Source organism: Chryseobacterium rhizosphaerae (genome assembly GCF_003385455.1).
GTDB classification, from domain to species: Bacteria; Bacteroidota; Bacteroidia; order Flavobacteriales; family Weeksellaceae; genus Chryseobacterium; species Chryseobacterium rhizosphaerae.
In genome coordinates this window covers 1-57,671 of sequence record NZ_QNUF01000007.1, presented here as the reverse complement: position 1 = coordinate 57,671, position 57,671 = coordinate 1, and the positions used below count along the sequence as shown (strand labels likewise).

At 37.8% G+C, this 57,671-nt stretch carries 50 protein-coding genes (1 of these 50 running past the window's edge); 40 read left to right on the top strand and 10 right to left on the bottom strand.

The window, feature by feature from the left end; translation table 11 throughout:
* Window positions 1-41: the beginning of a chloride channel protein gene (locus tag DRF57_RS08080; protein ID WP_115917835.1), read on the bottom strand. Its footprint begins 1,807 nt before the window's first position; the window shows 41 of its 1,848 coding nt (coding positions 1-41); the start codon lies at window positions 39-41; its stop codon lies beyond the left edge, outside the window.
* A 179-nt stretch (window positions 42-220) separates the two neighbouring features.
* On the opposite strand from DRF57_RS08080, the gene DRF57_RS08075 reads away from it, so the two are divergent.
* The 6 genes from DRF57_RS08075 to DRF57_RS08050 all read left to right on the top strand — a co-directional run bounded on the left by DRF57_RS08075 (window position 221) and on the right by DRF57_RS08050 (window position 6,798).
* Window positions 221-895: a response regulator transcription factor gene (locus tag DRF57_RS08075; protein ID WP_047496485.1), complete on the top strand. Its 675-nt coding sequence runs from the start codon at window positions 221-223 to the stop codon at window positions 893-895.
* Between the two features lie 206 nt (window positions 896-1,101).
* Window positions 1,102-2,388 (top strand): sensor histidine kinase, encoded by a 1,287-nt coding sequence (locus DRF57_RS08070; protein ID WP_115917833.1) that lies wholly within the window; start codon window positions 1,102-1,104, stop codon window positions 2,386-2,388.
* A gap of 334 nt (window positions 2,389-2,722) precedes the next feature.
* Window positions 2,723-3,349 (top strand): COG4705 family protein, encoded by a 627-nt coding sequence (locus tag DRF57_RS08060; RefSeq protein WP_228450224.1) that lies wholly within the window; start codon window positions 2,723-2,725, stop codon window positions 3,347-3,349.
* Window positions 3,289-3,480 carry a COG4705 family protein gene (locus DRF57_RS24100; RefSeq protein WP_228450222.1) on the top strand — a complete coding sequence of 64 codons (192 nt, stop codon included), beginning with the start codon at window positions 3,289-3,291 and terminating at the stop codon, window positions 3,478-3,480. The genes DRF57_RS08060 and DRF57_RS24100 overlap by 61 nt, the downstream gene beginning before the upstream one ends.
* 55 nt (window positions 3,481-3,535) lie before the next feature.
* Window positions 3,536-5,956 (top strand): TonB-dependent receptor domain-containing protein, encoded by a 2,421-nt coding sequence (locus DRF57_RS08055; RefSeq protein WP_307724816.1) that lies wholly within the window; start codon window positions 3,536-3,538, stop codon window positions 5,954-5,956.
* A gap of 32 nt (window positions 5,957-5,988) precedes the next feature.
* On the top strand, window positions 5,989-6,798 hold the full coding sequence (locus DRF57_RS08050; RefSeq protein ID WP_115917827.1) for a phosphatase PAP2 family protein: 810 nt from the start codon (window positions 5,989-5,991) through the stop codon (window positions 6,796-6,798).
* Between the two features lie 90 nt (window positions 6,799-6,888).
* Here DRF57_RS08050 and DRF57_RS08045 read toward each other — a convergent pair whose 3' ends face one another.
* Window positions 6,889-7,812: an alpha/beta hydrolase gene (locus DRF57_RS08045; RefSeq protein ID WP_206607185.1), complete on the bottom strand. Its 924-nt coding sequence runs from the start codon at window positions 7,810-7,812 to the stop codon at window positions 6,889-6,891.
* Between the two features lie 289 nt (window positions 7,813-8,101).
* On the opposite strand from DRF57_RS08045, the gene DRF57_RS08040 reads away from it, so the two are divergent.
* Window positions 8,102-9,703 carry a T9SS type A sorting domain-containing protein gene (locus DRF57_RS08040; RefSeq protein ID WP_115917825.1) on the top strand — a complete coding sequence of 534 codons (1,602 nt, stop codon included), beginning with the start codon at window positions 8,102-8,104 and terminating at the stop codon, window positions 9,701-9,703.
* A 78-nt stretch (window positions 9,704-9,781) separates the two neighbouring features.
* On the opposite strand, the gene DRF57_RS08035 is transcribed toward DRF57_RS08040, so the two are convergent.
* Both DRF57_RS08035 and DRF57_RS08030 read right to left on the bottom strand, forming a co-directional pair.
* Window positions 9,782-10,585: an SDR family oxidoreductase gene (locus tag DRF57_RS08035; protein ID WP_115918034.1), complete on the bottom strand. Its 804-nt coding sequence runs from the start codon at window positions 10,583-10,585 to the stop codon at window positions 9,782-9,784.
* A 23-nt stretch (window positions 10,586-10,608) separates the two neighbouring features.
* Window positions 10,609-12,270 (bottom strand): FAD-binding dehydrogenase, encoded by a 1,662-nt coding sequence (locus tag DRF57_RS08030; protein WP_115917823.1) that lies wholly within the window; start codon window positions 12,268-12,270, stop codon window positions 10,609-10,611.
* Window positions 12,271-12,535: 265 nt separating this feature from the next.
* Between DRF57_RS08030 and DRF57_RS08025 the strand changes: the two genes are divergently transcribed.
* The 11 genes from DRF57_RS08025 (at window position 12,536) to DRF57_RS07975 (ending at window position 25,001) form a co-directional block, all read left to right on the top strand.
* On the top strand, window positions 12,536-13,291 hold the full coding sequence (locus DRF57_RS08025; RefSeq protein WP_115917821.1) for a type 1 glutamine amidotransferase domain-containing protein: 756 nt from the start codon (window positions 12,536-12,538) through the stop codon (window positions 13,289-13,291).
* 30 nt (window positions 13,292-13,321) lie between these two features.
* The gene (locus DRF57_RS08020; protein ID WP_115917820.1) at window positions 13,322-14,695 is read left to right on the top strand and encodes an aldehyde dehydrogenase family protein; all 1,374 of its coding nucleotides are present in this window, start codon (window positions 13,322-13,324) and stop codon (window positions 14,693-14,695) included.
* A gap of 79 nt (window positions 14,696-14,774) precedes the next feature.
* Entirely contained in the window at window positions 14,775-15,038 is a 264-nt protein-coding gene (locus DRF57_RS08015; protein ID WP_115917818.1) for a hypothetical protein, read from the top strand.
* A gap of 94 nt (window positions 15,039-15,132) precedes the next feature.
* The gene (locus DRF57_RS08010; protein ID WP_047496464.1) at window positions 15,133-15,561 is read left to right on the top strand and encodes a rhodanese-like domain-containing protein; all 429 of its coding nucleotides are present in this window, start codon (window positions 15,133-15,135) and stop codon (window positions 15,559-15,561) included.
* 1 nt (window position 15,562) lies between these two features.
* Window positions 15,563-16,066 (top strand): TlpA family protein disulfide reductase, encoded by a 504-nt coding sequence (locus DRF57_RS08005; RefSeq protein ID WP_228450219.1) that lies wholly within the window; start codon window positions 15,563-15,565, stop codon window positions 16,064-16,066.
* 129 nt (window positions 16,067-16,195) lie between these two features.
* A complete protein-coding gene (locus DRF57_RS08000) occupies window positions 16,196-16,579 on the top strand; it encodes a DoxX family protein (RefSeq protein ID WP_115917814.1) in 384 nt (127 codons plus the stop codon).
* 128 nt (window positions 16,580-16,707) lie between these two features.
* Complete coding sequence (locus DRF57_RS07995; RefSeq protein ID WP_115917812.1) at window positions 16,708-17,781, top strand: sensor histidine kinase; 1,074 nt, start codon at window positions 16,708-16,710, stop codon at window positions 17,779-17,781.
* Window positions 17,762-18,463: a LytR/AlgR family response regulator transcription factor gene (locus tag DRF57_RS07990; RefSeq protein WP_047496450.1), complete on the top strand. Its 702-nt coding sequence runs from the start codon at window positions 17,762-17,764 to the stop codon at window positions 18,461-18,463. The genes DRF57_RS07995 and DRF57_RS07990 overlap by 20 nt, the downstream gene beginning before the upstream one ends.
* Before the next feature lie 199 nt (window positions 18,464-18,662).
* Window positions 18,663-21,686: a SusC/RagA family TonB-linked outer membrane protein gene (locus tag DRF57_RS07985; RefSeq protein ID WP_115917810.1), complete on the top strand. Its 3,024-nt coding sequence runs from the start codon at window positions 18,663-18,665 to the stop codon at window positions 21,684-21,686.
* A gap of 11 nt (window positions 21,687-21,697) precedes the next feature.
* Complete coding sequence (locus tag DRF57_RS07980; protein ID WP_115917808.1) at window positions 21,698-23,137, top strand: SusD/RagB family nutrient-binding outer membrane lipoprotein; 1,440 nt, start codon at window positions 21,698-21,700, stop codon at window positions 23,135-23,137.
* A gap of 718 nt (window positions 23,138-23,855) precedes the next feature.
* Window positions 23,856-25,001 (top strand): serine hydrolase domain-containing protein, encoded by a 1,146-nt coding sequence (locus tag DRF57_RS07975; RefSeq protein WP_115917806.1) that lies wholly within the window; start codon window positions 23,856-23,858, stop codon window positions 24,999-25,001.
* Between the two features lie 98 nt (window positions 25,002-25,099).
* On the opposite strand, the gene DRF57_RS07970 is transcribed toward DRF57_RS07975, so the two are convergent.
* The gene (locus tag DRF57_RS07970; RefSeq protein WP_262511486.1) at window positions 25,100-25,444 is read right to left on the bottom strand and encodes a DMT family transporter; all 345 of its coding nucleotides are present in this window, start codon (window positions 25,442-25,444) and stop codon (window positions 25,100-25,102) included.
* 273 nt (window positions 25,445-25,717) lie between these two features.
* On the opposite strand from DRF57_RS07970, the gene mug reads away from it, so the two are divergent.
* On the top strand, window positions 25,718-26,218 hold the full coding sequence (mug, locus tag DRF57_RS07965) for a G/U mismatch-specific DNA glycosylase (RefSeq protein ID WP_115917804.1): 501 nt from the start codon (window positions 25,718-25,720) through the stop codon (window positions 26,216-26,218).
* Window positions 26,219-26,239: 21 nt separating this feature from the next.
* On the opposite strand, the gene DRF57_RS07960 is transcribed toward mug, so the two are convergent.
* The gene (locus DRF57_RS07960) at window positions 26,240-26,845 is read right to left on the bottom strand and encodes a DNA-3-methyladenine glycosylase (RefSeq protein WP_115917802.1); all 606 of its coding nucleotides are present in this window, start codon (window positions 26,843-26,845) and stop codon (window positions 26,240-26,242) included.
* A 125-nt stretch (window positions 26,846-26,970) separates the two neighbouring features.
* Between DRF57_RS07960 and DRF57_RS07955 the strand changes: the two genes are divergently transcribed.
* Window positions 26,971-27,393 (top strand): hypothetical protein, encoded by a 423-nt coding sequence (locus tag DRF57_RS07955; protein WP_115917800.1) that lies wholly within the window; start codon window positions 26,971-26,973, stop codon window positions 27,391-27,393.
* A gap of 23 nt (window positions 27,394-27,416) precedes the next feature.
* On the opposite strand, the gene DRF57_RS07950 is transcribed toward DRF57_RS07955, so the two are convergent.
* Both DRF57_RS07950 and DRF57_RS07945 read right to left on the bottom strand, forming a co-directional pair.
* Window positions 27,417-27,686 (bottom strand): hypothetical protein, encoded by a 270-nt coding sequence (locus DRF57_RS07950; protein ID WP_115917798.1) that lies wholly within the window; start codon window positions 27,684-27,686, stop codon window positions 27,417-27,419.
* A 91-nt stretch (window positions 27,687-27,777) separates the two neighbouring features.
* Window positions 27,778-27,996: a hypothetical protein gene (locus tag DRF57_RS07945; protein ID WP_047496424.1), complete on the bottom strand. Its 219-nt coding sequence runs from the start codon at window positions 27,994-27,996 to the stop codon at window positions 27,778-27,780.
* Window positions 27,997-28,199: 203 nt separating this feature from the next.
* Between DRF57_RS07945 and DRF57_RS07940 the strand changes: the two genes are divergently transcribed.
* Window positions 28,200-28,763 (top strand): hypothetical protein, encoded by a 564-nt coding sequence (locus DRF57_RS07940; RefSeq protein WP_115917796.1) that lies wholly within the window; start codon window positions 28,200-28,202, stop codon window positions 28,761-28,763.
* Window positions 28,764-28,835: 72 nt separating this feature from the next.
* Here the strand turns inward: DRF57_RS07940 and DRF57_RS07935 are convergent, their stop codons facing one another.
* Entirely contained in the window at window positions 28,836-31,007 is a 2,172-nt protein-coding gene (locus DRF57_RS07935; RefSeq protein ID WP_115917794.1) for a S9 family peptidase, read from the bottom strand.
* A gap of 14 nt (window positions 31,008-31,021) precedes the next feature.
* Window positions 31,022-32,416, bottom strand: a complete 1,395-nt coding sequence (locus DRF57_RS07930; protein WP_115917792.1) for an aminopeptidase P family protein — start codon at window positions 32,414-32,416, stop codon at window positions 31,022-31,024.
* A 187-nt stretch (window positions 32,417-32,603) separates the two neighbouring features.
* Between DRF57_RS07930 and DRF57_RS07925 the strand changes: the two genes are divergently transcribed.
* The 19 genes from DRF57_RS07925 to DRF57_RS07835 all read left to right on the top strand — a co-directional run bounded on the left by DRF57_RS07925 (window position 32,604) and on the right by DRF57_RS07835 (window position 57,549).
* Window positions 32,604-33,485, top strand: a complete 882-nt coding sequence (locus DRF57_RS07925) for an AraC family transcriptional regulator (protein ID WP_084084213.1) — start codon at window positions 32,604-32,606, stop codon at window positions 33,483-33,485.
* 91 nt (window positions 33,486-33,576) lie between these two features.
* Complete coding sequence (locus tag DRF57_RS07920) at window positions 33,577-34,482, top strand: dihydrodipicolinate synthase family protein (RefSeq protein ID WP_084084212.1); 906 nt, start codon at window positions 33,577-33,579, stop codon at window positions 34,480-34,482.
* A gap of 16 nt (window positions 34,483-34,498) precedes the next feature.
* Window positions 34,499-35,989 (top strand): aldehyde dehydrogenase (NADP(+)), encoded by a 1,491-nt coding sequence (locus DRF57_RS07915; RefSeq protein WP_115917790.1) that lies wholly within the window; start codon window positions 34,499-34,501, stop codon window positions 35,987-35,989.
* Entirely contained in the window at window positions 35,986-36,984 is a 999-nt protein-coding gene (locus DRF57_RS07910; protein WP_115917788.1) for a 4-hydroxyproline epimerase, read from the top strand. Before DRF57_RS07915 ends, DRF57_RS07910 begins: the two co-directional genes overlap by 4 nt.
* A gap of 8 nt (window positions 36,985-36,992) precedes the next feature.
* The gene (locus tag DRF57_RS07905) at window positions 36,993-38,258 is read left to right on the top strand and encodes an NAD(P)/FAD-dependent oxidoreductase (protein WP_115917786.1); all 1,266 of its coding nucleotides are present in this window, start codon (window positions 36,993-36,995) and stop codon (window positions 38,256-38,258) included.
* A 346-nt stretch (window positions 38,259-38,604) separates the two neighbouring features.
* Complete coding sequence (locus DRF57_RS07900; RefSeq protein ID WP_167449352.1) at window positions 38,605-40,659, top strand: zinc-dependent metalloprotease; 2,055 nt, start codon at window positions 38,605-38,607, stop codon at window positions 40,657-40,659.
* 223 nt (window positions 40,660-40,882) lie between these two features.
* Window positions 40,883-41,866 (top strand): alpha/beta hydrolase family esterase, encoded by a 984-nt coding sequence (locus DRF57_RS07895; RefSeq protein ID WP_115917782.1) that lies wholly within the window; start codon window positions 40,883-40,885, stop codon window positions 41,864-41,866.
* Window positions 41,867-42,054: 188 nt separating this feature from the next.
* Window positions 42,055-42,549 (top strand): GNAT family N-acetyltransferase, encoded by a 495-nt coding sequence (locus tag DRF57_RS07890; RefSeq protein ID WP_115917780.1) that lies wholly within the window; start codon window positions 42,055-42,057, stop codon window positions 42,547-42,549.
* Between the two features lie 443 nt (window positions 42,550-42,992).
* A complete protein-coding gene (locus DRF57_RS07885; protein ID WP_052188812.1) occupies window positions 42,993-43,409 on the top strand; it encodes an RrF2 family transcriptional regulator in 417 nt (138 codons plus the stop codon).
* A gap of 81 nt (window positions 43,410-43,490) precedes the next feature.
* Window positions 43,491-44,204: a phosphoadenylyl-sulfate reductase gene (locus DRF57_RS07880; RefSeq protein ID WP_115917778.1), complete on the top strand. Its 714-nt coding sequence runs from the start codon at window positions 43,491-43,493 to the stop codon at window positions 44,202-44,204.
* A 10-nt stretch (window positions 44,205-44,214) separates the two neighbouring features.
* Window positions 44,215-45,123: a sulfate adenylyltransferase subunit CysD gene (cysD, locus tag DRF57_RS07875; protein WP_084084913.1), complete on the top strand. Its 909-nt coding sequence runs from the start codon at window positions 44,215-44,217 to the stop codon at window positions 45,121-45,123.
* 88 nt (window positions 45,124-45,211) lie between these two features.
* The gene (locus DRF57_RS07870) at window positions 45,212-46,450 is read left to right on the top strand and encodes a sulfate adenylyltransferase subunit 1 (RefSeq protein ID WP_115917776.1); all 1,239 of its coding nucleotides are present in this window, start codon (window positions 45,212-45,214) and stop codon (window positions 46,448-46,450) included.
* Window positions 46,451-46,454: 4 nt separating this feature from the next.
* A complete protein-coding gene (epsC, locus tag DRF57_RS07865; RefSeq protein ID WP_115917774.1) occupies window positions 46,455-47,285 on the top strand; it encodes a serine O-acetyltransferase EpsC in 831 nt (276 codons plus the stop codon).
* A 27-nt stretch (window positions 47,286-47,312) separates the two neighbouring features.
* Window positions 47,313-48,224, top strand: coding sequence for a cysteine synthase A (gene cysK / locus DRF57_RS07860; protein WP_115917772.1), 912 nt, complete (start codon window positions 47,313-47,315; stop codon window positions 48,222-48,224).
* Between the two features lie 25 nt (window positions 48,225-48,249).
* Window positions 48,250-49,095: a uroporphyrinogen-III C-methyltransferase gene (gene cobA / locus DRF57_RS07855; protein WP_115917770.1), complete on the top strand. Its 846-nt coding sequence runs from the start codon at window positions 48,250-48,252 to the stop codon at window positions 49,093-49,095.
* Window positions 49,085-50,797: a diflavin oxidoreductase gene (locus tag DRF57_RS07850; protein ID WP_047496381.1), complete on the top strand. Its 1,713-nt coding sequence runs from the start codon at window positions 49,085-49,087 to the stop codon at window positions 50,795-50,797. The genes cobA and DRF57_RS07850 overlap by 11 nt, the downstream gene beginning before the upstream one ends.
* A 29-nt stretch (window positions 50,798-50,826) precedes the next feature.
* Window positions 50,827-52,500, top strand: coding sequence for an assimilatory sulfite reductase (NADPH) hemoprotein subunit (gene cysI, locus DRF57_RS07845; protein WP_047496378.1), 1,674 nt, complete (start codon window positions 50,827-50,829; stop codon window positions 52,498-52,500).
* Between the two features lie 649 nt (window positions 52,501-53,149).
* Entirely contained in the window at window positions 53,150-56,026 is a 2,877-nt protein-coding gene (locus DRF57_RS07840) for a TonB-dependent receptor (protein WP_115917768.1), read from the top strand.
* A 5-nt stretch (window positions 56,027-56,031) separates the two neighbouring features.
* Window positions 56,032-57,549 (top strand): TSUP family transporter, encoded by a 1,518-nt coding sequence (locus tag DRF57_RS07835; RefSeq protein ID WP_115917766.1) that lies wholly within the window; start codon window positions 56,032-56,034, stop codon window positions 57,547-57,549.
* The last annotated feature ends 122 nt before the right edge of the window (window positions 57,550-57,671 follow it).

Here is a 57,671-nt window from a genome sequence, read left to right as displayed (position 1 = left end):
TTAAGGAAGCTTAAGTACTTTTTTTTGTTGTGAATTTTCACCTGGGAAGAATTTTAATACTGCTATCAATTTGATACAGAATTGTAAATTTATGAAATATCTTACAAAAACTACTAAACTGATCCCCTTTTAAATAATGCAATTCACAGAGAACCCATTAATAGTCAATGAAAAATAAAAAATTCAAAATTTCTTCAAAATTTAATGATAGATTTATCGCATGAAAATTCTAATTGTTGAAGACGAAACAGAGCTTGCTAAGAGTATTTCGGAATATCTTTCTGAAGAAAATTACCTGTGTGAATCTGCTTCCACATTTGGTGAAGCCATGAATAAAATTGAAACATTTCACTATGATTGTATTTTATTGGATATTATGCTTCCTGACGGCAATGGGCTGAAAATCTTAGAGGAATTAAAAAAACAGAACAAACAGGATGGGGTAATTATCATTTCTGCCAAAAATGCACTGGATGACAAAATTGAAGGCTTGAAGCTGGGGGCTGATGATTATCTTACCAAACCTTTCCATCTTTCTGAGCTTATGGCAAGAGTATATTCCATTATCCGTAGGAAGCAATTCAGCAGTTCCAATGTAATCAAACAGAATGAACTTCAAATTGACTTACTCGCCAAAACAGTGTCTGTCAATGATGATATCATTTCCTTAACCAAAAAAGAATTTGACCTTTTGATCTATTTTATAGGAAACAAAAATAAAGTAATCTCCAAAAGTACCTTGGCAGAACATCTTTCAGGTGATTTTGCAGATATGCTGGACAATCATGATTTTGTTTATGCTCATGTAAAAAATCTAAAGAAAAAATTATACGATGCGGGGTGCAGCCATTACCTCAAAACCGTATATGGAACAGGTTATAAGTGGGAAACATGAGCTAATTCTATTTCTTAAACTTGCTTTATCATGAAAGCATATATTGAAATAATTCATCATATTCTTTGGAATAACAAAATATCGTTTTACTTTTAAAATACTAAACGAAACTTATATCCAATTAATATTAGATTGCAGATAAAAAAGAATCTTAGGTACTGATCTTACAACATTCAAAAACTCAAAACTTATAACTCATCATTACTTTGAAGCCTCTATTAAGTAAAACGACAAAGCCATTTCTTATTTATGTACTTATTGTATTGACGATAAGTATTCCTGTGTATTACTTTGTGGTGGATACCATCTGGAAAAGTGAACTTGATGAGCATAACCAGATTATTGTAGAGAAAACGGCGTATGAGTTCAATCAGTTGAAACTATCCGAAGATCAGCTGGGAAAAAGTCTGAAATTATGGAATAATATTCAGCCTGAAACCAATATTGAAAAAATTTCTGCAAATCGTATAAAGGGCGATAGCGTTTATACTAATGAAAGACATCTTCCATTTATATCTGAACACAAAAAGGAAAGATACAGATGCCTGGAGAAGGTGGTTTACATCCAAAATAGACCCTATCTTTTTACCATACAAACCAATATTGAGGAAACCCACGAAACAATAGCAGTGATAGCCATGATCACGGTCTTTTTCTTTGTGATGATAGTGGTGGGACTTTTATATATGAATAGAAGACTTTCGGCGTCAATATGGAGACCATTCCGGGAGACCCTGGACCGATTGAAAACCTTTAAACTCAATAGCCAGAATAAAATTGAATTCCCAGCTTCTGATACCGTAGAGTTTGAAGAACTCAACCAATCTCTTTATAAGCTGATCGAGCACAATATTTCAGTGTATAAAACTCAAAAAGAGTTTACTGAAAATGCTTCTCATGAGCTGCAAACACCACTTGCCATTATCAAAAATAAACTGGATCTCCTGTTACAGGATCAGGATCTGACAGAAAAACAATACCGAATTGTTGAAGATATGAACAGGGCGCTTACCAGAAGTTCCCGCATTAATAAAAACCTGTTGTTATTGGCTAAAATAGACAATAACCAGTTTGATAATTCTGAAAATTTCTCTTTTGATCAGCTCCTTCGCCAAAGTATTGATATTCTCAAAGAACATTTCGAACAAAAAAACATTGACGTACAAGAATATATTGAATCTAACGTCCGCTTAAACGGAAATAGTAGCCTAACAGAGATTATGATTAATAATCTGATTGTCAATGCCATCCGACATACTTTGCCCGATGGGTCTATTGCTATAAAATTAAGAGATTCTGTTTTTGAAATTTCCAATTCAGGAGTGGAAAAACTGAATACTGATTTATTGTTCAAAAGATTTTCAAAACTGTCAGCAGACCATCATGGAAGTGGGCTAGGACTGTCTATTATCCAGGAGATCTGTAAATTTCATCATTGGACGGTCAGCTACAGATTTGAGAATAACCATCATGTCTTTTCCGTTAATTTATAGTTAAAAAATATCCCAACCCGGACAATTCAAAATTTCTTCTAAATCTGATTGCACTTTTGTATAGAAAATATACTTACGTGTAGATTTTATTAGAAATGATTGTAAAAATTGCCCTTTTGTTTCCGGAAATAATACCTGTATTCTTGCTTAGCGCTATGTATGGCGGTAAGGTAAATATTATATTGATTATGATCTCATATCTGCCTTTCTCTCTGATGGTAGTTTTGCTTCCTGCTTTCCTGTATTTAAGTGAGAGATCAACCGAAATTCTTTTTTATGGTTCATTTTTGATGATCAATCTTCCACAACTTTTTGCCTTTAAAAATAAAACAAGATGAGAACAGCGAACAAAGTAGCAGCAGTCACTCTGCTGTTCTGGTTAATGAAAATCGTAGCTACCACGCTTGGAGAAACCCTGGGAGACTTTATTTCTATGACTCTTAATCTAGGCTATACGATGGGAATTGTTGTTACCTTATCATTTTTTGCCATTCTGTTATCCATACAACTCAACATAAAAAAATATGTGCCGGCTGTATACTGGATGGTGATTATAGGGACAACAACCTTAGGTACAGAGATTTCCGACTTTATAGACAGAACATTAAAAGCCGGATACTTATTGGGGAGTTTAATTCTTCTTTCCGGGCTTCTGGCTTCACTTTTTTTATGGTATAAAAAATACAATGATCTTGAAGTCTATCCCATTTTTGAAAGGAATAAAGAACTTTATTACTGGACCGCCATACTATTCTCCAACAGCCTGGGAACAGCATTCGGAGATTTTCTAAGTGACAATATGGGACTGAGTTACCAAACTGGTGCTTGCATTACCGGATTGATCATCCTTACCGTTGTTTTGCTTCACTATTTTACCAAGATCAATCGTGTTGTATTGTATTGTTTTGGATTGCTTTTGTTTTTACCAGACCGTTCGGAGCTACATTCGGAGATCTTCTGACCAAACCTATCGTAAAAGGAGGCCTTGATCTTGGAACATTGAATGCTTCTCTGGTTTCGCTTGCTTTAATGGTCGTCATGATTATTGTTTCACAAAGAAATTATACTAATAAATCATTATTTCAGAGGTAAACTATTATTTTTCAAACTGATAAAAGAAAAAAAACATTCTTAAAAATTAATATTTATGATGAACAGAAAGAAACTGCTCCTTTTTCCAACATGCATTATTTCTAGTATAGCCTTTGCACAAACCACTTCTGTAACGGTATCCGGAAGAATAACCGATAAAGACAAAACAGGATTGGCCTATACCCATATTATTTTAAAAAAGGAAAATGACAGTGCTTTTGTAGCCGGAACTATTACCAATGAGGAAGGAAGATTTTCTATGACGGGTATAAAACCTGATCATTATATTCTGGAAACCTCTATGACAGGCTACGATACCCAGAGACAGCCTGTCTTTGTAGGAAGTCTTTCTGAGTTTCTGGAAATCCCCATGATTGAACTGATCCAAAAGGAGGGAAAGGAAACAAAAATTGAAGAGGTTACCCTTGTGGCTTCCAAAAAGAATGAAATAGACAACCGTCTGGATAAGAAAACATATGCTGTTGCAGACAATATCAGCCAAAGCGGTGGATCTGTATTACAAAATATACAAAATCTACCGGGAATAACGGTTCAGGATGGCAAAGTACAGCTAAGGGGTAATGATAAAGTAACAGTGCTTATTGACGGTAAACAAACAGCCCTTACAGGTTTTGGAAGCCAGTCGGGGCTGGATAACATACCTGCTTCTGCCATTGAAAAAATTGAAATCATCAACAATCCTTCTTCAAAGTATGATGCCAATGGAAATGCTGGTATTATCAATATTATCATGAAAAAAAATAAAAAGAACGGATGGAATGGTAAGGTAGGATTTACAACAGGATTAGGTTCCCTTTGGGTAAGACAAGAAAATCTACCAACTATAAGGCCACAGTATACATTAACGCCAAAGATCAATCCTTCACTGTCTCTTAATTACAGAAAAGATAAAGTAAATGTTTTTCTACAGGCTGATAATTTATATACCCAAACTCTTAATAAAAATGAATTTGTAACGCGTACTTACGACGATGGAACAGTCATTAATTCACAGCTTAAAAGAAACAGAAATACCAATTTTTTCACCACTAAGGCCGGGATAGACTGGAATATTAACGCACAAAATACATTAACTATTTCAGGGATGTATGGAAGTGAGAAAATTATAGATCGTGGAGATCAGCCATTTTTTAACGGAGATGTATCTCAACGCCTTCGTCTATGGCAGTTTTTGGAAGATGAATTAAAAACTACTGTAATGGGAACAGCTTCTTATCAGCATAAATTCAAAGAAGCCGGTCATGTATTAAATGTAGGATTCAATTATACTTTCCATAGAGAAGACGAAAAATATTTCTATGATAACTATTTGTCTACATCTACCGGAACAGATGCTTTCAAATTATTATCGGATGAACAGGTATATGATTTCAATGTAGATTATGTAAAACCTTTAAAATATGGCAGGATTGAAACAGGAATTAAAATGAGAAACAGAAGTATCCCAACTAATATGAATTTTATTCCCGGAACAAATTCTGTGTTGGATGTTTCTGCAGGAGGGAAAGCCGATTACAAAGAATTTATCCCGGCAGTCTATGGGAATTATATTTTTGAAAATGAGAAATGGGAGGCTGAGCTGGGTATCAGACTTGAATATGTGAAAATTCAATATGATGTTAATCCCAATCATCCCACTTATACAAGTGATGGGTATAATTATACACAGCCGTTTCCAAACTTTAGATTAGCCTATAAACTCAACGAACATAATAAGGTTTCTGTTTTTTATAACAGAAGGGTAGACCGCCCTAACGAAGTGGATATCCGGATTTTTCCTAAATATGATGACGCAGAGATTATTAAAGTAGGAAATCCCGCATTAAGACCCCAATTTACCAACTCTCTGGAACTGGGATATAAATACAATTGGGATAACGGATATTTATATTCTGCACTATACCATCGTTTTGCCAATGGAACCATTACCAGAATTTCAAGTATTGTACCCAACAGCACGCTGATTTATGCCCTGTTCCAAAATGCGGGAAGAAGCTATAATACAGGTTTAGAAGCAATATGGAACCAAAAGGTATCAGATGTCTATTCTTTTAATATCAATGGAAATATATACCATAATCAGATTAATGCATTTTCAGTAGTAAACCTCTATCCTGAACCCAATACTTTTTCAGCAGACCAACAATCTGCCATTTCAGGAAATATCAAGATGAATAATGTTTTTCATTTTACCAAAGGATTGGATGCCCAGCTTACAGCGGTTTACCTTGCTCCTGATATTATTCCCCAGGGACGAATCAGGTCCAGGTTTTCTATGGATTTAGGTATAAAAAAAGCCATTCAGAAAGGAAAAGGAGAAATAGTTTTGAATGCTTCTGATATACTCAATACAATGGTGATGAAGAAAAAAATCCAAGGAATGGGATTCGCGTATACCAGCAACGATTATTATGAAACTCAGGTCGTAAGATTGGGGTATAGTTATAAATTTTAATAAAGAAGTAAAAATTGCAAATGTAATCCAGGATGAAAAAACAACGTCAAAAAATGCTGATCTATTTCATTGTTTTAATGTCAGCTATCAGTACAATCAGTGCACAAAACAATAATGACACGATTATAGTTCAGGAACCAATACATGATAGTATCACAACTGCTGTTCAAAAAAGTAAACTGAATTATAAAAGCCTGATTATTCCGGCAGCCTTTATTGGGTATGGGGTAGCAGGCTTAACAGTAAGAGGACTAAGAGAAATCAATTTAGATACTAAAATTGAAATCGATGAACACAAACCTACCCGGATAAAATTTGATGATTATACACAGTATGCTCCGGGACTTATCGTGTACGGACTCAATCTGGCAGGTGTAAAGGGAAAGCATAACTTAAGAGACCGCACCATTATTTATGCTTCGTCACAGCTGATTGCTGCCGCTTTTACCCTTCCTTTAAAATATATGGTCAAAGAAGAGAGGCCTGACCGTTCCAATACGATGTCTTTCCCTTCAGGACATGCTGCAACAGCATTTTCCAATGCACAGTTTATGTTCAGGGAATATAAAGACACCAATTTTTTGTTAAGTCTCTCCGGATATCCCTTTGCCATCTTCACCGGAGTATACCGGATGCTGAATGATAAACACTGGCTGGGAGACGTCGTTGCAGGAACTGGATTTGGAATCCTTTCAACAGAATTGGCGTATTGGCTATATCCAAGAATTGATCATTTACTCCGCGGAAAAAATAAAACTAAAAACACAGCATTATCATCTACAATGGTGATGCCGTTTTATCAGAACAATGCAGTAGGAATAGGACTGATAAAAACCTTTTAGGTGAATGTTTTTACCCACTAATGTTTAACCCTGTTTAATAATTGTCTTAAAAAATAAAGCGTCACTCCATGGGAATAACGCTTTGTTTTTTTATAAATTCTCCTGATAAAAAGGAATCAGTCGGTCCAGGGCTATTTTTACAGGCTCCGGTTGGTCATACAAATCATAATGAGACCATCCTTCCGCGATTACCAGTTCTTTTTTCTCTGATCTGGCTCTTCTCATGATTTCCAATCCGTCTCTGTAAGCTCCGAATCCTCCCGGTTTGTCTCCAATAACTACCATTAATGGCTGTGTCAATAAAACTTCTGCCAGATAAAAAGCATCCCAGCCTACAGCAGCACTGCTTCGGGAATACAGGTAACTGGTTGCTCCATGTGGCTTTTCTCCTCTTGAAGTTTTATAATAGTCCGTAGCTTCCAATACATCAATATCTTTAATTCCGGCAGCTTTTCCAGCTTCTACAGAAGGTGGTAAAAACTGACCTACACGAAGTTCTGCACCTCTTACTTCCGCTGTACGCTGTTCTGCAATCTTTTCCAAAGCATCAATAGGATTCCAGTTTCCGAATGCTTCTCTCCAAAGTCTTCCATAATTAACTCCTGTAACGCTTCCTACTGCTTTAATTCTACGCTCTGTCATCGCTGTATTAATAGCATAACCGCCCCCACCACAGATTCCTAATACTCCGATACGCTTCTCATCTACATAGGGCAGGGTTACAAGATAGTCGCAGGCACAACGGAAATCCTCAACTCTCAAGGTAGGATCTTCAATAAAACGGGGTTTTCCATCGCTGGCTCCCTGAAATGAAGCATCAAATGCCAATACTACAAATCCTGCATCGGCCAATGCCTGTCCGTAGATATTTCCTGAGGTCTGCTCTTTACAGCTTCCTATAGGATGTGCACTGATAATCGCTGCATATTTTTTATTGTCATCAAAATGAGGTGGGAAGTACACATCTGCTGCTACGTTCCGGTTAAGATTTTTAAATGTAACTGACTGAATCATAATACTTGTTTTTAGTGATTAACACTTTGATTATTTTATGATACAAATGTACAGTCAGCTATTTTCAAAACAGGTAGACATTTTACCTGAAAACGGATACATTTTACTGATTGAAGAATATTTATATCTGCAAAAATAGATTTCTTCATATTAAAAACAGCCTTCCAGTCTACTCTTCATAAATAAAACCTGCTATATATAGTAACAGGAGTAAAAACCTGTACAACATAGAGGTTTATTCTTTTATTAATGATACATTTGCGCTTCAAAATTTAAAAAACTAAAAACCATGAAATTCAATTACAAAAAAACGATCCCTGTATTGGCAGGTATCTTTTTTTCAGGCTCTAGTATGGCACAAGCTCCAGCTATAGAATGGCAAAAATCTTTAGGAGGATCAGGAAAAGACTATGCAAATTCCATCATTCAAACCGCTGATGGCGGGTATATGATGGCAGGAAATTCTAATTCAAACAACGGGAATGTAACAGGAAATCACGGAAAACAAGATTACTGGCTCGCAAAATTAAATTCAACAGGAAATCTTCAATGGCAAAAATCTTTGGGAGGAACAGAAAATGACCAAGCAAACTCCATTATTCAGACTGCTGATGGCGGATATGTAGTTGCCGGAACTACCAATTCAAATAATGGTGATGTAACAGGAAATCATGGACTCGAAGATGGATGGGTTTTAAAATTAAATTCTGATGCAGGAGTTATTCATTGGAAAAAAACTTTCGGTGGATCAAATACTGATGTTATTAGTAAAATAATCCCAACGACAGATGGCGGATATATATTCACAGGAAGTTCTATGTCTAATAACGGTGATGTAGCAGGAAATAACGGTTATGTAGATTACTGGATCGTAAAAATAAACTCTGACGGGAATATTCAGTGGAAAAAATCTTTTGGTGGAACAGGAGATGACCAGGCCAACTCCATTGTTCAAATGAATGATGGTGGATATGTAGTTTCCGGATATGCCGAAGGAAACACCGGTGATATAACAGGAAATCATGGCAACACGGATTTTTGGATCTTAAGATTAAACGCTGATGGAGGTGTTGTTTTTTGGAAAAAATCTTTTGGAGGATTATATCCGGATCAAGCATTGTCTATGGTAAAAACTTCGGATGGTGGATTTATTATGGCTGGTCAGTCTTTTTCTACCGATGGAGATGTAACAGGAAATCACGGGGGGACTGATTATTGGATTGTAAAAATAGACGAGGCGGGAAATTTGCAATGGCAAAAAGCGTTGGGAGGAACGAAATTAGATCGAGCATATTCTATTATCCAATCTTCTGATGGTGGATATCTGGTCGTAGGAAATACCATTTCAACTGACGGTCAGGTAGCAGGATATCATGCTCCTATAAATCCAGGCCCTGGAGAACTGCCTCCTTCTTTTGATTATTGGGCTGTAAAGCTAAGCGCAATAGGAAATATTCAATGGCAAAAATGCATAGGAGGATCAGAAAGTGATGAGGCTTCCTCTGTCATTCAAACTGCAGATGGTAGCTATGTGATTGCAGGAAGTTCTAAGTCCAACAATGGCGATGTGACGGGAAATCATGGAGATTATGATGCTTGGGTTGTAAAGCTTGCACCAGAGCATCTGGCTACTAGCGAGATTGCGAAAGAGGCTAGCGTTACAGCTACAATTTTTCCTAATCCGGCAAAAGATTATGTTACTTTAAAGCTTGATTATTTTACACCTTCTATGGAGGCTACCATTACGGATATGTTAGGAAAAACAGTTCATCAACAAAAATTAGAAGGATTAAAAACCAAGATCAACACAAGTCATCTTGAAAAAGGAGTTTATTTCTTGAACGTACTAGGTGGTACACAAAAAACGACCAAAAAATTCATTATAGAATAATATACTAAAAATAGTAATACTCGATTAAAACCACACTTTTTGTGTGGTTTTTTTATATTATATGGAGTTATAATTTCTTCAGACTACTTTAGCTTTTCGAATTACTTTTGCAAGTAGGGCAGGAAAGAATCTTTTCAGATAAACACCCATGACTTCTTTGCCGCCAATAGCTTTTTGATTTTTCTTTTTTTCTATAGCATAGAGCATTTTTTTTGCAAAAACATCAGCGGGCATTCCTTTCTCAGTGGCATCATCCATGGTTCCCTGCAGCGAGCCGTCACCGGTAAGCGCATGTATTGAAATATTGGTTTGTATAAATCCGGGACAGATAATTGTAACAAGGATGTTTTGACTATATAATTCTGCACGGAGGGCATCAAAAAAACCGTGTAACGCATGTTTGGCAGCAGCATATCCGCTTCTCATCGGAGCTCCGAATATTCCCATGAGGCTGGAAACTACAGCAATCTGCCCTCCGCCGTTTCTGATCATATAAGGAACAACCGCTTTGGTAAGGGCAACGGTTCCGAGATAATCAACTTCCATTAAGTGTTTATCAATTTCGATATCGGTTTCCATGGCCAAAGAACGTTGAGAAAGCCCGGCATTATTAATAAGAATATCAATCTTTCCAAATTTTTCTATTGCTTTTCCTGCCATATCAGGCATGCTTTTATAATGGGCCAGATCCAGAGGAAGCACGGCATATCTGGAGTGGGTAAGCCCTGTATTTTCTGCTACAGCATATAATTGTTCCTCCTTCCTGGAAGAAAGGATAATCTTTGCATTAGTATTCAAGGTAAGCTCTTTAACCAGTGCTTCTCCAATTCCTGATGATGCTCCCGTGATCCAAATAACCTTATTGTCAAAATAACTACTCATAATTGTTCCCTGTTCAAATGTTCTTATTTTAATCCGGCGATATATTTCCCGGCTTTCATTCCCGAAAAAATACATCCTCCAAGGAATGTTCCCTCCAAAGCACGATAACCGTGCATTCCGCCGCCGCCAAAACCGGCTACTTCTCCGGCAGCATAAAGTCCTTCAATAATGCTTTCATCCGCCTTTAAAACCTGTCCGTTAAGGTTCGTTTTAATACCACCCAGTGTTTTACGGGTAAGAATATTAAGGCGTACTGCTATTAAAGGTCCATTTTCAGGAGACAATATTTTATGTGGAGCTGCCACACGGCCTAGCTTATCGCCCAGGTAGCTGCGGGTATTCCGGATATAATTGACCTGTGTATCTTTTGAAAATTTATTATCCAGTTCTCTGTCCCGGGCTTCAATCTGCTCTTTTATTTTTTCATACTTTAAAAGATGATTTCCGGCGAGCTGGTTCATTTTAGAAACAAGATCTTCCAAATGATCAGATACGATAAAATCTTTTCCATGCTCTTTGAATGCTTCTACAGGTCCAGGAGCTTTTTTGCCAAAAATCCGGCTCAAAAAGAGAGAGTAGTCTTTATTTGTAATATCCGGATTCTGTTCCGAGCCGGAAAGTGCAAATTCTTTCTTTATAATTTTTTGAGTCAGAATAAACCATGAATAAGAAAATCCTGTATCCTGGATGTATTTTAAAGTCCCCAATGTATCAAATCCGGGTAGGAAAGGAGCTGGAAGACGCTTTCCCTTAGCATCAAACCACAATGAGGAGGGCCCGGGCAATATTCTTATCCCGTGGTTAGGCCAGATAGGATTCCAGTTTTGGATCCCTTCGGTATAATGCCACATTCTATCCCGATTGATAATATCAGCTCCTATATTTTCTGCAATACCAATCATTTTTCCGTCTACATAGGCAGGAACTCCACATACCATATTTTCCGGAGCAGGTCCTAATCTCTCAGGCCAGTTCTTTCTTACCAGCTCGTGATTGGCACCTATTCCTCCTGAAGCAATAATAATATGAGGAGCCGTGTATTCAAATCGAGAAATTACATTTCTATTCGTAGCAATTCCCCTTTCCTGAGAGTCGTTTTCCAGGACGTCTCCTTTAAGTCCTTTTATTTTTCCATTTTCCAGAATCAACTCAGTCACTCTGTGTCTGAATTTCATTTGTAACAAACCTTTCTCTTTGGCCTGGTATGCTTTTTCTACAAAGGGCTTTATCACACCTGTGCCCGTTCCCCAGCTGACATGGAAACGGGGTACTGAATTTCCGTGTCCTATGGCAGATCCGTCACCACGCTCTGCCCAGCCTACCATAAACATCAATTTGATCCCCAGCCTGGAAATATATTTGTATTTTTCACCTGCTGCAAATTTCAAATAGGCTTCTGCCCATTGACGGGGCCAGTAATCCTCTTTCCGGTCGAAACCTGCCGTCCCTTTCCAGTCCTGTAAAGCCAGTTCATAAGAATCTTTAATTCCCATTCTTCGCTGTTGGGGTGAATTGATAAGGAAAAGGCCTCCGAAAGACCAGAATGCCTGTCCACCTATATTTTCTTCAGTCTCCTGATCCAGTAAGAGGACTTTCTTTCCGGCATCCGTTATTTCCATAGCAGCTGTAAGACCGGCCAGTCCGGTTCCTATGATAATGGCATCAGGTTGGAATTTATCTGTCATTTTACTGGAATATTTTTTATTGAACAATACTTTATATAAATGTATAAAATATTTACGCTTAGCCCGATAAAATTATTGTAAAGGAATGGTTTTCAACTTTCAGATGTTTAATTTTTCTAAATGGGGTATTATAATTCTTATTAACGGGAAAAATAATTGAATTTTCTAAAGTTCCGAAAAGATCACCGTATATAAGTTATTCATTTATATAACTTTGTTTAAGAAAACACAAACGAAACTCTTCAACAATCCAAAAAAATATAATATGAATGAACATGAGAATATAATCAGAAGACAACCCAAACACATGTATCCTAAAAAAAGAGTTTTGTGCTTAGTTTCTAATGCCTCCCTTCTTCATGGCATCAGTGTCGGTTTTTTTGCAGAAGAAATGACACGTCCTTTTTTTGATTTTATACAGGCTGGTTATGATGTCGATCTATGTTCCCCAAAAGGAGGGGAAGTGAAATTTGACGCCCACTCGGATCCTGAAAATCCGGACGGCGCGTATCCTAATGATTTGATTAGTATCGGTTTTCGCCATCATAATGTTTTTGGAAAATTATTGCAAAATTCAAAAACGATTGAGGAAATAGATATTAATAATTATGATGCTGTTTGTGTTGCAGGGGGAGGAGCTCCCTTACTCACTTTTAAAGATGATGAAAAACTTCACAAGCTTATTGCAGACTTTTATGAGGCAGGAAAAATTACCTGTCTTATCTGTCATGGAACATCTTTACTTTTATGGGTTAAACTCAGTAATGGAAAACTTTTGGCAGATGGTAAAACATGGACAGGATTTGCAGACAGTGAAGAGGATATTATTAATAAAATGTTTGGAATGACCGTAAATGATTATACTATTGAAACAGAAGCCAGAAAAAACCCAAATACCAAATTTGAAGTTGCCGGGCCTTTGGAACCATTTGCTGTGAGAGATGGAAGACTCATTACTGCACAACAGCAGCACAGTAGTTTTCTTGCATCACAACTGGTAATTGAAGCTTTATCAGAATAGCCTATTAATAATATAAAACACACAATACGTATGAACAAATACCAGAATATTTTCGATACACAAAGAGAATTTTTCTTTAGTGATGCTACCAAAACATACGAATGGCGTATGGATCAGCTCAACAGGATGGAAAAATTCCTCACAGAAAATCAAGACGTTTTTTGCAAAGCCCTCGAGCAGGACTTCCGTAAGCCTCCTTTTGAACAGTTATTTGAAATTACAGTACCATTAGGGGTAATAAAATATTATAAAGAAAATCTCAGAGAGCTTATGGCTCCTCAAAAGGTTGATATTCCAAAAGGTCTTGAGGCAACCGGAAACAGTGGAATTATTTATAAAGAACCTTATGGGGTAACTTTAGTCATTGGTCCATTCAATGCACCGGTATTGTTATTACTTGATCCTGCCATTGCAGCATTGGCAGCAGGAAATACAGTCATTCTAAAGCCGGCTAACACAACTCCTACCGTGGCCCAGTTATTTGCTGAGCTTATTCCTAAATATTTTGAACCGGAAGCTGTAACGGCTGTGACAGGAGGCAGGGAAGAAATTACAGAATTATTACAACTACCTTTTGATTTTATTTTCTTTACAGGAAGTTCCAATGTTGGAAAAGTCGTCATGCGTGCTGCAGCAGAAAATCTGACACCGGTCATTTTAGAACTGGGTGGACAAAACCCGACCATTGTTGATGAAACGGCAAATCTTGATATTGCTGTAGACAGAATAGCCTGGGGACATAATGCCATTTCAGGACAGTGGTGTATTGCCCCGGGGTATGTATATGTACACGAAAGTATTGCTGAAGAATTTATTGACAAACTAAAGGCTTCCATCCGGAAAATGTATGGTGATGATCCCCAGCAGAGCCCGGATCTCGCCAGAATGATCAGTGAACATGATGCAGAGCGGGTGGCTTCCTATATCATTCCTGAAAAGGTAGTTATCGGAGGACGCTTCAATGTTGCTCAGCGGTATGTAGAACCTACTGTTCTTTATCCGAGTACCTGGGAAGACCCTGCATTGCAGCAGGAAGTGTTCGGACCGGTTTTACCTGTAATGGTTTATTCAGATTTAAAAGAGATTACCCAAATTATTAAACGTAAGCCTAAATCGTTGGCTGCCTATATTTTCAGTAAAAACCAGGATCATATCGATTATTTTCTTCATTCGGTTTCCTTTGGCGGTGGTTGTATTAACCAAACGAATTTACACTGCTGGATAGACAGTTTACCTTTCGGTGGAGTAGGATATGCCGGAATGGGTAAATATTATGGTAAAGCAGGATTTGATGCTTTAAGCAATACTAAAGCTATGCTGGTTGGAAACCCGGATCTGGAACTTGATGTATTTCCTCCTTATGCAGGAAAAGATATAGCTAAAAATTTAAGTGTATTCAGCTGATTATATAATTTTTCAATTATTTCAAGCCCGATCCCAATGCAGGATGGGGCTTTTTCTATCTTTGTGAAAATATTAATAAATGGAAAATAATTCATATAAGGCATTTGCGGTCTCAAAAGATGGTACACGGCACCTGATCGAGGCAGAAACAATCCTTATACAACTTGGAGAAGAGGACATTGAAATAGCTCTTACTCCTCCTCATCCCGTTTTTCAGGGAAAGCTTACGTTGACAACAGGGTCGGCTATTCAGGGAAGGGAGCATGAGACAGGTTCAGGAACCCAGCTGATTATAGAACCGGGAGCTGCAAACGTCCTTCATATCACTCCCAAAAAACTTTGATGTTAAGAGAAAATTGAAAGATAAATCGGTATTCCGGATATATTCCTCTTTCCATAGTCAACTTCTTATTTATCTTTGTGAAAAATAGAAATCTATGAAGTATTTGTTTGTCATGGTTTGTTTTGTCTGCTCAATGCTGAGCCAGGCACAGCAAAAACAGGATCCATGGAAAGATAGTCAGCTGATGGACCCGGCATTGTTGGCTTCCCGAATTGTAAAGAATAAGACTAAGGACATTGTCATTATTTCTGTAGGACCTGAAGCCATTATTAAAGGTTCTGTAGACATAGGCCCAACTCACGAACCGGAGAATCTGGAGAAATTGAGAAACTACCTTAAGGATATTCCCAAAAACAAAGAAATTGTAATCTATTGTGGATGCTGTCCTTTTGTAAAATGTCCCAATATCCGTCCGGCATTTAACCTGCTGATGGAAATGGGCTTTAAAAATGCAAAGCTTCTGAACCTTCCGAAAAATATTAAAACAGATTGGTTAGATAAAGATTATCCTACAAATGATTAAGATGAAGATCTATACTGTATTATTTTGTGCTGTTTTCTCAGGATTGATGATGGCTCAAAACCACAACATTGAAATAGGAAAGAAGGCTCCGGAAATCACCATGACTAAAGCAGACGGAAGTACATTTATGCTTTCATCTCTACAAGGTAAAATGGTGTTAATTGATTTCTGGGCAACCTGGTGTGCCCCCTGTGTAGAAGAACAGCCGGAACTGAAAGCTCTGTATACTACCTATTCAGGGCGGGAGAATAACAACAAATTTGAAATTCTTGGCGTTTCTTTAGATAAAAATAAAGAAAGCTGGCAAAAAGCAATAGACCGGTTTGGTATTAACTGGATTCAGATCAGTGATTTAAAGTTCTGGAAAAGTCCGGTTGCCAAATTGTATGAAGTAGATGAACTTCCTTTCAATGTCATCATAGACGGAGAGGGTATGATCATTGCTAAAAATCTTCACGGAAAAGATCTGGAAGATTTTTTAAAGAAAAATCTAGGTCAGCATTAAAATAAAAAAGCAGTCAATCAATGACTGCTTTTTTTGTATGCATAAACCGGAAAATACTTTCATCTGTTTTTAAAGGCTGTTGATATACAATTGAGAATACATTTTCTTAGAGCTTCCTACTTTAGTTCTATGAAAAAAAGCTTCTTCCTCCGTATTGCACTCTCAGTGATTTTGTTAATGCATAGCCTGATTTCTATATTCAGTGGCGATGTCAATAATTTTGGAATCCATTATCTGGATGCCATAGGATTCAGTCCTGTAGGGCTTTATATTGCCTGGGCTGTTAAACTGATCCATTTGTTTTCAGTCCCACTCATCTGGATTGACCGGTATATTAAACCTGTAGCCATCTGTAATATCCTGATTTTTGTCTTTGGAATTTATTATGTTCACTGGCAGAACGGCTGGTTTGTTGTGGGGGGTGGCACCAATGGTGTTGAGTTTAATTTCCTGTTGATTTTTTCTTTTCTCAATCTCATGTTCCCAGAAATCCGTTTTAAAAAGACATCGTAATTATTGTTTATCAACATAAACAGCATAAAAAAACAAGTCGTTTATAGATGAATACCATACTTTGGTAGACTTTATATTTTTATATTTGACTGAACAATATTACTTTGTACATTTAAATTATAATAATTTTGAAACCCATCGGAAAATCTAAGCTCCGTATTCATTTGCTCTTTTGGATACTCTATTATATCCTGGAAGTTTATCTTGATTTTTATTGGTCAAAATATCAGTTCCCGGATTTCAAATGGCAAATAAGACTTCAGAATACTTTTATGCTGGAGCTGGGGTATCTTTTGGTCAAAATCCCGCTTGCCTATTCCTTGTTATATGTATATGAAAAGGTACATATCAAGACTGTTTTCAAATATGCTCTTTATATTGGTATTGTGGTAATAGCGGTGTTGGGACATCGGTTTTTTACCCATTATATAATGTACCCCTATATCTATGGTGTGGAAGAAACACAGGATGGTAAAGAGCTTTCAGGGTACATCAACGGACTGGTAGCCTTTAATTCTTTTATGGATCTCATTTTTATGGTTGGGCTGGTGTTTGGGGTGGAAATCACCAGACAGAAAAATGTATTGAAAGACCAGTTTTCCCAGTTGAAATCCGAAAAACTGGATCAGGAACTTACAATGCTGAAAGCACAGATCAATCCACACTTTCTGTTTAATACCCTCAATAATATTTATGGGATGGCTCTTAAAAAGGCAGATGAAACGCCGGATGTTATCCTGCAGCTTTCTAAAATAATGAGGTATAATATTTATGAAGCCGCAGAGAAAAATATTTCTATAAAAAAGGATATTGAAAACATCCAGGATTTTATACAGATCCAGAAAATCAGGCACCACCATCTTACCATTAATTTTAACGAAAATATTGATAATCCGTCACAGGAAATATCTCCGCTTATATTGATTCAGTTTGTTGAAAATGCTTTTAAACATGGGGTTTCCGAAAGCTTGGGAGAAGCTTTTATTCATATTGATATTCAATTGAAAGATGGAATTCTTAGGTATTGTATTGAAAACTCGAAAGAAGACAGATCTCACGAACATTCTACCAAACTGGGACTGAAAAATATCCGCAGACAGCTTGAGTTGCTTTATCCTAAACATATACTTTCTGTAGAAGATAAAACTGACCGATATATTGTACAATTAACCATCAATTTCAATGATACATCCAGCCTCTAAAAAATACAACTGCATTATTGTAGAAGACGAGCCTATAGCCGCAGAAATTCTGGAAAATTTTGTTTCCCGGGATGAAGAGCTGAACCTTGTAGGTAAATGTGCCGATGCGGTTTATGCGAGTAATCTTTTGAGTATTCATGAGGTGGATCTGATGTTTTTGGACCTTCACCTTCCCGTAGTAAAAGGTTTTGATTTCTTAAGAAAATTAAAGAACCCTCCTGTTGTCATTGTTACCACTGCTTACCATCAATATGCCGTGGAAGGCTATGAACTGGATATTGCTGATTATCTGATGAAGCCTATCCCTTATGACCGGTTTCTTACAGCCGTTGAAAAATTCAAACATCTGATGCAGGCAGAAGATGCTTTACTGGAATTGGCTGAACGCGACTATATTTTTATCAGCAGTGGAAAGAAGCAGATTAAAATTATACTACAGGATATTTTTTATATCGAAAGTTTAAGGGAATACATCAATATTCATACAAAGGCAGAAACATTCACTTTCAAAATGCCCATCAGTAAGATTGAAGAAAGCCTGAACCCAAAAATGTTCCTCCGGATCCATAAATCTTATATTATATCCCTCTCAAAAGTGGAAGTAAAATCTGCAAACGTTATTCAGGTTAACGGAAAAAAACTACCGGTGGGGAGGACTTATAAACCCTTGGCAGGATTTTAAAAATACCGTCAAACCATTATTTTTTCATTCTGCAATAATCATACATTAGCATCGCAGAAGATTATCGTGGATTACATTCTCAATCTTATACGTATTTATTTTTAGTAGACGATAATAGGCTGTTGATATATAAACTTGATCATAATTTTCACCAATTATTGAATTTTGACTAACAATCATGTTATAAAAATCAATAGTTATGAAATATCAGTTAAAGCTTTTAAGTGCCGGCGTTGTTTTTTTCATGGGTGGTGGAACATACTTCAGCCAGGAAAAACAGGATAGCCTAAAATCCCAGAATATAGAGGGGATTGTTGTTACTGCATTGGGAATAAAAAGGGAAAAAAAATCCCTGGGATATTCTACACAAGAGGTAAAAGGTGAAGATATCAACAGAAATCCAACGACCAATTTTCTGAATAATCTCTCCGGAAAAGTCGCTGGTCTTGAGATCAGGCAATCTACCAATTTCGGAGGTTCCATAGATGCTGTTTCCAGGGGATACAAATCTATTTTAGGAGATAACCAGGCTCTTTTTGTAGTAGACGGTGTTCCGATTATCAACAGAAATATCAATTCTACAGGTCAGCAAAATGGAGGCGGAGGTTATGATTATGGAAGTCCTGTTTCAGACATCAATCCCAATGATATTGAAACCATAAATGTATTAAAAGGAGCTGCCGCAACTGCTTTATACGGGTCTAGAGCTCAAAATGGAGCCATTATCATCACTACGAAAAAAGGAAAGAAAAACACTCAGGGAATTGGACTGGAGTATAGCGGAAGTATTTCGGTGTCCACTGTTGACAAATCTACTTTTCCTGAATATCAGACGCAATATGGACAGGGCTATTTCGGTAATGTTTTTGCGAACTACCAAAATAGCCCCATGGCCATCTTCTGGCATGACGCTTCCTATGGAGCACCGTATGACCCTAATCTGATGGTATGGCAATATGACGCATTTATTCCTGAATCACAAAATTTCGGAAAGAAAACACCCTGGACTATGGCTAAAAACGGTCCTATTACTTTTTTTGATAAAGCCATTAATCAAACCAATAATATTGCCCTGAGTGGCGGAAATGACAGGGCTACATTCAGGTTAAGCTATTCTAATACCAACGCTACGGATATCATGCCGAATTCTTCTTTAATGAAGAATAATTTTGGCGGAAATGCTTCTTATAAAATTACAGATAACCTTACCGCTACTATTTTTGCCAATTATATTACACAAAATACAAAAGGAAGGAATTCTACAGGATATACCGATAATATTATGGGTAATTTCCGACAGTGGTGGCCCACGAATGTGGATATTCAGTACCAGAAATATCTTTTTGATACTTTTGATAAAAACTATACCTGGAATATTAAATCTCCCGTTAATCTGTCGCCGGCTTATTGGGATAATCCCTATTTTACCCGATATAAGAACTACCAGAATGACAAAAGAGAACGCTTTGCAGGAAACTTCAGCCTGAGTTACGACCTGTCAAAAAGCATCAATATCCTGGGAAGAGTAGGGATCGACGGATACAGTATGATTACTGAAGAAAGACGAGCGGTGGGTTCTATTCCGGCATTTTTCAGTTTTAATACCATTGAACAGCCTTCAGGGTATGCCGTGACCAATCTTCGTTTTACAGAAACCAATTATGACCTGATAGCCACTTATAAAAAGAATATTACAGAAAATTTGAGTATTCAGGCATTAGTGGGAGGAAACGTCAATGTTCAGACCAATTATTCTAATGCACAGACTACCTCAGGTGGATTATATATTCCGGATCTCTACACCATTTCCAACTCAGCAGCTACTCCTGCAAAGCCCATTATTACAGATAATTCCAAATATATTTACGGGGCTTTTGTTCAGGCATCTTTAGGATATAAAAACACCTATTACCTGGAAGGAACATTCAGAAGAGATCAATCGACGGCTCTACCTAAAGGAAAAGGAGCTTACTATTATCCTTCGGTCTCAGCAAGTTTGGTTTTCTCCAACCTCCTGAAACAAGACTGGTTAAGTTTCGGAAAGCTAAGAGCAGCCTATGCAGAGGTAGGTTCGGACACTAATGCCGATCAACTGAGAAACAGATATATTGCTCAGGCTTCTTTTGGAAATAATCCCGTTTACTCCTACAATACAACGTTAAGAAATGCAGATCTTCTTCCCCAAAAACTGAAAAATATTGAGATAGGAACCAATATGCAGTTCTTTAAAAACAGAATAGGATTTGATTTGGCGTGGTTCAGGAATAAAGCATTTGATCAGATACTCCCGCTTCCTATTTCTCTGGCAACAGGAAGTGGTGCTAAAATTCAGAACACAGGAGAACTTACGACAAAAGGACTCGAAGTTTCGCTAAATATTACCCCTCTGAAGATCAATAATTTCACATGGGATATGATGATCAACTGGTCTAATCCTAAGACTAAAGTTACCGCTTTAAGGGAAGGTATTGAAAACATCACAATTGGTACGCTGCAGGGAGGAATTAGCATTAATGCACCTCTTAACGGAGAATATGGAAGCATCTGGGGCTCAGATTTCGTGTATGATCCCAATGGAAATAAAATTATAGGAACCAACGGAGCTTATCTCCATACAGATGACAGCAATCACAACTTAGGAAGCTTTCAGTCGGATTTTATCGCAGGATTAAATAACTCATTTACTTATAAAAATTTCAATCTTAGTTTCCAGATCGACTGGAAAAAAGGGGGTAAGATATTTTCTCTGGATCAGTATTATGGATATGGAACAGGGCTTTATCCTGATTCTGTAGGCCTGAATGACCTGGGAAATCCTGTCAGAAATACTTTAGCAAACGGCGGGGGACTTATTCTACCGGGAGTGATGCAGGATCCTAATAATCCGGGGCATTATATTCCCAATACAATACGTCTTGACCGTTCCATCTCCAGCCAGAATTTAGAAACAGATCCTCCTGTGGCAGCGTTTGTTTATGATGCCAGTTTTATAAAGCTTCGTCAGGTATCTATTTCTTACACCTTCAATAATACCTTCTTAAAAAACGCAGGAATTCAAGCCCTTACACTTGGGTTTACAGGAAGCAACCTTTGGATCATCCATAAAAACCTTCCTTATGCAGATCCGGAAGCGGGGCTTTCTTCAGGAAGTATTCAAGGATATCAGTCCGGGGTAATGCCTTCCACCAGGAACTTCTCATTCAATCTGAAAGTCAATTTTTAAAAACTATTACAATGAAAAATACTATTATACTTATATCTTTTCTGGCTGTATTGTTGACAGGCTGTACCCCAGAGGATGTTAATAATGATCCTAATGTAGCTTACAATATGTCACCTGAACCTCTGATTACTTATGCAGAAAAGGAGCTCAGCGATTATATGAATACACCCAGTGTCAATGAAAATAACTTCAGGCTTACCATGCAGTACTGGCAGGAGGCTACATATGTAAGTGAAAGCAACTACAATTTTACGGCAAGAAATGTTTCTAATAACATCTGGGGTGATAATTATGTAAATGTCCTTAATAACCTGAATAAAGCAAAAGAACTTCTAGAGCAGTATCAGCCGGCTGCTTCAGAAGTGAACTCGTGGCCTGCAAAAAAGAAGAATCAATTAGCGATTATTGATATCCTTTCCGTCTATACCTTTCAGACTCTGACTGATATATTTGGGGATATTCCTTACAGCCAGGCTCTTAATAATGATAAATTTCCGCTTCCTGCCTATGATGATGATACACAGATTTATGAAAAACTTATCATTCGTTTAAAAACAGATATCAACAACCTGGAGGAAGGAGAAGGAACATTTGGGGCAGGGGATATCCTTTATGGAGGAGATATAGGAAAGTGGAAAAAGTTTGGCAACTCCCTTCTTTTAAAACTGGGAATTGCCGTTTCTGACATCAACCCCACACTTGCCCAATCCAGCATTAATACAGCAATCTCCGGTGGAGTGATCATGGATGAATCACAAAATGCTATTTTCAGATATCAGGCTGAAACCCCAAATTTTAATCCTTTATTTGAAAATCTGGCCAACAGTGGGAGAGATGACTTTTTCGGAGGAAAACCTTTTGTAGATTTCCTTATTACAACCTCTGATCCAAGAATATCAAAATATTTTCAGGATGTAGACGGTGTTTACATTGGACAGGAAATTGGTTTGCCGGGAGTTTTTTCAGACTTTTCTGCTCCAGGGATTTTTGCGTATATTCCTATAACACCAGGAAATCTGATCACTCATACCGAAGTTGCTTTCTACAGGGCTGAAGCAGCAGCCCGATTTGGAATTGGCGGCAGCCCGGAGGCACTTTATAATACTGCCGTTCAGGCTTCATTCCAGGAATGGAAGCTTTCTTCCCAGGAGGCACAGAATTATCTCTCAGACCATCCGTACAATGCGTCCAACTGGAAAAAATCTATTGGAGAACAGGCATGGGTTGCCATGTATAATCATCCGGTAGTTTCCTGGAATTTTTACCGGAGATTAGATTATCCTGCTTTACAGGCTCCTCCAACGGCTATTGCCAATGCAGAAGGAAAAGTTCCGGTAAGGTTACAGTACCCAACTTTAGAAGCAACTACCAATGGTACCAATTATGCAAAAGCTGCTGCTGCCATAGGTGGAGATAAACTGACCACAAAAGTTTTCTGGGATATTCATTAAATAGAGTTTCTTATTTTTTCATATCATTTATTTTGTAAACCTTTTGAAGCCTGTATGTTTTATACAGGCTTTTTTACTATGCATTTGTAGATTACAGCTCTTCATTGATAGCTGAATTTTCTTTATCAACGGTTATTTTCTCAAATTTAATTCAGGAAAATAATATGATCATGTCAATATATAAAAGCTGTTTAATCTTTTTTACTAAACCACAAAAGCTTTTATTTTCAGACACTTTAGTACACTTTAGAAAGTTTAAAGGAATACCGCACAATTAAGTTCACATAAGATGAAACTCTTTGATTTTCAACAAAACTTTAGTGTACTTCTTATACACAAAGTATATAACTTAAATAGCTTAAGTGTTTAAAAATATTGTGTGACTTTTGACTACGTCGAAATAATATTCGTCGACTGAAAGGAGATAATCTTCGATTTGTGGTCAAGTTTAAACAGACTTATAATGTGGTTGGTTTATTATTCAAGTATTGAATAATGTTTTGGCTTAATGATTAGCAATAATCTTAAGCCAATTTTTATTTTCCCTAGAAAACACCCAATGCTGTTTTTATAGTATAAATCTATAATAATAACAAAATTTAATTTATTTTACATACAGGATATCTGTACTTTTATCCTGCGAAGAAAGCATTACATATATATATGATAGGAAACTACTATTTGAATACCATCAACAAACAAATATCAATATTTTCCTATGAAAAAATTAAAGTTCATAACCGCTCTGATTGTAGCTTTCTTTTTAGTGAATTCTTGTGACAATGAAAGTCCTTCAAATCCCTCGGATGTTCATCCTAATGCTGAAAAATATCAACGGATTGTTGATCGGTTTATGCAGGCAGGTGCTGTAGGAGTAAATGTAGCAGTTATCTCGCCGGAAGGAGTATGGACAGGGGCAGGAGGTTTGGCTGACAGAGAGAAAAATATTCTCATGAAAACGGACCATAGACTTCGCATAGGCAGTATGACAAAAATGTTTGCATCCACTACTATTTTAAAATTACAGGAAGAAGGTCTTCTTAGTATCAAAGATAAAATTAATAAATACCTCCCTAACAGTATTATAGGACACATTTCAAATGCCAATGAAGTTACCATTGAACAATGTCTTAATCACAGATCAGGTATCCGCAATTATCTACAGGATGTTTCTCAGGGAGTTTTCGATGGAAGTATTGTCAATTATTCTGCTGAGCAAACCCTTCAGATGATTTATGATAAACCGGCCGATGATCCTGTGGGAAAGGGATATTATAGCAACTCGAATTATTTACTGCTTTCATTGATTATCAAAAAGGTAACAGGAAAACCTGCCTATCAGGTAATCAATGAAAAAATAATTATCCCCCTTGGACTTAAGAATACATTTGCTTCGACCATTCTTCCCGATACATTCACCAGATCTTATTATACTGAAAATGCCGAAGGAAATGATTTGAATGATGTTACATGGATTGATAACAACGGAATCGGCGGGGAAGGAGCTATTGATGGAGGAATGATATCAACTGCATCTGATATCACTCAATTTACAGAAGCACTTTTAACAAATAAATTGCTTTCTCCGACTTCAATGCAGCAGCTGAAAACCTATGTAGATAATGACCCTGTCCGATTAGAACCTGAATTACAGTATAATAAACAATATGGTTTGGGACTCATGAGATTAGAAACAGATCAGGGAGAAGCCTTAGGGCATGACGGCCATGTTTTTGGATTTGGAGGGAAAACATACTATTTTCCCAAACAAAAAGTAACAGTCTGTATACTCCTCAATACCTGGTCCCCAAAAGTTGTAGCTGTGCTTAATGCCAAAGAAACTTTTAATTTATTATTTTACTAGTAGGTCTTTACAAATAGAGCAGGATATCTTCTAAAAAAATTAGGCTTAATGACTAGCAATAATCTTAAGCCTATTTTTATGTTCAGCCTTATTTTTTATTAAAATAGCTTGAGACCAACGATTCCAACCACAATAAGTAAAGCAGACAATAATCTGAAAATATTGGCAGAATCCTGAAAAAACAGAACCCCCACTAATAAGGTTCCTACTGCACCGATTCCTGTCCATACAGCATAGGCTGTTCCTATTGGAATACTTTTCTGTGCGTACCAGAGAAATCCACCACTGACAGTCATACAGGCAATCGAAAATAGGATCCAGGTCCATTTATTACTGTCAGGCTGTTGAGATAATTTAAGACCCAATGGCCAACCGATTTCAAAAATTCCTGCAATAACTAATGCCATCCAATTCATACTGTTTATTTTAAAGTTATGTAGGATTGAAATTTATCAATCCTGATAACATGATTAAGCTGACAATTGATTCTTGATCATCAGGCACTTAATCTATGTTACGGTTGTAAAATTAGTACAACCTGTTTGTATTCAGTGAAATGAATTATGTGACCCTGCAAAAATCACAGATAGAATGTAATATACTCAAGATGAAACGTTATCTGTTTTGAAGTAATTACTAAGCTAAATATGGTATCTTTAAGCAGTAAAAACCGATAGAACTGATATATTCTATCTTAAATATGACCCATTTCAACTATGTTAACAGATATAATTGCCGTCCACCTCAATGTTATTTTTTGTGGAATAAATCCGGGTTTGAAATCAGCTGATGAAGGCCATCATTTTTCAGGAAGAAGCAACCGGTTTTGGAGAGTTCTCCATCAGTCCGGCTTTACGCCTTATGAAATTCAAGCGGTCAATGATACTTCTATTCTGGATTTCGGATATGGCCTTACTACCGCTGTTGCAAGGGCTACTTCCCGGGCTGATGAACTTTCAAAAGAAGAGTTTGATGAATCTCTTGAAGCTTTTAAGGTAAAAATAACAGAATTCCAGCCGAGGTATATTGCATTTCTGGGTAAAGCAGCGTATAAGGCATTTTCCAAAAAGAAAGAAATTTCATGGGGAAAGCAGTCTGATGATTTTTGTGGAGCCGGGGTATGGGTTTTACCTAATACCAGTGGTTTAAACCGTGGGTTTTCCCTGGACGATCTTGTTACTTCTTACCGGGAGTTTTATGAGGCTATTCACGAATAGTCGGAATAGTACATTTCAAATTTATCCTTTGTTGGGCTTGCTTACATATTTATTATTTTTCACAAAAAAGCGCCAGGGTAAAAGGGCATCTTCCTGTGCATAAGCAACCCCTATACGAGGGCCGGTTATTATTTCATCAGGCTTATACAGAATACCATGATCTTCGATCCAGATCTCATCTCCGGTCAGGTCTTTTTTATTAAAAGACTGATCTATTCCTAATGCTTTTGCTGCCGATCCGGGACCAGAGGAAATTGTAGCTTTAGAGGAGGGCATATTCCGCCTGTGTTCCATAATTTCTTTCCCTATCAGTGGCTCTACAGCTCTGATCAACACCGCATGGGGATCATCTTCTACAGAGGATACCACATTGAAAAGGTGATGAATTCCGTAGCATAAATACACATAAGAAATACCACCATGGCTGTATAGCGGTTCAGTTCGGTTTGTACGTCTGCCTCCATACGCATGGGAAGCTTTGTCCTGCACCCCAAAGTAAGCTTCTGTTTCTACAATAATTCCGGCTGTAATAGCATCACCAATTTCTGTAAAAAGGACTTTTCCCAAAAGGTTCTGAGCCAGAAAAAGGACATCTTGATTAGAATAATAGGAGTGAGGTAATTTCAAATCGGTAAGTTTATCGGTTGACAGATCAAAATTAATGATATAAAAACAAATTTCATAGACTTAAACAGATTGTCACTACATTTGGAAATTAGTTAACTTCATTTTCACACCAAAAATAAAATATCATGAAACCCTTTAATCTGATCCTGTTCGTTGTTATTTTTTGTTGTACTGCACTGTCATTCAGTATTCCTTATCAGCAATCGTATAAAAAAATGATTGTTGGAAAATGGCAACCTGTACTTTCAACGAGTGAAGGAATTGAAGCTAACGGAAACCGAACGGTAAAAAATTATAGATTAAGCAACAAAGACCTCATGCAGTTTAATGCTGACGGTTCCATTATCGATAGCGGGCAGCTTTACTTTTCGTATGCATTAGATCCTGATGACAAAATTTTATCTTTATTCGATGGTGGTAATTATGAACGAAAATTTGATATCGATCAGCTAGATAAAACAACCATGAAAATTGTTATGAGAGAAACTGATAAGTACAAGGGAGAACCCTTTCAGATTATCTGGACGATTGTATTTAAAAGAAAATAAATATACTGATTGGCGCGCAGTTTTTACGGCAAATTAGAAAAGTTTTCCAGTTTGCTCTCCAAAAGCAACACTTCTCCATTATCATACTGATCTCTTCTATCCAGTAAGTATCCTAAATAAATTATAATGGAATCTATTTGTCTTCTGGAAATAAAAACATTTTCTTTTTGAATTTCGTCTTCTATTTCTTCTACATACTCAATTTCATCTTCATCAGCTCTATCTTGTACTTCTTTTTCGTATCTGATTGCTGACAGTATTAATTCTTTTTCTTCAGTAGTAAATGTTAACATGATTTTTTACTTTTAGTTTTTAATGAACATTATTTTGCACCATTATAAAAAACAGGCTTCTATGATTTTTAACCCTTGGAGAATCCTTTTTTTATTTAGGCAGAGTAATACGTCTCATATTTAAGCTGTTAAAGACAAATATTTTCTTTTCCTTAGCCATTCGCATCAAGACTTCGTTTCTGTCTTCGATCGACATGTTGAGAATGTGATCAAAAGCTCCAAAAGTAACACCATTGTTACCTCCGTCTTTTTCATGCTGCGCTTTAACGATCTCCAGTATTTGTTTCTCTATTTCCTCCTGATTTTCCATGGGCTAAAGATACAAAGTTTGTACCTCTGTTCCTAGAAATGAGAATCCAAAATAAACAATAAGTATCTTTACTCTTCATAGATATTTGGATGTATTAAAAACTTGATCTGTCATAATCCTTATAACCATATTTTAAGTGAGCTCTAATTGTATTCTAATCCATTAAAGCCATACTGTTGCATTATTAGTTTTAATTTTGCAAAATGAAAAACAATTTTTTTTTTGGAGCTGTAAGTAAAGCTTTTTGCTTGCTATTTTTAATTCTTGGCAGTAACCTGTGTATATCTCAAATTAAGGGAAGTTCAGAGATAAAAGTGGCATATGGACTTGGAACGACCACCGATTTTGTTAATGTTTTCAGTACTGTTTTTACATTGGGTTATGGCCCTTATGAGAAAAGAAATTCCGGTGCCTTTATTATTGAATATAACTATGCAATAAAAGATAAATGGGTGATTGGGACAGACTTCGTATATCAACAGATAACGAGAGAATACTCTGATCATGTATCAGAAAAGTCGCACAATTATACGATGGCGGTAAAAAGCGATTACAACTATATATCAAAGTCAAAATTTCGCATGTATTCGGGAGTGGGGCTAGGACTCACCATGGAAAAGAACAGGAACCCTTCGGAAAGTATTTCACATGTTAATTTCCACCTTACGGGATTAGGAATTAGATTAGGAGGCAGGCTTGGTGTAAATGCTGAAGTAGGTTTTGGATATAAAGGAATAGGAAATGTAGGATTGGCTTACAATTTATAACTAATAAGATCAGACCATAAATCCTGTTTAAAACAAAAATACCAGATATCAATGTATCTGGTATTTTTTATATTATTTTCCTCCCGGAGGACAATGTTCTTTTAAATACTTGGTAAACATAGTAGCCAGATGGAGTGATGTTCCTTCTCCTTCACTGATAGAGTGCGTTCGGTTAGGATAAGACATCAGCTGGAACTGTTTGTTGTATTTCACCAGCTCATTAATGTATACTTCTGTATTTTGATAATGCACATTATCATCTCCTGTTCCATGAACCAATAAAAGATTTCCTTTAAGGTTTTTAGCATAAGCCAGTGGAGAACCCTTTACAAAATCTTCTCTGTTTTCCTGTGGAAGTCCCATATACCTTTCCTGATAGATATTGTCATAGAATAGCTGATTGGCTACAGGAGCAATCGCAATTCCTGTCTGGTAAATTTCAGGATATTGTCCCAAAAGATTTAGCGTGGAAGAACCTCCACCGCTCCAGCCCCACACCGCTACTCTGGAGGTATCTACATATGGCCATTTTGCAAATAAAGCTTTAGCTCCCATTGCCTGATCACGGATATTAAGCTGACCAATTTTACGGTAAACAGATTTTCTCCATTCGCGTCCTCTAGGGGCAGGTGTTCCGCGGTTTTCAAGAGAAACATATAAATAACCGTCTTCAGCCATATCCCCAACGTATAAATAATTCCAGCCTGTATAGAAATTATCTGTTACGGTTTGCGATCCAGGCTCACCATATACTGTGAAAACAATAGGATATTTTTTGTTAGGATCAAAGTTTTTAGGTTTTACTACCCATCCGTCCAGGGTCACTCCATCCTGTGTTGTAATCTGAAAGAATTCTGCTTTAGATTTTGCAGGATCAGCCTTTGCTGATCTTTTTGCAGCCACAAGCTCTTTATGATCCGGAAGGGATACTACCGCTCCTACAGAACTTGCATTGACGCTGCTGTTATTAAACATCGCAATCTTTCCGTTGGGGGATATCGTATAATTATTAGAGCCCGAATACGCTTCAGGAGTTACCCTTTGTGCATTACCTCCTTTCATGCTCACTTTATACAGATATTTCTGAGTGGCATTCTTAGGAGAAGCCAAAAAGTAGATCTGTCTATTGGGAACATCAAAAAATTCCGGTTTTATCACATCAAAATTATCTTTTGTAATCAATGTTTCTTTCCCATTCAGGTCTATTTTATAAATATGCCTCCATCCGTCTTTTTCAGAAAGCCACAAGAACTCTTTACCATTGTCTATCCAGTCCCAGCCACTAGGATCATTGTCATTCCAACGGGATTTTATATCAATCCATGCGGCATCTGTTTCAGTGTAAATTGTTTTTCCAGTTCCGGAAGCGGCATCTGCTACAATAATTTTACTTTGATTCTGTTTTCTGTTCAGCTGTTGCAGAATAACAGATTTAGAATCCAGTACCCATTCCATTCTCGGAATATAGTTTTGTACTTCATCCCCTGCGATATTAGCCTTCTTTGATGACTGGGAGGCTATATCATAAAACCAGATACTGCAGCCTGAAGGATTTTCCCCAACTTTCGGATATTCCACAGGAACCGTAAACGAGTACAGACTATCTGTATTATTGATCATCAGGAAATTTTTGGTTCCCCTTGCATCAAGCTTCCAGTAGGCAATTTTACTTCCGTCCGGAGACCATCTGAAACCATCCTGAGTTCCAAATTCCTCTTCATAAGCCCAGTCGAAAGTACCGTTGATCATTCCATCTGTACCATCCTGGGTAATTTTGCTGATCTGATTGTTTGAAAGATCTTCAATATAGATGTTATGTTTAGAAACATAGGCTACTTTTTTGCCATCCGGAGAGAACTTGGCAAACATTAATGAGGCAGTTGGTAAGCCCTTTCCAAGCTGGGTGAGCTTTTTAGTGTTTTTATCGAAAATCCAGTAATCTCCACGCGTATTATCCCTCCAAACTTTTTGAGTATTGGCAAAAACCAATAAACTTTTCTCATCCGGAGATACCTGAAAGCTCTGTACCTGTAAAGGAGTGGAGCTTCCGGAAGGAATTAATTCATTGCTGTTTAAAAAAGTCTGATCTTTTCCGGGGTTCAGGACGTTAACAACTTCAATTCCTTTTTTAGTAAATGAATAATAAGCATTGCCATCAGGTGTCCACTGTGTTTTTTGCGCAGCTAATGGCGACAGGCACAGGAAATATAAAGCAATGACGGTTATTTTTTTTATGTTCTTCATATATAGTATTTCAATTAATCTAAATGTTCTGCACGGTAGTTTTCAATGTCTGCAACCGTTTTAATCAGTCCGTTCCCCAAAAGTCTGTAGCTGTCATCAGTAATCAGGAAATCATCTTCTATACGGATTCCTCCAAAATTTCGGTACTCATTGACCTTATGATAATTAATAAAGTCTGCATTTTTATTTTCAGACTGCCAGATATCGATCAATTCCGGAATCATATAAATACCGGGTTCAACCGTTACTACAAATCCTGATTCTAATTCTTTTCCTAAGCGTAAAGACTTAAGCCCAAATGTTTTGGTATCCTTGGGTTCTTGTTCGGTATAACCGATATATTGTTCCCCAAGATCCTCCATATCATGTACGTCAAGCCCCATCATATGACCTAACCCACATTGGAAAAATAGAGTATGGGCATGGTTTTTTACAGCTTCTTCAGGATTTCCTTTCATCAGCCCCAGGTCAATAAGACCTTCTACAAGATGCTGGGATGCTTTCAGGTGAATATCCTTAAATCGTACTCCCGGTTTCAGGAGACGCTGGGCATTCTCAAAAGCATTCAGTACCACTTCATACATTTCCTTTTGTTTTGTAGTAAAAGTGCTGCTTACTGGGAACGTCCGGGTTAAATCACCGGCATATCCCATCGCCGTTTCAGCTCCTGAATCATTTAAGAAAAGATCCCCTTCTTTCAGTGTATTAAGACGGTAATGATTATGAAGGATACCTCCGTTTATCGTTACAATAGGAGGATAAGACATCTGACATTCTTTGTTGGCTGCAAGATATTGGATCGCATTAGCCACTTCATATTCTTTACGGCCAGGTCTGGCTATACGCATGGCCAGCAGATGCATTTCATTAGATACATTGACCGCTTCTTCTATCTGTACTATTTCCTGGGCTTCCTTTATAGAACGTTGTTTTACAATAGCCTTGATCATCTCCACAGAAGGCTGTAATTCTGCTATTTTTATACCTAGAAGATCCGCCACCAAAATTTTATTGGAAGACTGGTAGGGAGGAAGGTAATGCACTTTTCTGCCGGAAGACTGAGCTTTTAGAAGGTACTGAGAAAGCTCAGCATAAGGTAAAGTTTCCTCTACACCGGCTTTCAGGCTTTTGTCTTTCAATGTTTCCTGCCTGCCCATCCATACAATATCATCGATACTTAATTCGTCTCCGAAAACAATCGTCTTATTTTCATCAATATCAATAATAGCTGCAATCCGGGGTTCCTGAATCCCGAAATAATATAAATAAGTACTGTCCTGACGGAAATAATAAGGATTGTGTTCAAAATTCACAGGATTCTCTATATTTCCTAAAAACAGTAAAATTCCATTAGCTACATTGCTTTGTAATATTGCTCTTCTGTCTTGATAAGTTTGTGCTGAAAACATATATTATGAATACTTTTTTATTTAAAGGCTTAAAGTTACGATTTTGTACTATTTGTAGTGCTTTGTTCACTAAAATAAATAATATGTAAAGTTTGGATTTTAATATGATATTCAATGTTCATATTTTGCTTAAATTCGGCAATATTTTAACATCCTATATAATTTGTCTCTATAAAGTTTTGATTTTATGAAAAGTCTCCAGTTTTCAGTACCTGCTGACACCAACAAAAGTATCCGCATACAGGAAGATATTATGCCTAATTTCTATCCTTACTTTCATCGCCATACGGAGACCCAGATCATGTGGATCCTCAAAGGACATGGAACACTGGCTATAGAGCAGAATCTCTTTACCTTTGAAGAAGGTGATATTTTTTATCTTGGAGCCAATCAATCACATGTCTTCAGAGGTGATGTTGATAAAAATGAAAAACAAAAGGTTCATTCAATTTCTATTTTTTTTGATCCCCATAAAAAGATTGCCGCATTTTTCCACTTACCGGAATTTGAGGAGCTCAAAAATTTTATTGATACTTCAGGGGTAGGTTTTAAAGTGGCTTCAAAATTAAAAATAAATGTAGGGGAAAGCATTGCCGCATTACAAAAAACAAAAGGAATAGATCAGATTATAGATTTCATAAGGATTTTAAACCATCTCATGCAAAACAGACATCTGAATATTCCTTTATCATCAGAGAAGAATTTGCTCAATCATATTTCCGATACCGACAAAAGGATTATAGACGCGCAAACGTTTATTAAGAAAAATTTTGCCCAACATAAACTTACCCTAAATAATATTGCTAAAGAAGCCTGTATGACTCCTCAGGCATTTTGCAGATCCTTTAAAAAACGTACCGGCATTACCTATATCGAATACCTGAATGAGCTGCGTGTACAAAGAGCCTGCAGGCTACTGACATCCAGCAATATGTACAATATTTCTTCCGTAGCTTTTAATAGTGGTTTCAACAGCCTTACCAATTTTAACCGGGTGTTCAAGTCTGTTATGAAATATTCACCCAAAGAATATCTGAAGCATTATAAGGAGGCTACGATGGAAGAATAATGACAACATGTTAAAATACGGTTATAATGTATTAAAATATTAACATTTGTCATTTTGAAATTCTGCTAGTTTTGGATAAATATTATTTGATATGAGTACAAAACTAAACTGGGAAGGAATTTATCCTGCTGTATTAACGCCTTTTACAAAAGAAGGTGAGATAGATTTTGAAATGTTTGCCCACAATACAGAAGCCCAGATCAAAGCCGGTGTTCATGGAATTATCCTGGCAGGAACATTAGGAGAAGCCAGTGCATTGGAAACTGAAGAAAAATTTGAACTGCTGAAGTATGCAAAGAAAATTACAGAGGGTAGAATCCCGGTAATCCTTAACCTTGCTGAAAATACAACCAAAAATGCGGTATATTTTGCTCAAAAAGCAAAAGAACTGGGTGCGGACGGGCTCATGCTTCTTCCCCCTATGCGCTATAAAGCTGACAGCCACGAAGTAGTAGCCTATTTTAAAGCAGTAGCAACCGCTACGGATCTTCCTATCCTTATTTATAACAACCCCGTAGATTACGGAATTCATGTTACTCTTGAGATGTTTGATGAGCTTATTGAATACCCAAGTATTCAAGCTGTTAAAGAATCTACAAGAGATCTGGCCAATGTCACCAGAATGATTAACCGTTTTGGTAAAAGGATCAAAATTCTTGGAGGGGTAGATACCATTTGCCTGGAAACACTGATGCTCGGAGCAGATGGACTTGTTGCAGGACTTGTAGATGCTTTTCCCAACGAAACCATGGCCATGTACAACTCTGTTAAAGCAGGAGAGTACGATAAAGCTGTTGCCATCTACAGATGGTTCATGCCATTGCTGGAACTCGATATTCACCCTAAGCTTATTCAGTATATCAAGCTGGCTGCCACCGCGGAAGGCATAAGTAGTCCTTATGTAAGGGCACCCCGTCTTGAACTGCAAGGTGAGGAGGCAGCAAGAATTAAAAAGATCATTGAAGAGGGCAGAAGCAACCGCCCGGCACTAGATTAACACCATACATCAAGCTATGATTGTAGAAACATCAAAAGAAAATATGGAGATAAGGATTCAGAGGGCTACGGAAGCTTATCAGTTCCTTAAGAATACGACCATAAAAGAACGGGCGGCGTTTATGAATGCTGTTGCCGATCAGATTGAAGCTTTAGGAGAAGAACTTTTGACAACGGCTCATGCTGAAACTTCATTGCCTTTGGCAAGACTCACGGGTGAAAAAGCCAGAACAACAGGACAGTGGAGGGCTTATGCAAAAGCAGTAGCCAGTGGAATATATGGAGAACCCCGAATTGATCTTTCAAAAGCTGACAAACAAAAAGGAGACTTAAGAAAATATAATATAGGCATTGGACCTGTAGTGGTTTTTGGAGCCAGTAATTTTCCATTTGCCTTTTCTACGGCTGGAGGTGATACCGCAAGTGCTATAGGAGCAGGTTGTCCTGTGATTGTAAAGGCTCATCCTGCACATCCTCAAACCTCTCAAATAATGGCTGATGCTATAACCGCTGTTGTGGAACAATTCGGATGGCCGGAGGGAGTCTTTAGTCATATTACCGGAGTCTCTCATGAGATCGGTACTTATTTAACCCAGCATAAAGATATCCTTGCTGTAGCATTTACAGGGTCATTCGGTGGAGGAAAAGCCTTATTTGATATCGCTAACCGCCGCGAAAATCCTATTCCGGTATTTGCAGAAATGGGAAGTATCAATCCTGTATTTGCCTTTGAACATATACTGGAAAATAAGGCAGAAGAGCTGGCAAAAGAATATGCATCCTCTTTAACACTGGGTGTTGGGCAGTTCTGTACCAACCCGGGAGTATTTGTTGCTTTAAAAGGTGAAAATCTTACCCGGTTTATTGCCGCATTAAAAAATGAAATTCAGGAAATCAACCCCGTGAATATGCTGCACAAAGGTATTTTTGAAAACTTCGAAAAACTGAAAAGTATCGCTGCTGTACAGCCGGGAGTGGAGGTCATTGCAGAAGCAACTACAGAAGTCAATCAATGGGAGGGGCGCGCTATGGTTACGGAAACTACAGCTCAGTATTTTATTCAAAATAGTATATTAAGTGAAGAAGTTTTCGGGCCATTTGGTATTATTGTAGCTTGTGAAACTCCTGAAGAAATATTGCAGATTGCCCAGGCATTGAAAGGACAGTTAACCATAACCGTAGCAGCTACAGATGAAGATGTACGTCTAAATATCAAATTAATTGATATTCTGAAGGATAAATGTGGCAGGCTTTTATTCAACGGAATGCCTACAGGGGTAGAAGTGGTTTATGCCATGCAGCATGGAGGTCCTTTTCCATCTACTACAGATTCCCGTTTTACATCCGTAGGACCGGATGCCGTCAAACGGTTTGTTCGCCCCATTTCATTTCAGAACTGGCCGGACGAGTTTTTACCGGAAGAACTGAAAGATGAAAATCCGCTACAAATCCGCAGAATAGTTGATGGAGAAGTGAATTCAGGATCATTAAAATTGCAAACAACATGAACAGAACATTTTTTTGTATAGATTCCCATACCTGCGGCTGCCCTGTGCGTCTTGTTGCAGGTGGAGGACCTATTTTAAAGGGAAACTCCATGATGGAGCGCCGGCTTCACTTTATGAAGGAATACGACTGGATCCGCAAAGGACTTATGTTTGAACCCAGAGGACACGACATGATGAGCGGAAGTATTCTGTATCCTCCTATTGACGAAAATAATGATATCGGGGTTTTATATATTGAAACCAGCGGATGCCTTCCTATGTGTGGACATGGCACTATCGGTACTGTAACCATAGCCATAGAAGAAGGCTTGGTAATTCCGAAAATTCCCGGAAAACTACGCGTTGAAACCCCTGCAGGACTTATTCTCATAGACTATGTGCAGGAAGGAAAAAAAGTAAAATCTGTAAAGCTGACAAATGTAAAATCTTTCCTGTATGCTGAAAATCTGGAAGTGGAATGCCCGGATCTTGGATTAATACGCGCAGATGTTGCTTATGGCGGAAACTTTTACGCTATTATCGACCCTCAGGAAAATTTCAGAGATATTTCTGATTTTACAGCCAGCCAGCTTATTCATTACGGGAAAATGATCCGAAAATTACTCAATGAGAAGTATCAATTTATCCATCCTGAAAACGAACATATTACCGGATTAAGCCACATCCAATGGACAGGTCAGCCTACCGATCCTAAAGCCAGCGGACGTAACGCAGTTTTAGTGGGCGAAAACGCTTTAGACCGCTCACCTTGTGGCACCGGAACTTCGGCAAGAATAGCCCAGTGGTATGCTCAAGGAAAATTGAAAGAAGGAGAAGAATTTATCCATGAAAGCTATATCGGTTCTCAGTTTATCGGAAGAATTGAAGGAACAGCCACTGTTGACGGAAAACCGGCTATTATACCATCAGTTGAGGGCTGGGCAAGAATTACCGGTTATAATCAGATTATTATTGATGATGAAGATCCTTACTGGCAGGGATTTCAGGTTATGTAAACAAACGTATGACACAGAATAAAGGAAAAGCACTTATTATCGGTGCAGGTATCGCAGGATTAACTTCAGCCTACTATCTCGTACAGAAAGGCTGGCAAGTAGAAATCCTGGAACAGAATAATCTTTCCAATAATTGCTCCTATGGCAATGCAGGAATGATTGTTCCCAGTCATTTTACTCCATTGGCAGCCCCGGGAGTGGTTGCCCAGGGAATACGCTGGATGTTTGACAGCAAAAGTCCTTTTTATGTCAGGCCTTCTCTCAATTCCAAACTGATATCATGGGGATTAAAGTTTTTAAAACATTCCAACCAGCAGCATGTGGATCGCTCGGCAGCAGCAATCCGGGATCTTAATCTGGCCAGTAGTGCACTTTACAATGAAATTGCTCAAAAGGAGGAATTTGACTTTGAGCTTAACCAGAACGGTATTTTAATGCTCTATAAAACTGAGAAAGTAGCAGAAGAAGAAACAGAACTTGCCCACAAAGCCATTAATTTAGGATTAGCAGTTGATATTCTGGATCAGAAAGGAATTCAGGAACTGGAGCCCAACACAAAACTGGATGTTATCGGAGGAATCAATTACAAATGTGACGGGCATATGAACCCGATGAAACTGATGAAGCAAATGATCTCTTACCTTACAAGTAATGGTGTCATTTTCCATACTCAGCATAGAGTAACAGGCATTGAAACTTCCGGAAGCTATATTAAAGCAGTGATAGCAAATAACAGCCGATTCACCGCAGACCGGTTTGTAATGACAGGAGGTTCATTTTTACCTGAATTGGCCCAAAAAGCAGGTATTAAAATCCATTTAATGCCGGGGAAGGGGTATTCATTCATGCATCGGCCCGTAAATCCTGTCAATACAATGGAACATGCAGCCTTATTATTGGAGGCAAGAGTAGCGGTAACCCCTATGGGTGGGCAAATCCGCTTTGGTGGCACTATGGAACTGGCTTCCCATCAGGATAAAATTAATATAAAAAGAGTGGAAGGAATTGTTGGGTCTATCCCTCAATATCTTCCTGATTTTCAAGTGGAATTACCTAAAGAATCTGACATTTGGTTTGGGTACAGACCTTGTGCTCCGGATGGACTTCCTTATTTAGGACAATCTTCCCAATTAAAAAACTTGATTATCGCAGGCGGCGGTGGAATGATGGGTTTAAGTTTAGGACCCATTTTTGGAAAAACAGTTTCAGAACTTGCCAATGACCAAAAGCCAACGGTTGAGATAAAGATATTCAACCCTGAAAGATTTAGTTAAAAAAACATCACATAACACACAAAATTACTATTTGAACCTGTTTAAACTTTTTTAAAGAAAGAGTTCCAGAAAATTAGCAATCATGGAATAAGCATTATCCCACAGAACTTATGATAAAGGATGGCAAAGTTGTAGACAAAAGCATGGGAGATATTGACTATCAAAATTTACAGACAAGTTAAAATCATTCTAGATCCAATTAACCGAAACAATTGGATTATTCAAATAATTTATTAACAAACAAATCCAAAAAATCATGAAAATTAAATCAGTATTATTTATGTTCCTATTTCCAATAATAGGTTTTGCTCAAGAAAATAGACCTCATGAGTGTAAAGCAGATGAAATGATGAAAAAACATTTTGAACTGCACCCGGAATCTAAGGCTGAATATGAAAATTTTGAGAAATACACCCAAGATTTCATAAAAAAAATGGGATCAAACAAAAATTCATTGAATAATAGGATCAACAATCCAACCTACATCATCCCTGTGGTTTTTCATGTTTATGGAGAATCTCAAAGTAATGTAAAAGTAAATTACCAAAAAGTAGTTGACTTACTGGAACAAATCAACTTAAATTTCAATGGAATTAATACTGATTCAAATACTGTTGATCCTGATTTCCAATCTATCAGAGGAGCATTAAGTGTTGAATTTCGATTAGCTAAAATTGATCCAACTGGAAAAGCAACAAGCGGAGTGATTTTTCACCCTTTCAAAGGTGGATATGGCAATGGAGGCGGATATGATGCAGAAATTGGCGCAGATGCATGGGATAATACAAAGTATATGAATGTGTATATACAAAATGATCTATATTCTAATAAAGATTTATATCAATCAGGAGTTGCCTGGTATCCGGATTCATACATGACTTCAGTAAATACAGCCAGAGTTGTTTATAATGGACGTTATATATTTAATGCTGCAGGAACAGTGGCTTCAAACGAGTTTTCTGATACATTTACTCACGAATTTGGGCATTGGTTAAATCTTCAGCACACGTTTAATGTTCCATGTTCAACTGCAAACCCAACTAATGATGGTGATGGAGTTGCTGACACACCTGTAGAAAATAATTCTTCCGGATTAGGATGTACAACTGGTAACAATTGTCTTGGACAAAAAGTGAACGTTGAAAACTATATGGGATACAACGGTTCTTCCGGTTGTTATAAAATGTTTACCAATGGACAAATTTACAGAATGCTAGCAGCATTAAATCATCCTTCGCGAATAAATTTATGGCAATCTGCCAACTTAGCCGCAACCGGAGTTGCCAATACTCCACCTAAATTAACCCTTAGCAACAGTACATTTACAGAGAACTTAAACAATAATGGAGTCGTGTCATTAGATGGAACAGTAGCATCTGTCCCTACATCAACCATTACCCTAAACGGAGCAACATTTGCCGTACCAAATGGAACAACTCTTACTGCAGGAACACATTTCACTTCTTCATTACCAGCAGGACTAACAGCAACTATAGCAGTTACAAGCCCTACTACTGCTACACTTACCATAAATGGTGCGGCAACCAGTCATCCTAAAAGTCAGGTCCTGAATTCATCAATTACGTTCCTAGATCGGGCTATAACAGGAGGCGTAACTTCATTAGGATCAACTACAGCTTTGGCATTAACTTTTTCTTACAAAAATCCCTATAAAATAGTTACAGGAACTCCTCTGGAAAGTTATGCCAACCCAACAGCAACAACAGTAACAACCAACTCCGGGGCAACTTGGAAATATTTTATCATTAACCCGGAACTTAGTGATGATGCAGGGTATGGCGCTTGGTACTATGGAGCAAATCAATTAAAATTTGAAACCTATTGGAAAGGATTAGTATGTGGGGTGGGGACAAGAAATATTAGTTTAATTCCTGCTTGCACCACTATAACTAATACAAATAATATAGGTTACCCAATTGGTACTCCCGGACAACTTGACGTGTACACCCCTACATACACTAACTGGTCTGGCCAGACCGCTTATGTTGGTTTTAGAAACCAATTCGAAGGCTACAATATTAACGGCTATTTCAAACTGATTGTTGGGACCAATGGTTCAGGTTATTCTGTAACTGAGTTTGGATACAATACACAACCATATGGCAGTATTACAACGCCTTGTGCATTATCATTATCCACTGCAGATGTTGATACAACAAACTCAGAAACATCCATCTATCCAAATCCAGTTTCTGATGTGTTGAATATTAAAACAAAAGGGAAAATTAAGTCAATTTCTGTTCATGATATGTTTGGAAGAAAAATGAATGCTAAAGTTATTGGTGATAAGGTTGATGTTAAACACTTCCTAAGCGGAACTTATTTAATTGATATTGAAACATCTTTAGGAAAATATTCCCAAAAATTCATTAAAAAATAGGATCAAACGCTATATCGATACAATATGATCATTAGTAAAAGGTTTTATTTTAACTGTATGTATTTTTGAAATGGTAAAGGATTAAGATGGGATTAAGCCTTGGCCCAATCTTTAGAAAAACAGTCTCCGAAATTGCAGAGGAACAGAAACCATCTGTTGATATCAACATTTTTAACCCTGAACGATTCAGTTAATCAAAAACATCATTTACAAAATTATAGATATGAAAACACTCACTTTTTTGGCAATCAGCACTTTGAAGATTGTATTTCTGCTCTGTTTCCTGTTTTGTTATTCCTGTGAAACCAAAGAGTTGGCCACTTTAGCACCAGACGCTCAACCGCTTGCGAATTCAGAAGTTATTTCCAAAAATTCTTTAACAAGCGGGCAAAAGGAATATACCTTTTCTCCGGCCGCCGGAGATAAAAGAAGCTATTATATCTCTCTGCCGCCCAATTATTCCAGTACAAAAAAATACCGTGTTCTATTTATTTTTGCAGGAACCGATTCAACAGGGAAAGAAATGTATGAATGGCTGGGAAAGGGCTGGAATGCCAATACACCCGGGTTGGAAAAACTGATGGATAATACCATTTTTGTCTACCCTGACCAGAAGTATAACTGGGGAAACGACAAAGGCTGGGCACTAGGAAATTATGCTGCTCCTTTTGACGGGATGCACGATATTCAGTTTACCAAAGAACTTCTTGAACTCATTAAGAATACGTATTCAGTTGATAACAACCGTATTTTCGCGACAGGCCATTCCTGGGGAGGTGATATGGCCAATGTTACAGCTTATTTTCTGAAAGGGGTATTCAAAGCCATTGCTCCGGTTGCCTCCAACAGACCTTATTGGTTTGAAAATAATGGAAGTTATATTAATGAGCCCAATTATCTGGGAAATACAGCAGTCTGGATCTTCTTTGGACTGGATGATGACCATTTTGGAAGCAATAGTATTGACGGTGATTTCGGAATACAGCGAGCTGATTTTTGGATATTGAAAAATGGAGGAGACCAGAATCAATACACCACAAATACCATTGGAAATCAAGGAGATATTACCGAAACCTATTCCGGAACGTCTCAGGTAAAGCTTACCTTATACCAGGGTGGACAATACTCTGGTGGCGGAGGTCTTCTGGGGCATCAGCCTCCCGACTATTATTTTAAAGCAGTAACAGATTGGTTTAAAACTTTTTAAATAAACTAGTAACGAAATACTATTGTAAAAACAGTAGAATGATGAAGATGATATTCATGGGGTAAATATGGATTGGGCTTAATTTTTAAGCCCATTTTTTTTATTAATATGATCTATTTTGCTAGCAGTTCTTAGTTTATTTACTTATTTTTATTCATTCATTTCAAATTATATGACACCGTATTCTTATGTATTATAAAAACGATACAATCATCATCCGTGAATTTACACCTCAGGAATTTACTTTGTTCTTCGATCTGTTTGAAGATGAAAATGTTACCCGATACCTGCCCTATAAAACACCTGAAGAATATAAAGAAATGTTTGAAAAGGCATTATCAGACTATAAAGAAGGACCTTTCAGCAGATGGGGAATATTCAATGTACAAAACAATGATTTTGTAGGAATGTGCCTGGCCAGAGTTTTCCTTGATCATCCGGAGCAGATAGAAATAGGGTATACTTTAGCCGAAAATTATTGGGGCAAAGGCCTTGGAACCACAGTATGCAAAGCACTTGTGGAACATTGTCTGTCCTTAAACCAACAGAAAGACATTGTTGCGGTAACCGATCTCGCTAATATAGGATCTCAAAAAGTTCTTATAAAAAGCGGTTTTCAAAGAATCGAAAATCTGCAACGAGAGGATAGGGTACTGGCTTATTTTGTTTTACAGGAAAACTAACCAGAGTGTAATAAACCACCCCGTCAAATCGAAGATTTGCCAGCCCTCCGGAGGAGGGGGAATGTGCAGTCCTTCAATTGTACTATTTTTAAAAAAATCAAGATTTTCTTAAACTTAAATAAACTTCTCAACAGGCTGTTTACGGCTTGCCTTATACTTAATTGTGGTAATCTCTTAATGGTTTATATTGATTCAATATGGTATTGAGAAACACAAACCTTATAGGTTTCTAAAACCTATAAGGTTTAGAAATACTTTAGCAATCTTTTAATTTCCTTAAACTTAAGTGAACTTTTCGACAGCCTATTTTCTAAAACCTATAAGGGTTGAAATTGATAGCAACCTGAAACACTCAGTAAGGCTATCTCTTTTATCACTTAATTATAAACCAGTTTCTGATTAGATTTCATTTATCAGATAATTTGTTATAACTTGCAGGAATTATGATGTCGAAACGTTGCAAATACGCACTGAAAGCAATGGTCAGATTAGCAAGAAATTACAATCAAGGCTTTCTGCCCACTTCCGTTATTGCATTGGATGAGAACATTCCCAAGAAATTTCTCGAACAAATTCTTCTTGAACTTAAAAGAGCTAAGCTCGTTAACAGCAAACAGGGAAAAGTTGGAGGATATTATTTGCTTAAATCCCCTGATGAAGTTTCATTAGCAGACATTTACCGTATTTTTGATGGGCCTATCGCTCTTACTCCTTGTGTATCTTTAAACTTCTACGAAGCATGCGATGACTGCGTAGATGAAGCTACCTGTTATCTTAGAAATGAACTTATTATCGTTCGTGAAAAAACCAGAAATAGCATGATGGAGGCCACTCTCACTAAGTTTATCAACAAAGATTAATTTTTTTTCATTTAAATTCTACTAATTTGATAGGAGTTATAGAATTTTATATATATTTGCAGTAATTAATTTCAATTGGATATGGAAAACAATCTGAAAAAAGAATTTGATCAACTTCTGAAAGAGGTCCCTGTGGCTTCTTTCCAAAATAGCGGTCTTCAAATTCTGGCAGAAAGATTCCCTGAGAAGGTTATTTTTTCGACCAGTTTCAGCTATGAAGATCAGGTCATCACGCATCTGATAAAAGATCTGGAGGTAGAGATTTTTACATTGGATACAGGAAGGCTTTTTGAACAGACCTATGAAACCTGGACCAATACAAGAGCATTTTTCAAAAAGAATATCAAAGTCTATTATCCGGATACGGAAGAAATAAGGTCTTTTGTTTCAGAAAACGGACCTGACTCATTTTATCAATCAGTAGAGCATAGGAAGATGTGCTGTACAATCCGGAAAGTACATCCTTTAAAAAAAGCATTGGAAGGTTACAAAGTATGGATCACAGGACTTCGGTCAGAACATTCTGCCAACAGACAGCATATGCCGCAGCTGGAATGGGACCCGGATAATAAAATTATCAAATTTCATCCGCTTCTCAATTGGACCTCAGAACAGGTGACAGACTATGTAAAAACACATCATTTACCTTATAATCCTCTTCACAAAAAAGGATTTGTAAGCATAGGATGTGAGCCCTGTACAAGAGCCATTAAAGAAGGAGAAGATTTCAGAGCAGGCCGCTGGTGGTGGGAAGATGCCAACAAAAAAGAATGCGGTTTACATATTCATCAATAAAAAAGAAAAAATGTCAATACATCATTTAAATTATCTGGATCAGCTGGAGTCCGAATCGATCTATATATTAAGAGAAGTGGCAGGACAGTTTGAACGCCCTGCCTTATTATTCAGCGGAGGAAAAGACAGTATTGTGCTGGCTCACCTGGCAAGGAAAGCTTTTATACACGGAAAGATCCCGTTTACATTTGTACATGTTGATACCGGACATAATTTTCCGGAGGTATTGGAATTTCGGGATCAGCTGGTAGCGCAACTGGATGTTAATTTAGTGGCAAGAAAAGTGGAAGATACGATACAACGTAAAAAACTTACTGAGGCTAAAGGTAAATTCCCCAGCAGAAACTGGCTGCAGACCTATACTTTGCTGGATACCATTGAAGAATTTGAATTTGATGCCTGTATCGGAGGAGCAAGGAGAGATGAAGAAAAAGCCCGTGCTAAAGAAAGAATATTCTCAGTCCGTGATGAATTTGGGCAATGGGATCCCAAACTTCAGCGTCCTGAACTATGGAACATCTTTAACGGAAAAATCCATAAAGGAGAAAATGTAAGGGTTTTTCCCATCAGTAACTGGACAGAACTCGATATTTGGAACTATATCCGAAGAGAAAAAATTGAACTGCCTTCTATTTATTTTTCGCACGAAAGAGAAGTGGTAGACTTTAACGGACAGTGGCTTGCAAACTCTTTACATGTCTTTTTAGAACCGGAAGATGTAGTAACAACAAAAAAGATCCGGTACAGAACCGTAGGAGATATGACGTGTACTGCTGCAGTGGAATCTAAGGCCGAAACTATTGACGCTGTAATCGAAGAGATTGTTGCGACCAGAATTTCAGAACGTGGAGAAACCCGTATTGATGACAGGGTAACAGAAGCCGCAATGGAAGACCGGAAAAAAGGAGGCTATTTCTAATTGATGATAAAAGAGAATTGATCAATAATTTATGGAAGACACTCTCGATCAATTATTATTTATCACGTATTATTTATAATTAAATCAGATGGATATATTAAGATTTATAACAGCAGGAAGCGTAGATGACGGTAAAAGTACCCTGATCGGAAGACTGCTCTACGATAGTAAAAGTATTTTACAGGATCAGCTTGAAGTACTTGAAAAACATTCTAAAAACAAAAACGAAGACGGGGTAGATCTTGCGCTTTTAACAGACGGTTTACGTGCAGAAAGAGAGCAGGGAATCACTATTGATGTGGCTTACCGCTATTTTTCAACCCCAAAGAGAAAATTTATTATTGCTGATGCTCCCGGCCATGTGCAGTATACCCGGAATATGATTACCGGAGCATCCAATTCCGATCTGATGGTTATTCTTATCGATGCCCGTAAAGGAGTGATCGAACAGACGAGAAGACATTCTATCATCGCATCATTACTAAAACTGAAAAAAGTAGCAGTAGCCATCAATAAAATGGATATGGTAGATTATTCTGAAGATGTTTTTGATGCAATAAAGTCCGACTATTCAAAAATTGCGGATAATCTGGGACTGAATGATGTCAGCTATTTCCCGATTTCAGCATTGAAAGGAGATAATATCGTTTCAAAATCTTCCAGAACAGATTGGTACGATGGGAATTCTCTACTGGATTATCTGGAACAGGTAACCCTGCATGAAGAACTGAATACCGGGAACCGTTTCCAGGTTCAGTATGTGATCAGACCTCAAACAGAGGAACTGCATGATTACAGAGGCTACGCAGGGCAGATCATCAGTGGGAAATTTACAAAAGGAGACAAGATTCATATTCTTCCGGCAGGCCTGATCACTGAAATCTCTAAAATTGAGATCAACGGAGAGGAACAAGGGGAAGCGTTTGAAGGGCAGCCTGCCGTTATCCATACTACTCACGATTTAGATATCAGCAGAGGAGATCTTTTTGCTACCGAAGAACAGCTTCCGAATGCAGAAAAGGATCTGGAAGTTCTCTTATGCTGGCTGGATCAGAAGCCGCTGCAACCGGGGAATAAATATGTATTGCAGCAAAACAGCAGGCTGGTAAAGGCTGTGGTAAAAGAGGTAGACTACAAGATTAATGTTAATACCCTTACTCAGGAAAAGACAGATACAGAGATCAGGCTTAATGAAATTGTGAAAGTGACACTCCGGACAGCACAGCCTTTGGTCTATGACAGTTTTATCAATAATAAAAAAACAGGATCTGCAATTTTAGTGGATGAAACATCCAATTCTACCGTTGCCGCCTGTATAATTCAATAAAAAAATGGCAACCCACGATAATTTAATCAAAAGAATTCATCAAAGTAAACAAAATACGACTCATGAATTCTTTGATAAAACAAAAACCAAAGCTTTCGTTAAAGATTTGTATCAGGTGCTTTTTCTTCCCCAAAGAATCGACACCGAGGATCAGTTGAAAAAGAGCTTTGCAGCTTTACATGACAGCCTTTTTAATATGATCATTATAATAACGGGAAGTGAAAAAGAAGCGGAAACTAATGTGAATACATTCTTTGAGGTTTTGCCTGAACTTTATGATCAGCTGGTGCTGGATGCACGGTCTATCCTGCAATTTGATCCTGCAGCAGAATCTATAGAAGAAATATACCTTGCGTATCCCGGATTTTTTGCCACCTATGTATATCGTATTTCCCATCAGCTATGGAATCAGAAGGTTAGGATACTGCCACGTGCCATTTCAGAATATGCCCACAGTAAAACGGGGATTGATATTCATCCAGGGGCCATCATTGGGAAATCATTTTTTATAGATCATGGAACAGGGATCGTCATTGGAGAAACTACGGTCATTGGAAATCATGTCAAGATATATCAGGGAGTCACCCTTGGAGCTTTGAATGTTTCCAAAGAAAAAGCCAATCAGAAAAGACACCCCAATATTGAGGATCATGTGATTATTTATTCGGGAGCCACTATTTTAGGAGGAAGTACAACCATTGGCAGAGAAAGTATTATTGGAGGAAATGTCTGGATCACACAGGATGTTCCGTCTCATTCTCTGGTTTATCATAAAAGTGAAATCAAAATAAAGGATAACAGTTCATTACCGGAATCATTAACCTTTGTTATATAAAACAGAAAACAAAAAATTATATTGGATATGAAATTTCAGAATACACTGGAAACGATTGGGAATACGCCTGTCGTAAAAATTAATAAGCTTTTCAATTCGGATCATGAAATCTGGATTAAACTAGAAAAAAACAATCCCGGAGGAAGCATTAAAGACAGAATTGCATTGGCTATGATTGAAGATGCAGAAGCCAAAGGATTATTAAACCAGGACAGCACCATTATAGAGCCGACAAGTGGAAATACAGGAATCGGCCTTGCATTGGTTGCTGCAGTAAAAGGCTACAAACTTATTCTTGTAATGCCTGACAGCATGAGTATTGAAAGACGCAAAATCATGGAAGCTTATGGTGCCCAGTTTGTGCTTACTCCAAGGGAAAAAGGAATGAAAGGGGCCATTGAAAAAGCCAACGAACTGGCAGAGGAAACCCCCAATTCATGGATTCCAAGACAGTTTGATAATCCCGCCAATGTAAATATCCATACAGAAACTACAGCTCAGGAAATTTTAAAAGACTTCCCTGACGGCCTGGATTATATTATTACAGGAGTAGGAACCGGAGGACATATCACCGGCATTGCAAAAGTGGTAAAAGAAGCCTATCCCAATGTAAAAGTATTCGCTGTAGAGCCGGAATTATCTCCTGTATTAAGTGGAGGAAGTCCTGCACCACATCCTTTACAGGGCTTAGGAGCCGGATTTGTACCCTCCATATTAGATATTAGTCTTCTGGACGGAGTGATTACCGTTGGTAAAGAAGAAGCCTATGAATATGCAATCAATGCAGCAAAAAAAGAAGGCCTTTTCGTAGGCGTCTCTACCGGAGCTGCTTTAGCTGCTATAGCAAAACATTTACCTGAAATACAGTCTAACGCTAAAATCCTTACCATCAACTACGATACCGGAGAAAGGTATCTGTCTGTAGAAGGACTCTTCTAAAATCCCCAACTAACACCGACTTTCAATGAAAACAATTATAAAATCACCAAAGGTTTACCTTATCGGTGCAGGGCCCGGCAACCCTGAACTGATTACCGTAAAAGCCGCAAAAGCCATTGCCAAGGCGGATGTCATTTTATGCGACCGTCTTGTAAGTCCTGAGATCCTGGAAACTTACGTCAATGAAAATACAGAAGTCATCTACGTAGGCAAAGAATGTAGTAAAAATGCATCTACTCCTCAGACTCATATCAATACCCTGATGGTTGATTATGCTCTTCAGAATAAAACAGTTGTAAGGCTTAAAGGAGGAGATGTATCCATATTCTCCAATATTCTGGATGAACTGCAGGTTTTAAAAAAACACCATATTCCCTATGAGATTATCCCTGGAATTACAGCCGCTTTAGGAGCCGCCGCATTTGCAGGGATGCCTCTGACAGCAAGAGGATATTCAACATCTGTCCGATTTCTGACCTATTATAAATCTGAAATTCTTACTGAAGAATATTGGAAAGAATTGGCTGTTACCAATGATACCCTTGTTTTTTATATGTCTAAAGGAAATCTTACAGATCTTGTAGAAAAGCTAAAACAGCTTGAAATTTCTAAAGACAAAAAAATAGCGGTTATCGAGCAGGCTACTACACCTTATCAAAAAGTGTATACCTCTTCATTTGATGATTTTAATGAAACTTTTGGAAATAAAAATTTTGCTTCACCTTCCCTGGTGATCATTGGTAAAATAGTACATCTTCATGAAGAATTCTCCTGGTTGGAAAATGCAGAACAGGAAGGTTTATATTTTAAATCGGTGGAAAACGGAAGTCTTATATCAAAAACTCAAAATTTCTTTGAATATGCTGTCTGAAACTAAACTGAACGTCCTTAAAAAGATCTCCGGTGATTTTTCCAGAGATGAAGCCATCTGGGCAAGTGGCTATTTGGCAGGTATTGCCGGTGGATCTTCACTCACGGCTACCTTACCACCTTTATCAACTGAAGTTAACCATCAGAATACTGTAAAAAAGATAACCTTAGCGTATGGTACGGAAACCGGAAACAGTAAAAAGCTGGCGACCGGTTTAGCGGGAATTATCAAGAAAAAGGGAATTCAGGTTAAACTGGCAGACCTTTCCCAGTATAAACCAAAAGATCTGGGTAAAGAAGAATTTTTCTTTGTTATCATCAGTACACAGGGAGAAGGAGAACCGCCTCTTCTTGCAAAGAAATTTTACGATTATATCCATGAGAATGAAATCAATCTCACCGATCTGAAATTTGGGGTTTTAGCCCTGGGTGACAGCAGTTATCCTCAGTTTTGCAAAACTGGCGAAGAGGTAGATTACCGTTTTGAAATATTAGGAGGGCAACGTATTATTCCCTTGAAAAGATGTGATATAGACTATGAGCAGGAAGCCGCCCATTGGATAGAACAGGTATTTGAAACCGTGAATAAAACTTCAGATAACCTGTCAAAGAACAGCTCTGCTCCCAAAATATCATCAGGAAGAAAGAAATACCGGGGAACGGTTTCTTCTCTGATCAATCTGAATGATATTACTTCTGAAAAAGAAACCTATCATATTGAGATAGAAACAGATGAACCGCTTGTATATCAACCAGGTGCGGCACTGGGTATTATCCCTTTCAATTCAAAATCAGTGGTTGAGGAAATTATCAGCCTCACAGGGATTGATCCTAAAAAGAACATTGAAACCGCAAAAGTAACGGACAGTGTAGAACAACTCCTCAGCAAACACCTTAATATCAGCTATCTCTTAAAAAATGTAGTCAGCCAATATGCAAAGATCACAGGGCATTCTATTCCTGAAGTACGTTTAAGTCTTCTTGATCTTTTGAGAATTTATCCTGTAAAAACAGCTGAGGAATTTGAAGAAATCATTCAGATCTTAACAGGTCAGGCGCCGCGTCTGTATTCCATATCTTCTTCTTTGGAGGCTCATGGTGAAAATGAAATTCATATCACCGTTGCCAAATCGGAATTCCTTGTTGACCATCAGAAACACAGTGGTTTGTGCAGTGGGTTTCTAAGTGGGTTTACTGAAGGAGAGATTGTAGATTTCTATATTCAGGATGCCGGCCATTTCAGATTACCTGACGCCGATAAAGATATTATTATGATTGGCCCCGGAACCGGCATTGCTCCTTTCAGATCATTCCTTTGGGAACGGGATGCTATAAGTGCAGAAGGTAGAAACTGGCTCTTTTTCGGAGACCGCAATTTTGTATCAGACTTCATTTATCAGTCTGAACTTCAGGACTTCCTGAAAACAGGCAGCCTCACTCATTTAGACCTTGCTTTTTCCCGGGATACAGCCGAAAAAATCTATGTACAACACAAATTGGAGCAAAAAGCCCAGGAGGTTTTCCATTGGCTTGAGGGCGGTGCCTCTGTGTATGTATGTGGCGCTAAAGAACCTATGAGTAGAGATGTGCAAGAAACACTCCTCAATATCATTCAGCGTGAGGGAAAACGAAGTAAAGAACAGGCTATTCATTATCTGGAAGACATGGAACTGAGTGGCAGATATGCCAAGGATGTTTATTAAACTGTGATGGACAATTAAAAGAAACAATTATGAGCAATAAAGATAACCTTTCACCGGTAGAAAGAATTAAAACCGGGAGTAACGGCCTTAGGGGAACATTAAAGGAAAGCCTTTCCGATGATTTTACAGGCGCCATCAGAGAAGATGATCAGACCCTGATCAAGTTTCATGGTATGTATCAGCAGGATGACAGAGACAGAAGGGAAGAGAGGGTTTCTAAAAAACTGGAATGGCTGTATTCTTATATGATAAGATTAAGACTTCCCGGGGGATTTTTAACTTCAGATCAATGGATAGGATTGAATGAAACAGCAGAAGATCATTCTACCGGAACCATAAAAATTACAACAAGGCAGACCATCCAGCTGCATGGTATTTTAAAGTCACATTTAAAACCAACCATTCAGAGTTTCAATCTGCAGCATCTTGATTCTATCGCAGCCTGCGGAGATGTCAACAGGAATGTAACGTGTACCGCCAATCCTTCTGAATCACCGCTACACCAGGAGGCTTATGAGCTGGCCGGCAAGATCAGTGAAATGTGCCTTCCGAAGACTCAGTCTTATTATGATATCTGGATTGATGATGAGCTTATTGTAGATCGAAAAGCTGAAGAAGATCCACTGTATCAGGATAGATATCTTCCCAGAAAACTGAAAATAGGAATTGCAGTTCCTCCGAATAATGATGTGGATGTTTTCATCAATGATATCGCCTTGATTGCCATTATTGAGAACAATACAATTGTTGGCTATAATATTGCTGCCGGAGGAGGATTGGGGGCTACTCACGGAAACGAAGCTACCTATGCCCGTCTTGCTTCTGTTCTTGGTTTTGTAGATACTGAGGAAAAAGTACTGCAGGCGGTCTATGAAATTATCACAGTACAAAGAGACTTCGGAAACAGAAGCGACAGAAAATTGTCAAGATTAAAATATACAATTGACAAACTTGGAATTGACCAGTACAGGTCCGAAGTTGAGAAAAGAACAGGATTTAGCTTTGAGCCAGCCAGAGAGTTTAAGTTTGAACAGAGAAAAGACCGCTACGGCTGGATTCAAAATCATGAAGGGAAATGGTTTTATACTTTGTTTGTAGAACATGGCCGCGTTTTAGATACCCAGGAATATCCTTTAAAGTCAGGGTTATTAAAAATAGCCCAAACCGGGAAACTTAATTTCCGTTTCAGCTGTAACCAAAACCTTATTCTTGCTGACATCAATGAAGAGGATAAAACCGAAATTGAAAGCCTTCTTCAAGAATATGGGATTTCAGATTATACTGATCAGGCAAGTGCCCTTCGTAAAAATTCTGTTGCCTGTGTAGCCTTAAATACCTGTTCACTGGCCTTAGCGGAAGCACAGCGTTATCTGCCTTCTTTAGTAACTAAAATAGAGCCTATCCTTGAAAGACATGGACTTTTACAGGAAGACATCACCATCCGTATGACGGGATGCCCCAATGGCTGTGGAAGATCTCCTAATGCGGAAATCGGATTTGTAGGGACTGCTTATGGTAAGTATAATCTTCATATTGGAGGGGATAGATTGGGAATGCGCCTTAATACAAAATTTAAAGAAAATATTGGCGAAGAAGAGATTCTTACCACTTTGGATGAACTTTTCGGGATCTATGTAAACAAAAGACATACAGAAGAAACATTTGGTGATTTTTCGTACCGTTACTTACAAACTTTACATTGAAAATAATAGTATGCATCTTATTCGAAACCACAAATTATACTGTTGTCAACCATCCCGTCAAATCTTTGATTTGCCACCCCTCCGGAGGAGGGGAATATACCGTACCTAAATGGGAATATTCAGGAAAATGAGAGATTTTCAGAAGACTTAGGTGGCCTTTTACACGGCATTATTGTACACGTACTTAAGTGAACTCAAATGTTTATATATAATCTTTTGTCTCTTTTGTGGCTGAAAGCCCCTTAGGCTCAAGCATTCTTTATTAAAAAAACTAAAATTGAAAATATGACTAGCCTTTTTTATGACCGGAAAAAACCAAACCAACAATTTCTTCTTTTAGGCGAACGAATGTGTATGTGTTGTTGATTTTCAAATCACAATACTAATCAGGCTGTTTTTTAACTTTTATAATGTAGTCAACCACCCATAAAACCTCTGGTTTGTCACCCCTCCGGAGGAGTGGAATATACCCTACCTAAATTAGAATACTTAGGGAAATCTGAGTTTTTCAAGAAAGTAAGTGTACTTCTTATACAGGAAGATTTTCACTTGAAAATAACTAAAGTGTTTAAGTCTTTGTGGTAAAAAATATGGTGTTTTATTAAAAAAGTTCAGACAGCTTCATTCTCAACCTAAAAAATGAAGAAAAATGAAAAACAAAAAACAAGGAACCTTTCTGCCAAAAGCAGGTATTATTGCCTTTACATTTCTATTTTTTAACCTGGCAGAAGCACAGCAGCAGCTTATTGAATTAAGCGGAATGATCAAAAATACCGGTACAAAAAAAGGGATTGATTCGGTAAAGGTACAGATAGAAAATACGGAAGACACAGCACTAACGGATCAGCTGGGTAATTTTAAGATAAGAACAAGAGTTACCATCCCATTCCGATTGGTGATTAATAAAGACGGCTTTAGCAGTCAAACGGTTGAAGTTCTTTCTTCTTCCAATAAAATAACCATCGGGCTTAATCCTCAGAACACCATTATTGATGCTGTTGTTATTTCAGCATCAAGGCTTCCTGAAAAAATATTAAGATCTCCGATAGCCATTGAAAAAATTGATATCAAAACCATCAGAGAGAGCCCGGCAGCTTCCTTTTATGAAACGTTGGAAAATGTGAAAGGACTTCAATTGCTGACCTCGAGCCTCACATTGAAGATCCCCAATTCCAGAGGCTTCAATTCACCTAATAATTTCCGGTTTATGCAGCTGGTGGATGGCGTAGATGTACAGTCTGCAACACTGGGAGTACCCCTGGGAAATGCAATAGGTCCCACCGAACTAGACATTCAGTCTATGGAAGTGACTCCGGGAGCGGCATCTGCCCTGTATGGGATGAATGCCATTAACGGGTTGGCAAGCCTCCAGACAAAAGATCCTTTTACCTCCCAGGGAATAAGTGTTTACTTTCGTGGTGGGATTAATCATGTGGACAATGTCAGTCATAAAATATCTTCTCTGGGAGAAAGTGCCATTCGGTTTGCAAAAGTTTTCAATAAAAACTGGGCTGTTAAAGTGAATGCTTCTTACTTCAGTGGAGTAGATTGGATTTCAGACAATCATACGGATCAAAATCCCAATTCACTGATCACTGCCAATCCTCATTTTTCTTTGGCAAATAATCCTGCTGAAGATCTCTGGAATAAATACGGTGACGAAAGAAATAACAGAGTTGCCGTAAAGGTTGACTATAATGGAAAACCTACGACTTTTAATGTTTCCAGAACAGGATATCTGGAAAAAGACCTGGTAAGCCCGGAGGTGAAAAATATAAAATTTGATGCAGGGCTGTATTACCGTTTTGGAGATCAGTGGAGAGCTTCCTATGTATATCGGTACGGATTACTGGACGGGACATTTCAAAGAGGAAATAAAATCAGGCTACAGAATGCCACCGTTCAAAATCATAAGATAGAACTTACGGGCAAAGAATTGACTTTCAGAGCCTATGTCTCCATTGAAAATACCGGAGATTCCTACAATCTGAAACCGTTAGCCGACAACCTGGATCTCACCAATCTTTCGAATACCAACTGGAAAAATATATTTCAGACAAGTCTTCAGAATAATCTCAATGCGGGGCAAAGCCTCAATAATGCGTTTATTCTGGCCCGTCTGGAAGCTGATAAAAATAGAGCAGTCCCTGGAACTGCAGCTTTTGAAGAGTTAAAAAATACCATTATCGGAATTAATAACTGGGATTCTGCCAATGCCGGAATTGCAGGAGCACCGGCAACCGGTGGTGCTAAACTGGAACAAAAATCACGTTTTTATCAGGGCGAGCTCACCTATGATCTGACCCGCTTTGTAAAAATATTCAATCTTCTTGCCGGTGTAGATTACCGATTATACAGTATAACTCCGGATGGGAACAACTTTGTAGACTTCAACAGACCGGTGAGTGAAAGAAATATTCCTTTAGCTAACGGTACATTCGGGAAAGATGTTATCTATCAGAAGTATGGTGTATTTGCTCAGATTACCAAACTTTTCTTTGATGACAAATTAAAACTGAATGCTGCGTTACGGATTGACAGAAATCCGGAATTTGAATCCAAACTGAACCCGAGAATAAGTATTGTTTATTCCCCTGTTAATGAACATAATTTCAGGGCTTCTTTTCAAAACGGATACCGTTTTCCTTCACTTTTTGAGGCTCTTTCTTTCGTCAACAACGGAAATGTACGAAGAGTGGGAGGCCTTTCTAAAGTAAATGAAGGATTAGGCTATCTGGAAAATTCTTACACACTGGCTTCTATCGACAGATTTACTTCTGCTGTAAATGCAGATGTAGACGGAGGAAAAAGTCAAAGTCAGGCGGCACAGGACCGTCAACAGCTTTTGACCGTTGCCAACCTGCAAAAACTGCAGCCTGAAAAGATCAATTCATTTGAAGTAGGCTATAAATCTGTATTTTTTAATAATAAACTAGTACTGGACTGGGATTTCTATTACAACATCTACGAAGGGTTTCTTGGCCAGGTAGAAGTTGCCGTTCCTAAAAACAGCCAGGTAGGAAGCAATACAGCTGTTCTCGCTATGCTGGACCGTAGCAAACAGGACCGATACAGAGTCTATACAAACAGTAATACAACCTATAAAAGCTATGGAACTTCTTTAGGAGTCCGGTATAATGTTATTAAAAATTATAATATCAACGCCAATATCTCTTATAATGACCTTGCTTCCAACAATAATTCAGACCTATTTATTACCGCATTCAATACCCCAAAATGGATGGTTAATGTAAGTGTTGGAAATAGGGAGATTGTTAAGAATATCGGATTTACAGTGGTTGCAAGATGGCAAAACAGCTTTATGTGGGAAAGTCCTTTAGCTTCAGGAGAAATACCGTCATATTATACCCTAGATGCCCAGGCAACATGGAAACTTCCTGAGATCCATGCGAATATAAAAATAGGGGCTACCAATCTGCTCAACCGCCGTTATTTTCAATACGCCGCCGGACCTGAAATCGGAGGATTGTATTATCTCGCTTTCACCTATGATCTAAAACTTTAATCAAGATGAGTAACTCCCTATATCCCATATTCTTAAAGCTTGAAAACTTGTCATTACTGATCATTGGTGGTGGCAGGATTTCTCTTGAAAAATTAGAATCTGTACTTGGAAATTCACCTGAAACTTCCATAAGACTCGTTGCTAAGGAAATCATTCCGGAAGTCAGAGCTTTACAAAATCAATACCCTAATATAACTTTGCATGAAAGACCCTACAACAATAATGATTTTAAGAACACCGATCTGGCCATTGTTGCTGTAAATGATATCGTACTGGCGGAACAGATCAAAGAACAGGCCCATCAGAATAGTGTCTTGGTTAATATTGCAGATAAACCGGATCTGTGTGACTTTTATTTAGGCTCTATTGTGAAAAAAGGAAGCCTTAAAATTGCCATTTCAACCAACGGAAAATCACCAACTATAGCCAAGAGGTTAAGAGAAACATTCACAGAAACCATTCCCGATGAAATGGATCATGTTCTTGATAATATGCAGAATATACGCAACCAGTTAAAGGGAGACTTTAATTACAAAGTAAAAGAACTCAATAAAATAACTACCCAATACTTATCTGACGGAAAAGTCTCTCCGGTAACATCCAATGTAGAAATTGAAAAATTAATCCATATTACCAAAATAGCCCAGAGAAAAGCAAATATTTATCTGGCAATTATTGGAGTTTTGCTGCTCTTTGGAATATTTGGTCTTGTGGTTTATCAGTTCAATCTTTCCGGGGATATTCAGAATTTTCTGAGTAAAGACGGTCATATCTTTTACTGGATGCTTTTTGCAGGTTTTATGGCAGAAATAGTTGCCGGCTCCATGGGAATGGGATATGGCGTGATATGTACTACTATATTGCTGTTGCTCAATGTTCCACCGCCCGTAGTGAGCGCAAGTATTCATTCTGCAGAATCTTTTACCACAGCAGCCGGAGGCTTCAGCCATTACAAATTAGGAAATGTCAATAAAAAAATGGTGTGGGTATTGTTCCCGCTAGCCATCGTAGGTTCTATTATCGGAGCATTAACTCTATCTCATTATGGTGAACATTATGCCCATATCGTGAAACCTATTATCGCTTGCTATACTTTATATCTGGGAGTCAATATCCTGAGAAATGCCTTTAAGAGCAAAAAAGCCAATCGAATCAGAACAAAACGGAGAACCAATCTCAGAATACTGGGACTGGTGGGTGGCTTTATAGATTCTTTTGCAGGGGGTGGCTGGGGACCTCTGGTTACCGGAACATTAATAAAAGAAGGAAGAATTCCACGGTATGTGGTAGGCAGTTCAACTGTTGCTAAGTTTTTATTAACGGTTACCAGTGCCGTCACTTTTATTTTTACCATTGGGATCCATCATTGGAATATTGTACTGGGGTTACTGTTGGGAGGTGTTTTTACCGCTCCGTTTTCAGCGATGCTTACCTCGAAATTACCCACTAAGAAAATGTTTGCTGTAGTAGGTGTTGTTGTTATTGCCATGAGCCTTATCACCATCATCAAATCTTTTATGTAATACAGATATTAAAAAAGCTCCTTTTTAGACTGCCCCCAAAAAGTTAGACACTTTTTAGGGGCATTTTTTATGGGACAATCAAAATATAGTTTAGAATTTAAAACAGATTGTGTTGTTAAGGT

What these genes read in the sequence shown, in the direction of transcription:
- DRF57_RS07840 (WP_115917768.1), top strand. Translation starts at nt 53,150, where the DNA reads ATGAAAAACAAAAAACAAGGAACCTTTCTGCCAAAAGCAGGTATTATT.
- DRF57_RS08005 (WP_228450219.1), top strand. Translation starts at nt 15,563, where the DNA reads ATGAAGATCTATACTGTATTATTTTGTGCTGTTTTCTCAGGATTGATG.
- DRF57_RS08015 (WP_115917818.1), top strand. Translation starts at nt 14,775, where the DNA reads ATGGAAAATAATTCATATAAGGCATTTGCGGTCTCAAAAGATGGTACA.
- epsC (WP_115917774.1), top strand. Translation starts at nt 46,455, where the DNA reads ATGGCAACCCACGATAATTTAATCAAAAGAATTCATCAAAGTAAACAA.
- DRF57_RS08030 (WP_115917823.1), bottom strand. Translation starts at nt 12,270, where the DNA reads ATGACAGATAAATTCCAACCTGATGCCATTATCATAGGAACCGGACTG.
- DRF57_RS07890 (WP_115917780.1), top strand. Translation starts at nt 42,055, where the DNA reads ATGTATTATAAAAACGATACAATCATCATCCGTGAATTTACACCTCAG.
- DRF57_RS07910 (WP_115917788.1), top strand. Translation starts at nt 35,986, where the DNA reads ATGAACAGAACATTTTTTTGTATAGATTCCCATACCTGCGGCTGCCCT.
- DRF57_RS08075 (WP_047496485.1), top strand. Translation starts at nt 221, where the DNA reads ATGAAAATTCTAATTGTTGAAGACGAAACAGAGCTTGCTAAGAGTATT.
- DRF57_RS07950 (WP_115917798.1), bottom strand. Translation starts at nt 27,686, where the DNA reads ATGTTAACATTTACTACTGAAGAAAAAGAATTAATACTGTCAGCAATC.
- DRF57_RS07925 (WP_084084213.1), top strand. Translation starts at nt 32,604, where the DNA reads ATGAAAAGTCTCCAGTTTTCAGTACCTGCTGACACCAACAAAAGTATC.
- DRF57_RS07900 (WP_167449352.1), top strand. Translation starts at nt 38,605, where the DNA reads ATGATGAAAAAACATTTTGAACTGCACCCGGAATCTAAGGCTGAATAT.
- DRF57_RS07940 (WP_115917796.1), top strand. Translation starts at nt 28,200, where the DNA reads ATGAAAAACAATTTTTTTTTTGGAGCTGTAAGTAAAGCTTTTTGCTTG.
- DRF57_RS08060 (WP_228450224.1), top strand. Translation starts at nt 2,723, where the DNA reads ATGAGAACAGCGAACAAAGTAGCAGCAGTCACTCTGCTGTTCTGGTTA.
- DRF57_RS08035 (WP_115918034.1), bottom strand. Translation starts at nt 10,585, where the DNA reads ATGAGTAGTTATTTTGACAATAAGGTTATTTGGATCACGGGAGCATCA.
- cysD (WP_084084913.1), top strand. Translation starts at nt 44,215, where the DNA reads ATGTCAATACATCATTTAAATTATCTGGATCAGCTGGAGTCCGAATCG.
- DRF57_RS07895 (WP_115917782.1), top strand. Translation starts at nt 40,883, where the DNA reads ATGAAAACACTCACTTTTTTGGCAATCAGCACTTTGAAGATTGTATTT.
- cobA (WP_115917770.1), top strand. Translation starts at nt 48,250, where the DNA reads ATGAAAACAATTATAAAATCACCAAAGGTTTACCTTATCGGTGCAGGG.
- mug (WP_115917804.1), top strand. Translation starts at nt 25,718, where the DNA reads ATGTTAACAGATATAATTGCCGTCCACCTCAATGTTATTTTTTGTGGA.
- DRF57_RS08010 (WP_047496464.1), top strand. Translation starts at nt 15,133, where the DNA reads ATGAAGTATTTGTTTGTCATGGTTTGTTTTGTCTGCTCAATGCTGAGC.
- DRF57_RS07955 (WP_115917800.1), top strand. Translation starts at nt 26,971, where the DNA reads ATGAAACCCTTTAATCTGATCCTGTTCGTTGTTATTTTTTGTTGTACT.
- DRF57_RS08040 (WP_115917825.1), top strand. Translation starts at nt 8,102, where the DNA reads ATGAAATTCAATTACAAAAAAACGATCCCTGTATTGGCAGGTATCTTT.
- DRF57_RS07915 (WP_115917790.1), top strand. Translation starts at nt 34,499, where the DNA reads ATGATTGTAGAAACATCAAAAGAAAATATGGAGATAAGGATTCAGAGG.
- DRF57_RS07870 (WP_115917776.1), top strand. Translation starts at nt 45,212, where the DNA reads ATGGATATATTAAGATTTATAACAGCAGGAAGCGTAGATGACGGTAAA.
- DRF57_RS08045 (WP_206607185.1), bottom strand. Translation starts at nt 7,812, where the DNA reads ATGATTCAGTCAGTTACATTTAAAAATCTTAACCGGAACGTAGCAGCA.
- DRF57_RS08055 (WP_307724816.1), top strand. Translation starts at nt 3,536, where the DNA reads ATGATGAACAGAAAGAAACTGCTCCTTTTTCCAACATGCATTATTTCT.
- cysI (WP_047496378.1), top strand. Translation starts at nt 50,827, where the DNA reads ATGAGCAATAAAGATAACCTTTCACCGGTAGAAAGAATTAAAACCGGG.
- DRF57_RS07885 (WP_052188812.1), top strand. Translation starts at nt 42,993, where the DNA reads ATGATGTCGAAACGTTGCAAATACGCACTGAAAGCAATGGTCAGATTA.
- DRF57_RS08020 (WP_115917820.1), top strand. Translation starts at nt 13,322, where the DNA reads ATGAACAAATACCAGAATATTTTCGATACACAAAGAGAATTTTTCTTT.
- DRF57_RS07935 (WP_115917794.1), bottom strand. Translation starts at nt 31,007, where the DNA reads ATGAAGAACATAAAAAAAATAACCGTCATTGCTTTATATTTCCTGTGC.
- DRF57_RS08000 (WP_115917814.1), top strand. Translation starts at nt 16,196, where the DNA reads ATGAAAAAAAGCTTCTTCCTCCGTATTGCACTCTCAGTGATTTTGTTA.
- DRF57_RS07980 (WP_115917808.1), top strand. Translation starts at nt 21,698, where the DNA reads ATGAAAAATACTATTATACTTATATCTTTTCTGGCTGTATTGTTGACA.
- cysK (WP_115917772.1), top strand. Translation starts at nt 47,313, where the DNA reads ATGAAATTTCAGAATACACTGGAAACGATTGGGAATACGCCTGTCGTA.
- DRF57_RS08025 (WP_115917821.1), top strand. Translation starts at nt 12,536, where the DNA reads ATGAATGAACATGAGAATATAATCAGAAGACAACCCAAACACATGTAT.
- DRF57_RS08050 (WP_115917827.1), top strand. Translation starts at nt 5,989, where the DNA reads ATGAAAAAACAACGTCAAAAAATGCTGATCTATTTCATTGTTTTAATG.
- DRF57_RS07945 (WP_047496424.1), bottom strand. Translation starts at nt 27,996, where the DNA reads ATGGAAAATCAGGAGGAAATAGAGAAACAAATACTGGAGATCGTTAAA.
- DRF57_RS07990 (WP_047496450.1), top strand. Translation starts at nt 17,762, where the DNA reads ATGATACATCCAGCCTCTAAAAAATACAACTGCATTATTGTAGAAGAC.
- DRF57_RS07975 (WP_115917806.1), top strand. Translation starts at nt 23,856, where the DNA reads ATGAAAAAATTAAAGTTCATAACCGCTCTGATTGTAGCTTTCTTTTTA.
- DRF57_RS07905 (WP_115917786.1), top strand. Translation starts at nt 36,993, where the DNA reads ATGACACAGAATAAAGGAAAAGCACTTATTATCGGTGCAGGTATCGCA.
- DRF57_RS07880 (WP_115917778.1), top strand. Translation starts at nt 43,491, where the DNA reads ATGGAAAACAATCTGAAAAAAGAATTTGATCAACTTCTGAAAGAGGTC.
- DRF57_RS07920 (WP_084084212.1), top strand. Translation starts at nt 33,577, where the DNA reads ATGAGTACAAAACTAAACTGGGAAGGAATTTATCCTGCTGTATTAACG.
- DRF57_RS07930 (WP_115917792.1), bottom strand. Translation starts at nt 32,416, where the DNA reads ATGTTTTCAGCACAAACTTATCAAGACAGAAGAGCAATATTACAAAGC.
- DRF57_RS07985 (WP_115917810.1), top strand. Translation starts at nt 18,663, where the DNA reads ATGAAATATCAGTTAAAGCTTTTAAGTGCCGGCGTTGTTTTTTTCATG.
- DRF57_RS07850 (WP_047496381.1), top strand. Translation starts at nt 49,085, where the DNA reads ATGCTGTCTGAAACTAAACTGAACGTCCTTAAAAAGATCTCCGGTGAT.
- DRF57_RS07835 (WP_115917766.1), top strand. Translation starts at nt 56,032, where the DNA reads ATGAGTAACTCCCTATATCCCATATTCTTAAAGCTTGAAAACTTGTCA.